Consider the following 57,671-nt stretch of genomic DNA (forward strand, 5'->3'; position numbering starts at 1 on the left):
GATGGGATATTACGACGGTGCCGACCATGGAACAGGTCGCAGTCACGGTTGACGCAATACAAAGACCGGGAACGGGAAACGGAAAACAGATGCAACGCATTATCGTGCATATCGGCGACAAGAAGACCGGGACAACTGCGATCCAGCAAGCGCTGGCCAGCCGAGCCTGGGACTGCAAAACAGTCTCGCTGGACTATGTGGTACCGCCCGAGGCCCCCTATCACCACGCGCTGGCCTATGCGATGGCGACTGGTGACGCCAAGGCCGTGTCGCTGCACATGAGTGATCTGGTCAAGCGTATCAACGCATCGAGGGCTGATGTAGTGGTGATTTCGTCGGAACTGTTCCGGGATGTCGATCCACGGTATTTTCGCGCGCAGTTTGAAACCCATCTGCCCGGCCACATGTCGCGGTTGCAACTGCTGGGTTATATGCGGCCCCATATCAGTCGCTTTGAATCGAACTATGCCCAGATCGTAAAACTGGGGTTCTTCACGGGCACGCCCGAAGGGCACTACAACAAAACCCTGGATCATCCTGCCTATCGCCATGCGGAGCTGTTTCTGCGCTGGCGCGAGGTCTTTGGCGACCGGTTGACCGTGCGCCCGATGCTGCGTTCTGAGCTTCAGGATGGTGACGTCGTGCGCGATTTTTTTCGACATGCTCTGGATGGGGCGGAGTTCACCTTGGCCCCCTTGCCGAATGTCAATGCGTCGCCCTCAGTGCAGGATATCGCATTGCTGCGCCGCTTCCATTTCGACCTCAGCGCTGTGCATAAAGCGTGTGATACACCAGCGCTGAAAACGGCACGGATGCGTGTGGGGGAGCGATTGGGAGACATCCTGACCGGGTTTTCAGTTGCCAGGGAACCGCAACCACTCCGGATTGATCGGTCATTGGCGCAGAAAATTGCGGAAACTTACAAAGAGGATGCCCGGCGCGCCGATGCGGCTTTTTTCGATAAGCCTCTCATGCAGGACGCACTGGTTGCGGGTGTTGCCTCGGCCCCGGAAACGATGCCGTCGATCTGGGCAAAAGATCATTTCACGCCGGAAGTGATCGGGACGGTGCGTATACTGGCCCAATTGACGGGGGAGATGCTACTGCGCGATCCCGAAGGCTGGAATGATTACTTCTTGTCCGTGCTCAACCGCGTATTGCGGGGTGAGACCGACCTGATTTGAACCCAATGCCATGCAGGTTTGGGGACAACTGCGGCATCACCCGAAATATTCGCCGAAAGCGTCAAAATCCTGATGATAGAAGGCGTGCAGCCGCGCAATCCGCTCTTCGCTGAGAACGTTGGGCAGAAGTTTTGGACCGCCGGTTTGCATCCGGGCCAGTTTGAAATTTGTGCCCATGTGGGTGTTGATTTTTTCCATGAAGCGCGGCATCGCATCCAGCCGGTAGAAATGGTGGAAATACCCCGGATCGGAGCCAAGAAAGTCCACCATGGGTCTTATGTGGTGATGAATGGATGCGTGGGCCTCGGCATAGGCTTCGAGATTGTCGACGAAGCTGTCCAGATCGGGATCGGGCGAGAGACCCAGCCGTTGCAATGCGGGCCCCGCTTTTTCCTCGGATAATTCACGATGCAGAACAACGCGGTTGCCATAGGCTGACAGCAGTCGGCGGATCGGATTGCGGATGACCGCGACGCGCAGGAAGTCTGCGATTTGATTTTCGGGATATTCCGTGCGCAGCATCGTTGGATAGGCCGCGTTATGGATATGCTTGTCCTGCCCGTTTGCCTGATAGTCTTGAAAGGCAAAGCCGTTTTCAGCCTCGAAGAACATGTGCTTGAGCGAGGTACAGGCCACTTTGGGGACGGCAGCATAGAACAGACGATGCTGATGCAGAATTACGGTCATGTCGGTTTGTTCCAAATCCAATTGGCGGACGGGGCTTTGTGTCGATAGCGCATGCCCCTGAGATCATCAATCCAGTCGGGCACGCACGAAAGCACTCTTCCACCACTGAACTGATAGCGACGGATCGTAGATTACGCTGCGCCCCTCCGAGGCAAGAGCAAGGTATTTGCGATATTCCTCGGCATTGCCCCAATGCTGGCCGCGCGCGGTCTCGGCACGGGCCTTTTCGCGGAAGGCGGCATTGTATTTGAAATGCCCGAAGACAAGCTCTCGTTCAGCGATCCGGGCATCGCTCACGAAATGTAGCCCGTCCGACAGGCGCATGAACGGGTGATAACGCAAGAGTGCCAGTTTTTGCGCGACGAACAAGGTTGCGCGCGCGCCGGGAATCAGGCGATGGCGCAGCGCCGAAGTCCAGGCAGGCGCGTCGCTGTAGGGGCCGCGCATCGGCGTATTGGCAAGAAACGGCACCGCGTCGCAGAACCCGGCTTCGGCAAAAGGATCACCGCTCGCAAAGGTGGCGGCCTCAAGCGGGCCATCAGGATACATGTCGAGCATAAAGACACGTGCCGCCTCGGCGTCGGTGAATTCCGGGCGGGCGAGAAGCTCGCGCAAGGTTTCACGCGGGCGGTCCTGCCAGACCAGCAGCTCGTCCGCATCGGCCACGAGGGACCATTTTCCGACCCGGAAGGCAGAAAGCATCGCCTGTTGCCACGCGACGCCATAATGTGATCGGTTGTAATCGGTATCGACCGAGAACAGCGTGACATCGGGCTGTTCGGCAAGGTATTCGCGTGTCCCGTCATCCGATCCGTTGTCGGCGATCAGGAAGCTATCCGCCCCAAGCCTGCGGTAATGGGACAGGAAATGCGGCAGCATGAACATCTCGTTGCGCATCACAGCCACCACCGCAACCTCGGCATCGCGGGCGCGTGCCGCGCTTTCGGGCGATGAGATAAGATCGAGCGTATTGCTCTGATAGCCAAGTTTTGCGTTCTGGAAACTGGGCCAGATCTTTTTCGGCCACAGTCCCGGCGATGCAAGCCGCTCCAGCGCAGTGGGCTGGTCTTCATGCGTGTCGAGATGGATCAGATGCACCGGTGCGCTTTGGGACGGGAAGAACGAGTTCAGCCAGGCCGAGACCGGAATCGCCCCGGCATGGGTGCGGCGGCGGATCGTCACCCTGTATCCCGCGTCGCGCACGTAAATTCCGGACAAGGCCAGAAGGTCGCCCAACATCTTGTCTTCCATGAAGGACAGGTCAATCAGCCGCTGCCCGGCGGGCCGCGCCGCCGCCTCCAGCGCTGCGCGCATGGCCCGACGGGACAAGGCGTAGCCTGACCCGCCATCGGCATAAAACGAAGGCTCGGGCGAGCGATCGAGCTCGTAGCGCCCTCGCTCCGATGTTGATTTGGCCTGATGCCATCGGCGGTCGGTCTGGCCGATGCCGCGCACCAGCCTGCGACCGTAATAATCGTAGCGTCTGTAGGCGAGTGTTTCGAAGAAAAGCGGTGCATTGAGGAAACAATCGTCATCGACTTTCAGCAGATGGGCAAAGCCAGTGTGATCATGCACCCAACGGATGGCTGCCAACGTCTTTTGCGGCAAGCCTTCGTAATCGTCCGGGGCGTCAAGATGCAGGATATCGCCCTCAAGACGTCCGTCACCATCGCCGACCACGATGACATAACGGACATTCAGCGCGTCCAACAGCGACAGCCACCCATTGCGCAGAGCCGGAATGCGGGTGTCCAGATTGGGTTTGCAGGAAAAGACCACGACCAATGTATCGAACAGTGGCGATCCTGTGGAGAGCCGCGTGTCGTCCCGCGGGAGTGCGGGCAGGTCCAGATCGGCAAAGGCCGCCGGCCGGGGCATTCCGGCGGCGTCGGACCGGGCCAGCGCGGCTTGTATGGCCGGGGCGTGTTCTGCACGGGCGCGATCCTTGTCCGAGAGCGCACGCCAACATGTTGCGATCCAGTCGTGCATGTCGCGTGCTTGCGAAGCGCACATGCTTGTCGCGGCTGTCAGGGCAAGCCCGATCCCGAGAAAGCCCGCACCGGCGTCGCAGATCGGCTCCAGTGCAGATTGCAGACCGGGCAGATCGGCGGTGTCGCCGGGATGGGCGAGAACCGCCTGCACCGCTCTTGACGCCGCGATCTGAACCGCATCCTCGGGCGGCGGAGGCTCGGAGAGGCTCTCGGGGTCGCGCGCGTCTGCAAGATCGTCGAGATAGAGCTCTGATATGGCAGCGGACGCCAAGTCGGATAGCGAAGCCTCGTCCGTGGTGCCGTCCGGAGACGCCAAAAGGCGCAATGCCTCACCGGGCGCGGCCTTTTGGGGGTCCGTGCTGCCTGCAGGCCCCAGGAGGTCCCGCCGCACCCTTGCCGCATCGCTGCAATTTGCGCGCTCAAAAAGCCGCAGCGCTGTCTCTATAGCCTCGGCACTGGCATTCGGGGCGGTGAGTCTTTGAAAGGACTGTTGTGCGGCCCTGAGCGAAGGCGGCAAGCGGCCTGCACATGAGCTGATCTCGTCCCAGAAGCGCCGGGACAGCCCGTAGACTTCGACACAGGCAGTCGCGAGTGCGGTTCCGTGCTGCGGACCTGCTGCGACCTGTGCCGCGGTCCGGGTCAACTCGATACAATGCGCACGCCCCCAATAATCGCGCGCCAAGGCGCGCAGAACGCCGATAAGCCCGTCCAGCAAAGATGTCCGACGCGCGGGGTCAAGGTCCGGCGAAGCGGTGACAAAGCGCAGCGCCCAGGCCAGCGGCGGGGTCAGAAGCCAGTCCTCGCGCGGTTGCGCCAGGGCTGCCAGCACGGTCTGCGCATCATCATGGCGTCCGGATTTCAACAGGTAGGGGAGCAAGGCCGACTGAGACCAACCATCCTGCGCGAGGTCCGAGCCGTCCAGCACATAGGCGTGTGTCAGGTCGAAATAACCTTCGAAATCCTGACCCGCGCGGCAAAACACATCCGTCAGCGCAAGGTAGAATATGCGCCGCGCAGGGCCGGGTGGGGTCAATTCGTCCAGGATCTTCAGCGGGTCGGGTGCGGCGGTGCTTTGCTGGCTTTGATGAAAGCGGGCCAGCGCGGCGTCGACAAGCGCGTCATCATGGTCTTGGACCTGTGGTGGTGGAGAGACAGGCGATTCAGTTGGATCTTCGATATAGTCCTGCAAACCTGCTTGCCCTGCCAGCCGGTGCAACGCTCTTCGTGCCCGTGCCGACAGGTAGCGTTGCAATTCGCCATGGCGCACATGATCCAGCAGGTTCAATGCCAATGCGCTGTCGCCAGGGCCGGGCGGATGGGACATCAGCCCCTCGATCCGCGCGGCCATTTCGGATCGGGTCAGCGAAAGCTGCACGCGGCCCTTGCCATCGGTCACTTTGAGCGGGTCAGCTTCGGGCACGCCGCGCCAGTGCCGTCCGGGCAGATCGGCAACGAAACTCATGTCGCCGGCGATACTGGCGGCCGGAGTGCAATGCAGGCGCGCTTTCGTATGCCCTATCCGCAGCAACTGCGCCTCTGCCGCACCGGTGGCGCGCAGTTGCAGGCGCGGGTCGAGGCGCAATGCCGGTCCGGGGGGCTCGGTCATCATGTCGAGCGGGCGTATTCCGCCTTCGGTTTCCAGCCAGGTGATGCGCTCCAACCCTGTGTATTTCCCACGGCGCCATAGTTTGCCTGACCCCGGATGACGTAGTTCGACACCGTCGAGTGTTACGCAGACGCGAGGCGGGGCGATTTCGACGACGACCTCGACCCCGTCACGCGGCAGCTCCATTGGCGTCGGGCGCTCGGCCCGCCAAGCTCCATCGAGACGGGTATCGTTGATCACCGCGAGTTTCTCGTCCCTGCGGAGCGATAAATGGAAGGGGATATGAAGGCCATCTTCTGCGATAAAGGACAAGTTTGCATATGGATCGCCGTGGAAATCGGCACGAAAACGGAACAACCCGCGCGCGCCCAAAAGTGGGAAAGCGTGACGAAGGGGTGAGCCGGTGCTCTCCTTGGCGCGGCCATGCGGCAAGAGAGGTGCGCGCCCCAAGAGCCCGGCCGGATTCAACAGCCGGGCAAGCCCCGGTCCGAACGATGGATCAAACCCGGCAGGCGCCACGCGTGCACCGGTAAGCCCGCGCGCGACGGCCGCCAGCATCGCACCGGCCAGAAACCCCGCGCGCGGGCGGCCATGACTGACCTTCTGGCGTAAGGCGCGGGCAAACAGCCTGCGCTGCCACCCTTCGGGCAAAACATCGCTCACTTCCTTTGGCAACGCGCGGCATGTCGCATCATGGCTGCGTGCCAGCGCGCGGGCGCTTTGCGGCAGGCTCCGGGCGCGGTAGGAGCCCGGGCTGGTGTCCAATGCCAGTGGCCCCCAGCCGAGATAGGCGGTTTCTGTCGCCAAAACGGGTGCTGCCAATCCCAGGGCCCAATCGGGATGCGCGCTGTCGGTAAAGGCAGGCGCGCGGGAGTTCAGGAAGTCGCGACTGAACATCCGTGTCGACAGGTCCGGCGCCATGGACAGGGCCATGTATGGCGTGATCTCAAGCGCGCCGCTTGGCGGTGTCCCGCCCGGGAAACACGTCATGTCTTCGAAACCGTTATGGGGGACGGCGTCCGTACCGGTCCCCTTGCGAAACTGGCACAGCCCGTGATCCGCCCCGGTGGCCAGCATCAGTTCGACCATGTCCTGACAAGCCGCCGGGTGCAAAAGGTCGCCGGGGATTAGAAACTGAATGAACCGCCCCTGTGCCGCCTTCCGTCCAAGGGTAAGCAACGCGCCGGGAGCGGCAGAGCGCGAGGTCAGGACTCGCGTGCCCGGACATGTGCCCGCCAGTTCGCCCGCGGTCTCTTGGTGGTATGCCGGGCAGCACAGCAGAACCTCGCGCCCGGGGCCGGACAGGTTGGCGAGACTGTCCAATGTGTCGCGCAGGGCCTCGGGCACGTTCCCGTCCCAGGGTAAAACCAGTGAAAGCAGGTGTTCGCCCTGCATTTCCAAACCCCATGCCCGGGCGATATCGGCATCCCAATCGGGCGAAAACCGAATGCTTTCTTCTGCAAAGAAATCTGCCGCGCGTCGTGCGAATCTTGCCCGGCGCTCCGGGTCGCGCAGGGCTGTGGACCGTTCAAAGACCAATCGGGTGGCGATCCGCGCAAAGCCCTCGTCCATGCCGGTCTTGCCGCCCACCGTCATGCGTTGGCGCATGTCCCTGAGGACCGGGAACTGTTCAAATACACGCTCGTCATCGCTCGCGGTGATTTGACCCGCCCGACCGCGTGTCTGCAGATAGAGCGGTTCGGGAAGATGAAGGATGTGATCGGTGCGCGCCGCTGCTGAAAGGAAAAAGGTGTGATCCTCGAACCATGTCCCTTCGTCGAAACGCAGCCCGTCGATCAGCGATCGGCGGTACAGTTTGTTCCAGGCCGAGGGGAAATGCCGGATCACGTCGCTCCAGTCAGACAGGGCATAGCGACGTGGAACCGGATGTGCGCCCAGATCGGCGGCCCCGTGGATGGCTGAATGCACATGGCTGGTGCCATCCGCAAAACAGGATCGCACCGCGCAAGCCACCCAATCGGCCCCGGTCTCGTTAAGCGCGCCCAACAGCCGGTCAAGGTAGTCGGGTGCAAAGCGGTCGTCGCTGTCCAGAAAGGCGATGAATGTGCCTTGGGCCTGATCCAGGCCGGTATTTCGCGCACCGGACAACCCGCGATTGTCCTGCCTGATCAACCGGAACCGAGTGTCATCGCCCATCGCCTGTTGCGCGACAGCGCCGCTGCCATCTGTGGAGCCGTCGTCGATGACCAGCGCTTCGAAGTCGGCAAAGGTCTGGGCGCGAAGACTGGCTATGGCCGCCGCTACGTGATCGCGCACGTTGTAAACCGGCACAATAACCGAGATCGTCGGCATGGCCGAGCGCCGAGAGTGAGGGACAAGCGTCATGGTTCCTTGTTGCCGCTCCGCGACGGCGGGGTAAAGGCCATTGTGTCGATTGGTGCCAGCTGGGCGGGCCAGTGTATGCTTTGGGTGGGCAGACATACCATCGCTTGCCGGGGTCACGCCGAAATGATACCCGGATTGCGTCCCGGAACGATGGCTCGTACACCGTGACAGCGGGTCAAAAAGGAAGCTGGTATTGTGAGTGCGCCATTTGTGATCTGGACCTTGCGCCGCACGGGGGGCACGACCCTGGCAACTCTTCTGGAGCGATTGACCGAGCATCCCTGCGTTTCACATGAACCGTTCAACCTCAACCGCACATTTGGACGGGTTACGTCCGATTGGCTGAAGCGGCGCGATCGCGAACAACTGCGCGCCGGGGTCGAGCAGGCTTTGGCGGAGCGGCCGGTCATCAAGCATTGTTTTGAGACCAAACCACCCGGATTGAATGCCGCGCTCATGCAGGTGGCGACAGAAAAAGGCTATCGCCATATCATTCTGGACCGCCGTGCAGAAACCGACCGCATCCTGTCGCTTGCACTGGCCGAGCTTACGGGCGCTTGGGGCAGCAATACCGCCGAGCAGATCTATCACGGCATCGCCGCAGGAGAGCGGACGGTGGAACCCATGGATATTGAAGCGGTGGTCGCGCATCTGCACAAATGTCGCCAGAGTCGGCAGGATATTCGCAAAATGCTGGAACGGGTGGGGCAAGATCCGTTTGTGATCTACTTCGAGGATATTTTCAGCGACCCGGAGGCGGGTCGCGCAAAGGTTGGGGCGCTGGTGTCGTTCCTGGGGATCGATCTGTCTCTGCACCCCGACTATGACGCGCAATTGACCGACGCGCTGATGCATCGCGGCCAGAACAGCGCGCGTATCCTGTCTGCGGTGCCCAATATTGTCGCGGCGCGCGAGGCACTGGAAAACGCGGGGCAGGGGCTGGTTGAGATTTTTACCGCCAGTTGAAGCGGTGCGCCCCTGATATCTTGCATATCGAGCCCGCGTTTGCGAATTGAGTGGAATACGGCGCGGAACAAGGATGATCCCTATGGCCCCGAAATTTGGCACCAGCGGACTGCGTGGCCTTGTTACTGAACTGACTGATGAACTGGTGGGCGACTACACCCGCGCCTTTCTGGCTGCGTGCCCGCATGGCGGGGCGCTTTGGCTGGGTCGAGACCTGCGGCCGTCCTCGCCGCGTATTTCGGCTGCTGTCGCGACAGCAGCCCGCGGCGAAGGTGTGGATGTGATTGAGTGTGGTGTTCTGCCCACCCCGGCGCTGGCATTGGCATCAATGGGGGCTGGGCAGGCGGCGCTGATGGTCACGGGGTCGCATATCCCGGCAGATCGCAACGGGTTGAAATTCTATCTGCCAGCGGGTGAGATTTCCAAAGAGGATGAAATGGCCATTGCTGCGCATCTGGGGCGCGCGGCAAGCGGCGGGCAGGGCGATCTCCGCGAGAATGCAGCGGCGGCGACAGACTATGTGGCACGCTATGTGACGGCGTTTGGCCCTGCGGCTCTGTCGGGGATGCGGATCGGAGTTTATCAGCATTCCTCGGTTGCGCGGGACCTGATGATGCAGGTGGTCGCAGGGCTTGGCGCAGAGCCGGTTGCACTGGCACGGTCCGACACGTTCATCCCGGTCGATACCGAGGCGCTTGATCCGGATACACGCGGCATGCTGGCAGGTTGGTGCGCAGAGCATGGTTTGGATGCGGTAATCTCCACCGACGGTGACGCGGACCGCCCGATGCTGGCCGATGCCACCGGGAAGGTGGTGCCGGGCGATGTTCTGGGGGCGCTGACGGCGCGCAGTCTGGGTGCGGATGTGATCTGTACGCCCGTGTCGTCCAATAGCATGATTGCCGGCATGGCAGAGTTTTCCCAGGTCAATCTGACCCGCATCGGGTCGCCCTATGTCATTGCGGCGATGGAGGCGGTGCTGGCGGAGGAACAGCGCGCGGCGGTTGTTGGATATGAGGCCAATGGCGGGTTTCTTTTGGGCTTTGAGGCGAAGGGCCCTGCAGGGCCTCTGTCCCCGCTGATGACGCGTGATTGCATCCTGCCGATGGTGGCGCCGCTGGCGGCTGCACGCGCGGCGGGGCAGGGCATTGCCGACCTGGTGGCGGGGTTGCCGCCGCGCTTCACGGCGGCTGACCGGATTGCCGGTATCGAGACCGCGCGATCGAAAGCTTTGCTCGCCGAACTGAGTGAGGATTCCGGGGCAAGGGCCGGATTTTTCTCGTTGATGGGGGCAGAAGAAGCGCTCGATGTGACGGACGGCCTCAGGGTAAAGTTTCAGGATGGTCGCGTGGTGCATTTGCGCCCCTCAGGCAATGCCCCGGAATTCCGCTGTTATGCTGAAGCTGATAGTGCTGACGCGGCGCAAACGCTTGTGACGACCTATCTGGACATGCTGAGGCGAAAGCTGGGATAGCTGCATGACCACAACTTGGGTCCCAGCGGAGCAGCCAAAGTCGCGCCCGCATTCCGTGCGATTGTTCCCCAAGGATCATGGCGCTGCTGCCTATGAACTAACGGGTGTGGCCGCGCTGTGTGACTGGGTGGTTCTATCGGATCGCTACCCGCCCGAAATTCAGGTCCGGATATCCCGCAATCCTGACGGGCCGCGCAGCGTATTTGTCTCGATGCGAAATCCCGTCGCGGCGATCAGGCATTTCTACCACGTCCTTTTGCCCAAGCTTGAAGGCACAATAACCCTCGTGTCAGGTTCCGAGGATGTCACGCTGCCAAGACAGATTGATCTTCGCTGGCCGCCGTTCAGTGCCGAGATACGCGGGATCATCGAAAAAATCGCGGCGTCGCCGAAAGTGCGGCACTGGTATGCCGAAAATCTCGACAGTGAGTTCTCGGATCGCGTTTCCCCGTTACCCACTGGTATGGTCTATCCGGACAACTGGGTTCCCGGAGTCCTTGAACAACCTGACGTGCCCCTTCTGTCCAATCGCCCGCTGCGCGTGCTTTTCGGGGCTCGCACCCGACCCGGGCCGCAATGGGATTTGCGGAGGTTCGCGTCCGGGCTGGCCGATTCAGCCTGGTCGGGCTTCGTGACCCATTTGACCGAAGAGGTTCCTGAGCCGGAATTCCTCAGATTGATGTCCGAACATGCGTTCGTACTTTGTGTCGAGGGGGGCGGATTGGATCCATCCCCCAAGGCTTGGCAGGCCCTGCAATACGGCGCAATTCCGATCATCCGCAAATCACCGCTCTGGGAGGCTTATCAGGAACTGCCCTGCGTGACGGTCGATGAGTGGAGCGCCGATTGTCTGTCACAGGACAAACTGAAGGCGTGGCATTCAGAAATGCTGCCTGTTTTCGACTCGGCGCATAAGAGAGCCAAGGTCTTCGAGCGTCTGTCTCTCGATTTCTGGTGGCGGAAAATCGTGGATGGGGAGTGTGAGTATGCCGCATGACCTGTCCGCGGGCAGATCGCGACGCGTTGTCATTGTCTGCCCCGGTGAAGTCGTGTCGGGCGGGCCTGAGGCGCTCCATCAACTCGCCGCTGCACTTGTGAAATCCGGTCACACGGCGGAAATGTGCTATTTCCCCTTCGATCGCGGGTATGCAAATGCTCCGCTGGCATATGGAGACTACAATGTGCCGGTTTGCACGTTTGACCAGATCGGCGATGCCGATGTCGTCTTGCCGGAAGCACGCACCGGGTTTGCCCGCCTATTCCGGCCAGAACAGGTCTGGATTTGGTGGCTGTCGGTAGATCATTACCGGGGCACGCTTCGCGAATTCGATAAGCCCAGCGGCGGCCTTGGCCTTGATCCGGACCGTCACCTTCCTCTTTGGCAAATGCGGGGAATGCGCCATCTAAGCCAGAGTTTCTATGCCACTCAATTCCTCAAATACAATGGTATCGAGGCGATGCCGCTCGGGGACTATTTGGTGAAGGCGCATGCGAAACGATCAGCCGCGATCCCCGGGAAGCAAAGGATTGTTCTATATAACCCAAAGAAGGGGCTCAAACTATCCAAGTCGATAATGGAGGTCTTGACGCAAGAGACGTTCGTTCCGATTGTCGATCTCGACCATGATGACGTTGCCCGGCTTTTGGAGCAGGCGGCTCTCTATATTGATTTCGGGCCTCATCCGGGAAAGGACAGGTTGCCACGTGAAGCAGCGATGGCCGGATGCTGTATCGTCACCGGGCTGCAAGGAGCCGCGGGCAACGCGATGGACGTGCCGATCCCAACACGTTACAAAATAGATGAAACGGCTCGTGATTTCCCAGATACTGCATGCCGGGTCATCGTTGATGTGCTTGACCATTGGAAAGAGCGCCAAGCTGACTTTGAAGATTATCGGCTTAGGATCGAAGCTGAAGAGGAAAACTTCCTGAAACAGGTTGCTGGTGCATTCGGCGGGCGTCAGGCAGGTCAGGCCGTTTGAGATACGTTCAGTGATTAGATTTTGCCAACGTTTAATAGTTGGTATCGTATTCGGGAAAGAACGAAACGAGGTGGAGATTTGTGAATGCCAGTCCAAAGCAACCAGAATGTTGTGCGTGCTGAGATCGAGGCAGCATTGGTTGCCGGTTCACATGAGATCGCTCTGGCAGCCCTAAAGGCTGGACGCGCCACCGTCGCAGGTGACTGTGCCTTTCTCCACTCGACTTTGAGTAATTTGCGCCGGGCGGGGTTTGCCTCTGAGGTATTGCCGTTAATGATGGACGCATCGCGCAGCTTTCCCGAGCATATGGGACTGCGCACGGAGATTGCGCGGGCCCATGTGCAACTGGGCCAATCGGCTGACGCGCACCGGGCTTATCAAAATATTATCGAGCGAGAGCCAAAACATCCGCAGGTTTGGACGGACGCCGCGGATGCGTCACTGGCGGTAAATGAACTTGACCGGGCGCTGGAAATGACGGGCAAGGCGCTTGAATTGCGTCCGGGGCATGCGGACGCGCTGCGCGTAAGTGCCCGGATATTGATCGCTCAGGGCCGGGATGGAGAGGCGATAGAACTTCTACAAGAGCTTTGTTCAAAGCATCCGGATCGGTTGGGTGCCAGCGCAATGCTGGCACATGCGCTGTGCCGTATTGGACGCCTGGAAGACGCAGCGGAGCGATTCAACAAGATTCTTGAAACGGAACCGGGCAATTGGCCTGCCTGCCGGGGCCTTGCCATGATTGCAGAGGCAAAGGGTGATCTGAACGGGGCATTGCAGGCGTTGGGTGCCGATCTTTCAGGGCCTTCGGCTGGCAGCTCTCCTCGGGTGGCCGCGCAGCGCCAGCTGCAGCGCGCGCGGCTTGCCGTACGCGCGGGAAAGCCTGCCGTCGCGCGATGGGAGCTGGACCGACTGAGTTCGGTTCTGCCGAGTTTGGATGACAAGCAATTGGCTTCGGTTCTGCACCTTGCGAATTCACAGGGCCACTTTGCCCTTGTGGCAGACATGATCGCGCATATCAGCACGCGAGACCACATTTCACCCGCGCTTGCACAGGGCATATTGCAGATCGCGCATATGAGCGATGAAGCACTTGCAGCCGCGACCGAAACGGCATTGGAGGCCCTAGTGGATCCGGAGTATCGCCCACGTTTTCGTGTTGCGGCAGCGCGTCTGCGCTTCGGATGGGATGCCGCGCTTGATGCAAAGCGACAGGTGCGTGAAGCGGCGCGAACGCCGAACGACGCCCGGGAACTGGCGCGAATGCTGATCAAAGCGGGTCACGTCGCTCTGGCGCGGCGATATCTTCGGCTTTGTCGTCGCAAGTGGCCGAAAGACATCGCATTCGACCTCCTCTATCTGAATGCCTGTTGCGCAAGCGGTCAGATACAAGAAGCCCGAAACTGGCTGGCCACGATGGACCGAACGGGCCGCGAAAACTCTGTTGATGCGTTGCATCTCACCCTGGCGTTAGAAACCGGTCAGTTGGGTGAGGCATTGGCCCTTATGCGTCGCGAGACCGACACCATGCGTCGGCAGGCAGGCGACCCCAAGCTGCTGCGTGTTCTGATCGCCCTTGGGCATCTCGAAGAAGCCGAATCCGTCGCCAAGGCGTTACGAGAGAGCCGAGGCCGGTCGCAAAAATTCGCGGCGCATCTCGGGGTGCAGTTCACCGGTCAATTGTTGAATGAGCTGCGTCAGCATCGGAGCGCGTCGAAGGACGGCGGGGACGAGGCCGCCAAGAAGCAAAGGGTTCGGGTGGCCACCAATTTCGCGGCGGCGCATGAGGTTTTGGAGTCGTGGGTGTCCAAGCAAAAGCCATCCGTGGGCGCATCACAGGTGTCGAATGTTCCACGTCGAATTTTCCAGTATTGGAACCGTGACTCCGTGCCGCCGGCTGTATCGGACATCATGCAAAGCTGGCGATCTTGCCCGGGGTGGGACTATGAGCTGTTGCATCGGCGGGCTGCCATCGACTGGTTGCGCAAGACCTTCGGGTCAAGGCATGCCCGTGCATTTACAATGGCGAAGAAACCCGCGGAAGAATGCGATTTCCTGCGGCTCTGTCTTTTGTTCGCCTATGGCGGAATATATGCCGATGCGGATGACAGGCTGATTGGCTCTCCCGAAGGTTTGTTGTCATATGGTCCGGGGCTGATCGTTTTTCGTGAACCTTTCGGCGCGATCGAGAATAACCTGATTTGTGCGCCCAAAGGACATCCGGTGCTCAAACGCGCTATGGCAATGGCCCTCAAGGCTTTGCTGCGACGTGATAACGACATGATCTGGTCCAAGACCGGACCGGGATTGCTGACCCGCATGGTCGCAGTTAGCATTTTTGACGATCGAGAAGCCGCGGCCGAAACAATCACGGTTGTGCCTCTTGTCGAGCTGGGGCGACATGTTCAGGCGCATGTCGAACTTCCCTACAAAAGTGGTGTGTCACACTGGATTGGGTCCAACCGTCAAAAATCCACCGATACTGCCATCACTAAGGCATTGCATGAACTGGCAAGAATGGGCCAAAGCGCCTGAGCGCTTCAGAGCGCGCATCGGCCCATGCCGACGCGGACCGCTTTTTCCGTGCTCACTCCACTCCGCAGCGTGAGAGGTCTTCGGCGGAAAGGTAGTCGCGCAATTCCCGTGCCAATGGGGCCAGGTGCGGCGCATATTTCTCCCAGCGTGCCACGGCACGTGTATAGATGGGCTCACGCACCTGGGCGATTGAGGCAGTGATCACCTGACGGGACGATTTGCGGTAGTCGAGCACACCGTCGTCCCAGTCCAGACCGACAAAATCGAGCACGCTGCGCATCTGTCCCTTGGTATCGGCTACCACGTCTTCATAATTGACCACCCGCACGCGGTCGGGGATGACCTTGCTCCAATGCTGAACCATGCGATCGAATTCCTTGTAGGTGGTGGCAAGGTTGGAAAAGTCGCTGCTGGCGGGTTGGTTCTGGCTGAAATGCTGGAAATAGTTGGACAACAGGCAGTCCAGCGGATGACGTCGCATGAAGAGGATTTTTGCGCGCGGCAGAGCCAGTGCAATCGCGCCGGAGTAGAGGTGGTTCGATGGCATCTTGTCGGAGAGGAACTCCGTTTTGATCCCTTCGGCGCGTACGATATCGGCATAGGTTTCGCCCAGCTTGCTGAAATCATCCGAAGTGAGCTCGTCGGAGCCGATATCTCTCTGCAACGCTTGGCGTATACGGGGGCTCTGATGCAGAGCTTCCAGAACGGCGCGCAGTTCACCGCCTGCCGTGACCAAAGGGTGGCCCGAGAACATCTGGTCCATGAGCGTTGTGCCGGAGCGGGGCATGCCGGTGATGAAAACCGGGGCGATATCTGTGATGCCGCCATCGCCGCACCTTTTCAGAAATGCGGGTGAGAACAGGTCTCTCAGCGCATTGGCCCGCGCGACAAAGGCCTCGGCTTCGAACGGGTGCAGGGTGTTGTTGAGCATGTTGGCCTCCTTGTAGTGGCCAAATGCCTCTTCATACCGACCAAGATCATCGAGCGCCTTGCCCATGGCAAAATGAACCGATACGCGCGCCTCTTCGCCCAACTGGTCCTGATTGTCGAGGTAGCGGTTCAGCATGGCAAATTCGGGCGACTCTTCGGTCGTTTTGCGCATGTGGACCAGCCGAGACAGTGCCGCCAACCCGGCGGGCGGAGTGCCTGCGATCTTGAGCAGGGCTTCGGCGGCTTCGTCCATTTTGCCAGCAGCGGCTAGTGCATTACCAAGGTACAGGTATGCCTCGCTTGCATTCGGATCCAGCTCGATGGCCCGTCGCGCGTGGTGTTCGGCTGCGTCATGACGTTCGTGGCGAAAAAGCGCAGAGGCAAGCTGAACATGTGCTCGGACGCTCAGCGGGTCGATGGCCAGCGCCTTATATAAGACCTCAATGGCTTTGCCGACTTGTCCTTGCTGCAGGTAGGCACGCCCCAGGTTGGTATGTGCGTCGAGCAGCCGCCCGTCCAGCGCGATCGCCCGTTCCAGATGGGCAATCGCCTCGCGGTATTCCTTTTTGACAAAAAGCGCGCTGCCAAGATTGGTATGAGCCATCTCGAAATTGGGCGCAGCTTCGACCGCAGTGCGGAAATGGGTGATCGCTTCGTCCAAGCGACCGATCTGTGCGAGCAGTACGCCAAGGTCGACATTCTGGATTGGGTCTTCGGGCGCGGCTTCCAGCCCTTCGCGTAGCAAGGCTTCGCCCACCTGAATATTGCCGGACATGGCTTCGTTCAGACCCTTGAGATGCAACAAGCGGGGTATTTTCCCTAGTTCAGACATCAGGTCCTCGATCAAGCGATCCGCTTCGGAAAACCGCGCGGATCTCTGATGACGCTGAATGCGCTGGAGCGTCTCGTCCACCTCGGCCTCGGTCCGTTTGGGGGCTGCCGCCTGTGCTGTCATGGGACGCGATCCTTGTTCCGTATGTCTTGCTCTGTTGCCGGATGCTCGGGAACATTGTTCAAACGCAAACCCTGTCCACAACGCGGCTCAAAAAGTATTAACGGCGATTTTTCCACCACCACAAGGCGTTGTCCACGAACATGCGCGCTATCTGTGATATGCGTCACACTTCGAGATCGGCAAATCGGGTAAGACCACAGCATGTATCTTGTGTGGCCTGCATTGGCCAATCAGTGCCAGGTCGGTCCGAACTGCAAAAACATTACACACTCAACACCAACGGGAAAATTATCATGTTCAAGAAACTCATACTGGCCGCGGCCCTCTCTGTGGCCGGGTTCTTCTCGGCTCCGCATGCTGCACAGGCTCAGGACTACTGGATTGGTCAGATTGTCATTGGCGGCTGGAACTTCTGCCCGCGCACCACGGTCCCGGCAAATGGCCAATTGCTGCCGATCAATCAGAATCAGGCGCTGTTTTCGCTTTATGGGACGACATTCGGTGGTGACGGCCGAACAACCTTTGCCCTGCCGGATCTGCGCGGCCGCATCGCCATGCATAACGGGCAGGGCCCGGGGCTTGCGCCGGTGGCGCTGGGCGCACGGGGCGGGCGCAATGACGTGACGTTGAACCAGGCCGAGATGCCCAACCACACCCACACCATCACCAACACAGTGACAGCCACGGCCAATGTCGGCGGAGGTGGGGCGGGGACCTATACCGCCGGAGATCACATCACCGCAAGTGCCACTGTCTTTTCTGACGCCGGTGCACCAAGTCAGCCGCTGGCTGACGGCAGCGTGGCGGTCAATGTTCAATCCGTTGCGTCCAACACCGGCGGCAATCAGAGCTTCAACATCGCCAATCCCTTTCTGGGCGTGCAGTTCTGCGTTGTTCAGTTCGGCATCTTTCCGTCGCGCAGCTAATTCGTCGGCGCAAGAGAACAAGGTAATTTATCATGAAACTGAAACTCACATCGCTTCTATTCGCGGCCATGGCGGCCCTTGTGCTTCCGGCAGATCGTGCCCAGGCACAGCAATTCTGGCTGGGTGAAATTGTCGTCGGCGGTTGGAATTTCTGCCCACGCACAACGCTTCCCGCCGATGGGCAATTGCTCCCAATCAGCCAGTGGTCAGCTCTGTTCTCGCTTTATGGCTGCACCTATGGCGGCGATTGCCGCACGACCTTTGCCCTGCCGGATCTGCGCGGCCGCATCGCCATGCATAACGGGCAGGGCCCGGGGCTTGCGCCGGTGGCGCTGGGCGCACGGGGCGGGCGCAATGACGTAACGCTGAACCAGCTCAACCTGCCCAGCCACACCCACGCCATCACCAACACAGTGACAGCCACAGCCAATGTCGGCGGCGGCGGAGGGGCAACCTACACTGCCGGAGATCACATCACTGCAGGTGCCAGTATCTTTTCTGACGCCGGTGCACCGAGCCAACCTCTGGCTGACGGCAGTGTGGCCGTCAGTGTGCAGTCCACGGCACAGCCCACTGGTGGCAACCAGAGCTTCAACATCGCCAACCCCTATCTGGGCCTGCAATTCTGTGTGGTGACGCAGGGCATATTCCCGTCGCGGAATTAAGTAGCGCACGCGCATGCCTTGCGGTAGGATTTTCGCAAGGCATGCTTAATTTTGGACTTTAGACAGGATCGTTCCATGGCAACATTCAACTTTGGCGGCGCAAGAGACACCGGCGTTAGTGTCAACGGCACGTCGACGCTGGCCTATACCGAAGGCGGCATCAACTTCACCTGGACCATGAGCGGCGGTGACGGCAGTCTAAACGCATTTGGGATTGGCGGGGGGGATGTGACCGGCACCGTCGGCTTTGGACCTCATGGTGAAACCTTTACGCTGGATGTGACCGGCACGGATGGCTTTGGCGATCCCGCAACCCGGTTTGATGGTACCATTGTGATCGATATGGGCGCCTTCAATGGCTCGTGGACGGTGAATGGGCAACCGCTTGTCCCGGGCAACAATACACTGACAGGACCGCAATCCGAATTGGTCTTTACCTATGTCGGAAGCACCGATTTCCACTTTATCACTATCAACAGCCTGACCGCCACGATCAATTGCTTCACTGCAGGCACTCACATCGCCACGCCCGATGGGCCGCGCGCGGTGGAAACCCTGCAAGCGGGCGATCTGGTGCTGACCGCGTCCGGCGCGGTGCAGCCGGTCAAGTGGCTGGGCCAGACCAAGGTGGACACACGCCTGATGCACCCGGCCAAGGTCAACCCGATCTGCATCACCGCGGGTGCCCTTGGCGGCGGCCTGCCCGAGCGGGACCTCCATCTCAGCGCGGACCACGCGATTGAGATTGATGGCGCGCTCTACAATGCCGGGGCGCTGGTCAACGGCACAACGATCTATCAACTGCGCGATATGCCGCGCGAAGGATTCACGTATTACCACATCGAAACCGAGGCACATGAGTTGCTGCTGGCCGAAGGTGTGGCCGCCGAGTCCTTTATCGACTATGCGGATCGCAATACCTTTGACAACGTTGCCGATGCCGAGCAACGCGTGATCCCGGAAATGGAGATGCCGCGGGTTTCCACGGCACGGCTGGTGCCGGAAGAGCTTCGGACACGGCTGGCCGAAATCGCTGGTTTGGCGCGCAAGGCCGCCTGACAGGAAATTCAGACAGGACCCTCCGACGCGACGGGGCTCCTTCATTGTTCAAGGGCTGCCTTTTGGTGGCCCTTGTCTGTTTTAGGCCGTCGCCCCGCATCTGGCGCTCCGGGTCTGGCCCGCGAATCACGGCCATGTCACGCTTGTTCAGAAAGGGCGGGTTTGGTGTCAGTATCCGTCGTTTTGCTCGATAAAAAGTGCACAAGGTCACAGGCAAGGTCAATTTTTCGACGGTGACACAATACTGGGTTTCCCTTGCTTCCGTGCTTCATGTTAATGTTTTCTGTAGATCAAGAGTGACGGTTCACATAGATAGAAACACGGCGGCGACCGGGGAGACATCCCGACCATGGCTTGGGAACGGACGCGGTAGAACAGCCAGCGACAAGGAGAGTTACATGACATTTCGCATTTCCCATCTACTGGGGGCCAGTGCGGTGGTGCTTGCCGCAGGGTCCGCCTACGCCGACCAGGTGATCCTGGACGATCTGATCGTTGATGGCTCAGCCTGTATCGGTCAGGATTGCGTCAACGGTGAGAGCTTTGGTTTTGACACGCTGCGGCTGAAGGAAAACAACCTGCGGATCAAAGCGCAGGATACTTCGTCCTCGGCTTCCTTCCCGACGACCGATTGGCAGATCACCTTCAACGACAGCGCCAACGGCGGTGCGAACAAGTTTTCGATTGATGATATCGACGCCGGGCGAACCCCCTTCACCATTGAAGCCGGCAGTATTGCAAACGCGCTTTATGTCGATAGTTCGGGCGATGTTGGTATCGGCACGGCCACACCGGTGGTTGAACTGCACGCGGTGGATGGCAACACCCCTGCCTTGCGGCTGGAACAGAACGGTTCAAGCGGGTTCACTGCCCAGACTTGGGATCTGGCGGGGAACGAGACCAATTTCTTCATCCGGGACGTAACCAACAGTTCGAAACTGCCGTTCAAGATCAAGCCCGGCGCGCCGACCAACGCGCTGTTTGTTGCTGCCGATGGTGATCTTGGTTTGGGCACGCAGACACCAAGCGCCGCGTTGCATATTGTTCGCCCATCCGCCATATTGCGCATGGAAAGCTCCAGCGACAACTCCTCTGTACGGTTCGTTTCGAATTCCAAGGAATGGGAGTTCGGAGATGCAGGGAATGGCCAACTTAAGCTGAGCGAGATCGGCAGCGGACAAACCGACTTCCGGTTCTCGGATGAAGGCATGTTCCGCATCAACAGTGTCTCGAGCCCGCCGACCACCAATGTGGGCACGGGTGCGATCTACGTTGACTCTGATAGCAATTCGCTCTGTTTCCGCTCTGGAGCGCAATGGTTGGTTGTCGCGGGTAGCGGTCCGTGCAGCTGATACGTCACTGACGCTATGAATGAGAACGGGCGCACATCTGTGCGCCCGTTTGCTTTAGGGGAAGCGCACATACGATTCACAGGTATCCGCGTTTTTTCAGGTCCTCGCGGAACAATGTGATGCTGTCGTAAAGGTCAGCGGGCATGTCGGGGCAGTTCGCCTTTGAGAGGTTGTCTTTGAAGCTATGATCGGGATCCCATTTCGGCAATCCAGCGTATCGCTCGCCAAAATAAGACGCATAATCACGAAACTTGAAACCGGCACCAATCACCTTGTCACTCAGAGTCATCCAGATAGCGGGTCTGCCGTAGGCATGGGCAAAAACAAGACCGTGCAGCGAAGATGTGAGGATGCATTTGCACTGTAATAGCTGCCGCAGGTAGCGCTCCAGAGGCAGCCGGGGCGAAATCACCAATCCGCCCCGCTCGAGGACGTCCTGACAAATTGGATCGTCTTCGTCCGTGTAGTGCGGGATCAACCCAAAATCGTAACTCACGACGACGTCGGGGCGAAAAAAGGCCGGCATCAGAAGGCCGGGATCTCCGATCACGCGATACGTGCCAAGACCCAGATCGATCAGTCGCTGGCGTGTCAGATGGCCCCGAACGCCTAGAATATGCTTGGGAGGCGCCATAGGAGCAACGTCAGGCCGGATCAAGCCACTACCCCAGACGATAGTGTTTTGATCAGCGCGCCGAAGCGTTGAACCCACCGTCATGTAGTGCTCTTTGTCCGAGACGTCGAGGATTGGTACGGTGTCGATCGGTTGCCCGCTGATCCGGTTGACCAGATAAGGGCCAGCAACGTCTCCGGCATTGGGGACGCCTTGAAAGGTTTTCAAAAAAATGGTCATGTTTTGCTCGCACTTGCGGGCAGTTCACTGGCATAGGCCGGGTCCAAAGAATACCCGAACCTATCAAAGCACCAACCTTCTTTGGTTTTGACCGCATCTGCGGTGTCCTTGGTGAAGAATGCCTCGGTTTGCTGCTCGGAATGCAATGCTGTGGTTTTCTTGTAGTGGGGCAGGCGTTCGAGCGGCTGGTCGAAACTCAAGGCAGAGCAAACGCGTGAAATATCCTGTTCGAGCCGTTCATAGAAAATCACTTCGTCCAGAACGAATTCTGGTCCAATGAACACGATGTGTTTGTAGTTGCGATAGTTTTCAGATTTTACGAATCTCGAAAACAGGTCTTTCGCGTCGACAAAATCCTCAGGCATCTCGAAGCGACCGGCGCGGTGTTGCTGATAGAATGCGGAAACGGCTCGGCTGAACGGGTTCCGGATATTGCCGATTTTGGTATAGTCTTGCCAGATATCTGCATCCAGCTTCTGTTTAACGGCTGCAGCGGGCATATGGTTGAACCAGCGAGGCGGTTCGTCCAGTTGGCTGACATCTCCGCGAAAACCGACGATACCCGCCGCGTCGTCCCGCATTTGCGTCGCATCGATGATAACCGCTCCGGGTGCTTCAATCGCACCTTGGAAAAAGACCTCGGTCGATGTGCCGCCAGTCTTGATCGTCTTCAGGTAAATGAACTTGTACATGTGGCTTACGAGCATATCGGCGGCGTCCAGTCTGATCGTTTCGAGTGTGGCGGTTTTTCGCGCTCAGCCCCTGTTGAGCTTGAGGTGGGCCACGGTGCGCGAATGGCGTTCTGCACGGTCCAGAGCGTCTTGCGCCTCTTCTGCGAGCCCTTGCTGCTGCAGAAATTCGGCCCGGATGGGTTTGGGATGGATCAATGATTCAAACGCGCCCTTCGACCACGACAACTCCGATGCAAGCGGGGGAAACACGGTGAGTGCTTCCCCGGGTTTCGGCGCGATTTTGTGCATGAAGATGTCGACGGTGGTGTCGATTTTTTCAAACCGGTCCAGTAGCGCCCTGGCAAAAGCGGATGTGAGCGCGTGGCACGGGTTAGACATGCGCAATTCCCGGCCTATCCGAAAAGGTATGGCGCCGTCGTGCTCGTCATTTCGCGCCCATCCAAGTCGCAACAGACGCGGAACCCCAGGGGAGAGGTCCAGTTGCGCGGCATTTTTCGCATCAGCGAGCTTTCTCAGAACTTCGGGCCAATACGGGTTTAATTCGACGTCATCTTCGACCACCAGCGAGAATTGAGGTCTTGCTGAGACTTTTTTCCATAATTCCAGATAGGTCACAAAGGTTGCAATCTGTGCCGGAATCAAGACGTTGTTGCAATCGTCGCGCCCACAGGACAGCTTGCCACACCGAAAGCAGGGCGGATAGCTGTGTACCCGGTCCGAGCCGATAAAGTCGCGCACCCGCGGATCAGTCGCGTCGCAGGCATCGTGAAACGTAAAATCCTCTATTCCGGCCGCGTTGAGGTGTTTTGCAACATAAGTCCTGCGATCATGCGAGGCGGGCAGGCTGACGACATATACGTAATCAAAAATCGATCGAAAGGTGTCTGTCGTTGCCATCAAATCAAACCTGCATCGGATCCCTGCCGGGGGACGGGATACTATGAACCCGGCGCGAATTTCACCGCCTCTGTATGCGATGGTCCGCCCGAAACCAAGTCAATCCGGTTTCATACCCACTTTCGCAAGTGCTGTTTGCCAACGTTCTCAACCGGGCGTGGATGTGGAGTTCCGAAGTGACAACTTTGAGATTTCCGGTTTTTATGCTAACATCCAGCCAGTTCGCGCTTGCCATATTTTTGCGCCACCTTTTGTACCGTTAAACTAAACTTACTTATCGGGGAGTTGATAAATTGACGTTTATTTTCGGAAAACCCTTCTATACCAAGATGCTAGGGGCCAGTATAATTGCCCTCGCCGCGAGCGCAGCCCATGCAGATTTCGTTATCAACGACGATTTGATCGTCGATGGTTCGGCTTGTATCGGGTTCGATTGTGTAAACGGTGAAGCCTTTGGCTTCGATACGATCCGTCTCAAGGAAAACAACCTGCGGATTAAATTCGACGACACCTCAACTGCAGCCTCGTTTCCGCGCAACGACTGGCAACTGACCGCCAATGACAGCGCCAATGGTGGCGCGAGCAAATTCTCGATCGACGACATCTCCGGGTCCCGGACGCCGTTCACCATCGAAGCCAATGCGCGCAGTCATTCGCTGTATGTTGACGATGGTGGCCGGATCGGGAGCCGTACTTCGACACCGTCGACCGAGATTCACACCGTTGACGGCGACACGCCCACACTGCGCCTGCAACAGGATGGATCATCGGGCTTTGCCCCGCAGACATGGGACGTGGCGGGCAACGAGACCAACTTTTTCATCCGTGACGTGACCAACGGTTCGACTCTGCCCCTGCGTATCCGCCCCGGCGCGCCCTCCAGCGCTGTCTTTATCGATACGGACGGTGATGTGGGCCTTGGAACTGCAAGCCCGGATGCGCCGCTGGATGTTGAGGTTTCGGCGAATTTGAGCAATACCGAAGCTAATGTACTGATCAATAACACCAACGCAACTGCAGCGCAGCGCCTTATGATGGTGATGTCAAACAATGGCGGCGCGGAAGTACAGTTGGAGAACCGTGCTTCCGGTGTGAAATGGAACATCCGTAATGCAAACGGAGGTCCCAACTTCTTGATCAATGATCCTGACAGCCCGAACACTGAACTGACCTTGACAGCTGCGGGTGATTTGCTTCTAGAAGGCAATTTCATATCAAACGGAACCACGCTCAATGTCCCGGACTATGTGTTCGCCGACGATTACGAGTTAATGCCAATCACACAGGTAGCTGATTTTATAAAGGAAAACCGGCATCTGCCAAACATTCCATCGGCGGCTGAGATTAATGCCGGGCATCTTGATCTGACCCGGATGCAGCTTTCGCTACTGGAAAAGGTGGAGGAGCTGACCCTCTACACCATTGAACAGGATGCGCGCATCAATGAGCTCACGCGTGAGCTTGAGACTCTGCGCAACTGATCCTCGCACCAAAAACAATTGATGGGACCCGGCGCTTGACGGTGCCGGTTTTTTTGATGCGCGTGTTACACAAAGAAAAAGTCGTCCACTGTCAACGCGCCGGGAGCGATACCGACAATCAGGATGCTGCCGCCTTCGGGCAAGTCGATCAACGCGCCGTCAGGCGTTTGCAGTAAGTCCAGCGCAGCGAATGCCAGCCCCGGGGTGTTGATCTGAATATGATCGATGCCTTGTTCGAAATCCGTGATCCTGTCGTCGCCCGCGAGCGCGTTGAACACAAAGGTGTCGGCTCCATCCCCGCCAGCAAGCGTGTCGTGGCCCTTGCCACCCGAGAGCCGGTCATTGCCCGCCCCGCCAGAGAGGAGGTCGCTGCCGGTGCCGCCGGAAAGCAGGTCGTGTCCGGTCCCACCCGATAGCGTGTCACGCCCTCCACCCCCCGACAGGCTGTCGTTACCCGCGCCGCCACCAATTGCGTCATTGCCAAACCCCGCGGCCAGCACGTCATCGCCGTCCCCTCCGCCGATGACGTCATTGCCGTCACCACCGCTTGCAGTGTCATTGCCGGTTCCGCTCCAGATCACGTCGTGACCCGCGCCCGCGCCTAACACATCATGCCCTACACCGCTTGTCATTGTGTCGTTGCCGTCACCCGCCCCGAGCGTGTCATTGCCCAAACCGCCCCGCAAAAGGTCGTCATCCGCCCCGCCCCAGATCTGGTCATGACCGCCCGCACCGCCTAGGCTATCGGCCCCGCCGCCGCCGCTGATCACGTCGCCGCCAGCCCCGCCCCCCAGAACGTCGTTGCCTGTTCCGCCTTCAAGCGTATCGCCGCCAAGCCCACCCCAAAGCGTGTCATGGCCGGAACCACCTCCCAGCATGTCATTCCCGTCACCGCCGATGAGCATATCGTTGCCATTGCCGCCCCCGAGCAAGTCGTTGCCCAGTTCGCCCCGCAAGAGATCAAACCCGTCGCCGCCCCAGAGTTGATCATCGCCTTCGGCCCCGGCCAAGGTGTCAGCACCGGAGCCACCACTCATGACGTCGTCAGTGGCGGAGCCAATGATCAAGTCATTCCCTGCAGTTCCGGAAATCACGCCTCCACCGGACGGCGGTAGAGGTGGCGGGGGGGGTGGCACTGTGATTGGGCCCAATGGCACGCGATCGGCCCAGGTGAAGCCGGGACCGGTGCCAAACAGGTCCGCCAGGGTAAGCGGTGCGCCATTGGCCGCTGTGACATCCACCACCGTATCGCCGAAACTCAGCCGCGCGCCATTTGCCGTAGTGGTAAAGCCAAGCTGCCCCACGGAGCGCAGCATGGGAAAATCCGACAGGTCCAGCACATCCTCGCCGGGGCGGAAGTCCAAAAGGTGATAGGTGCCTTGTGCGACGCTTAGTACAAATCGGTCCTGACCGATACCGCCTTGCAACGTCACCCCGGCATGTTCCGCAATCAGGATATCGTCCCCGGCGCCCCCGGAAAGGGTGGTGTTGCCGCTGGCCGCCTGCAAAAGGTCGTCTCCGGTCCCGCCAGACAGCAGGCCCGTTCCGCTTTGGAGGGCTGTCAGGGCAGACAGATCGATAGACAAGTGGTGGATGCCATGTTCCGTACCGCTGGTGACATAGATGCGCATCTCGTCGCCGATGACGGTGGCGGCGATGTCGGTGATGTTCATCAGCCCTGAGCCGCTACTATGGGCCACGGTGTCGAGATGCAGCAACCGTCCGTCCGGCAACAGGGTGAATAGGCTGAGCCCGTCATCCGCCCCGCCGACCACAACAAAGGCCCGGTTGTCGTGCTGCGCTACACCCATGGCGGTTACGCCGCCAAAACGGGTGGCAAGACCGTCGATTACATGGTCTGTGGGTTCAAGCGCGCCGCCTGATGTCAACCGCATCACCGAGAGTGAAGATGATCCCGCTGCACCAAGCAGAACAAAACTGTGCCCAAAGGCCTCGATCACCTCCATGGCCGTCGGCGTGGCAATGCCAAGGCCGGATGCCGCGCCTTGCTGATCCGTCTGGGTGAGCGCACCGCTGGTGGCGTCGATCCGGTAGCTCGTGATACCTTGGCTGCTGTCATCGGCGACAAGCAAATAGGCCTGACCTCCTAGATGAACCGTTTCCAGGTCCACGGACGGTCCGACGTCGATCTGGGCCGATGCCCCTATGAAAACGAGGTCCCCGGCAGCATTCGTGCTGTAACCGCTCAGCTCTCCCGTTCCCTGATCGGCGAGATACACGAAATCTGTGCCGCCAATGCTGACGTCGATTGTGGCGACGACCCGGTCCGTTCCGCTGCGCAGGCCGGTTGCGGTTTCTAGCGTCGTGATCTGACCGTTGGCATCAAGCGCGTAGCATAAAAGATCGGTACCTGCCTCGCCGCCTATGACGATCTGGTTCGTGCCGCCGACAGTGAGCCAACTGGCCAGCCCGTCCACTGCCTGGCTGATCCAACCGGGAAAATAGGCCCGGTCGGTCTCGACCGGAAGGTCGACGCCGTCAATGCGCCACGAGGTGATGCCGCCATGCGCACCCGTGGCCGCAAACAACTGAACACCGCCGCCCGGCAGAGTGATGATTTCCAAGTCCCGGATGTCACCATCCAGGGCGATGTCGCCCGTTGCGACATGCCCGTTTGATAAGATTTGCATGAGACCCCCGTGGTCACCTACCTTGGGGCAGGTTGAGCGAAATGAGAGGGCTGCACGCGGCGCGAAAATCAGGCGAAATCGCGCCCTTTACGACAGGTTTTCACAAAATACGAAGCGATGGGATGGCGGCTTTGTCACCGTAACATGCTGGCAGGAGCGCCGCGCCGATTGGCCGTCAACCATGCGAAACAGGTTGGTGGCTATGGAGAATCCTATGGTTTCACCCGCCCGCCAGTTGGGATACTGTCACCGCCGAGCAAGGTTATACAGGCAGGTCAGGCATGAAGATTCTAATCGTCGGGGCTGGGCTGTCCGGTGCGGTTGCGGGACGGGTCTTGGCCGAGGCCGGGCATCAAATCACGATTATCGAAAGCCGGCCCCATGTGGCAGGCAACTGTCATACCGAACGCTGTTCCGACACGGGCGTGCTTGTTCATGTCTATGGGCCGCATATTTTCCACACCGGCGACGCTGAGGTGTGGGATTACGTGAACCGCTTTGCCCGGTTCCGGCCCTACCGTCATCAGGTGATGTCTACAAGCCACGGCGCGGTCTATTCCTTGCCCATCAACCTGCATACCATCAACCAGTTCTTTGGCCGAACTTTCAGCCCCGAAGAGGCGCGGAGGTTCATCGAGGACAGCCAAGCCGACCGGTCGATCACCGATCCGCAAAGCTTTGAAGAGCAGGCGCTGCGCTTTGTTGGTCCGGCGCTATATGAGGCGTTTTTCAAAGGCTATACAGAGAAGCAATGGGGCTGTGCGCCAAGCGAACTGCCGGCCTCGATCCTCAAGCGCCTGCCGCTTCGGTTCAACTATGACACCAATTACTTTGCGCACCCCTTTCAGGGCATGCCCGAGGATGGCTACACGCCGATGGTTGAGGCGATACTCGATCATCCGGGGATCGACCTGCATCTGGAAACGCCTTTTGATGCGGACATGGCCGGGCGCGCCGATCACCTGATCTGGACCGGCCCGCTTGACATGTATTTCGGCGCCCGGTTGGGGCGGTTGGGATACCGGACACTGGATTTTGAGCGTTTTACCCATGATGGCGATTATCAGGGCTGCGCGGTCATGAACTACGGCGACGCGGATGTGCCCCATACCCGCGTCACTGAGCACAAGCATTTCGCGCCATGGGAGAGCCACGAGGGTTCCGTGCTATACCGCGAGACATCGCGCACCTGCGGGCCGGAGGATATTCCATATTACCCGATCCGGCTGGTGAAAGAGAAGGCAATGCTGGCGGAGTATGAGCAACTGGCCCGCGCTGAAGAAGGGGTCAGCTTTCTTGGGCGGCTGGGCACCTACCGCTATCTCGATATGGACGTGACGATCCGCGAAGCGCTGGATTTTGCTCGTGGTTTCGTGGCCGCATGGCGCTGACGAATTGTGCACGATGCCGACTGGCGTATTGCGTGTCGAGACCATTGGCTGACATCCGCCGTCATGACAAGCTTGTGCAATGTTTTTCCGTGTGCGCCGTGATAAGTAGCCAGCAGCACTTTCGGAGAACAGGTTTTGCGCTTTGATCCTGAATTAGCTGAGTTTCGGTTCGGGTACGGGCTGTCGCCAACGCTTCCGGCGCCTGCCGACGCGAGGCAAATGCTGCAGAGGCTCATGCTTGATGATGCCGCCGCCGAGCGCTTTGTCATCCCCGGGTTTTCGTCAGTTCTGGACCGAATGCAGGCAATAAACGCGCTGCGGCGCAAACGGCGCAAATCACAGAGTGACAAGGCCGCGGAGGATTTCCTACGCGAACGACGAAAACTGGTTCGTCAAATGCGCCGGGATCAGTTGATCTGGATGGGGGCGACATTTGCTAGGCGCGCCTGGACGCGAGACGCCTTTCGAGAGCGGTTGGTGGCATTTTGGGCGAACCACTTCACCGTCCGCGGCAAAGGCAGTGTCACCCCCTGGGCAGTGACACCCTATATTGAAAGCACCATTCGCCCGCACCTCACGGGGACGTTCTCGGATATTTTGAAAAGTGCGATCAAATCTCCCTTGATGCTGCAATATCTTGACCAACGAAGCTCGCGCGGGCCGGGAAGCGAGGCTGCGCAACGGATGGGCGGTCAAGCCGGTCTCAATGAAAATCTCGCGCGCGAGCTCCTTGAACTGCACACACTGGGTGTTGACGGACCATATACACAAACGGATGTGCGTGAACTGGCCGAGCTTTTGACGGGCCTCACGTTTCACCCCTCCAAGGGAACGCGTTTCAACAAAAAGGCCGTTGAACCCGGCTTTGAAACCGTTCTGGGCAAGCGCTATGGCGGGGATCCAGGCGATATGGCAGACATAGACGCGGTGCTCGAAGATCTCGCCGTTCATCCCGCAACGGCCAAGCACATCGGGCGCAAGCTGGCGGTGCATTTTGTGTCCGACACACCCTCACCGGACCTTGTCGAGGCGTTGCAACAAAGCTTTTCCGAGACCGGTGGCGATCTCATAGCGCTCTATGAAACATTGCTGTACCACCCGTCCTCATGGGACCCTTCCGCTGGCAATATCCGTCCGCCGCTGGACTGGGTTTCGGCAGTAATCCGCGCTCTTGCCGTACCGCCCGCAAGACTAACCCCTGCCAAGAACGATACCTTTTTCAACAGACTGCCCGAGGCGCTGGCTCGCATGGGGCAGCCATACGAGCAACCACCCGGACCTGACGGTTGGCCGGAAGAGGACGCAGGTTGGTTGACTCCGCAAGCTCTGGCTGCACGGCTGCAGTGGGCAATTGGCGCACCGCAATTGATGGGTGGAGATTTGCCGGACCCTCGGGTCTTTGTGAATACGGCCCTTGGTACGCGGGTCCATGAGCGATTGCGATTTGCAGCCCATGCCGCCGAAACGCGCGCCGATGGCATAGGGCTGATCCTCGTGTCGCCGGAATTTCTGAGGAGTTGACGGAAATGACGCTAAGCCGCCGTTCGGTCCTGTTAAAGTCTCTGGCTCTTGGCTGCACGGCAGCCGCCAGCCCGTTTGTTACGCCTGTCAGTTTCGCGTCGGCACCGTGGGACAATCGGTTGGTGGTCATTTTGTTACGTGGCGGTATGGACGGATTGGATGTCGTACGGCCCGTAGGCGATAGGGATTTTGCACGTCTTCGCAGTGGCACCGGAGATAATCATGCCGAGCAATCTGTCGATCTTGATGGCTTCTTCGCAGCCCATCCCAGTGTGAATTCGCTGATGCCCCTTTGGTCGGCTGAAGAATTGGGGTTTGTCCATGCCGTTTCCACTCCGTACCGGGGAAAACGCAGCCACTTTGATGGCCAGGACATGCTGGAAGCCGGAACGGGTCAAGCGGTCGGCAGCCGCCTGCGCAACGGTTGGCTTAATCGTCTCCTGCAAGTCGTTGGAGTTGAGGATGCCCAGACTGCCTTTGCTTTGGGGCATGACAACCAGATCGTGCTGTCCGGACAGGCCCCTTACTCCAGATGGTCGCCAGATGCGAATTTAAACGTATCACCGCAAACCATGGCGCTGGCCAAATCGATTATGTCCGGCGATCCGATGTTGGCTTCGGCACTTGAGCAGGCGCAGGAGCTTGCAATGGGTGAACTGTCCGGAGCGGTGGTGCCAGAGATTGATGAAAATGGGCGACCTGTCGGACGCGAGCCAGGCATGAATGGTAGTATGGACATGCAGGCTGCGCGCCCCAAGCTAGACAGCTCCGGGCATGTGGCTTTGGCGCGCTATGCTGGATGGCAACTGTCGGGCAGCGCACGGATCGCTGCGTTTTCTCTCAACGGTTGGGACACGCATCGCCGCCAGGACGTCGCATTACCTCGTTCGGTAACGAAACTTGCTGATATCCTGATTGCGCTGAAAGAAGAGTTGGGACCGATTTGGGATAGAACAGCGGTTCTGGCTGTCACGGAATTCGGGCGTACAGTGCGACTAAACGGAACCAAGGGAACGGATCATGGCACCGGTGGCGCGATGTTGTTCGCGGGGGGGGCTTTGAACGGCGGGCGCGTGGTGAGCGACTGGCCGGGGCTGGCCGAGCGCGATCTCTACGAGGGGCGTGACCTGATGCCGACGCGTGATTTGCGCGCCCATGCGGCATGGGTCATTCGGGACCTGTTCGGTCTGTCCGTGGATGATCTGGAAAGGAGCGTCTTCCCTGGGCTTGATATGGGGCCGCGGTCCGGGTTGTTGATCTGACCGCGTATCACCGTACGCTGTAGTCAGATTAAGGAAATCTTACGCAGATAGTGTTTCGGAAATTCCATTCCGAAAGGGCACCCCATGTCGCAATCCGAACGCTTGTCGCTGCCATATCTGCAACCGTCTCAGGCGCAAAAGCACGTCACCCATAATGAGGCATTGCAGCGCCTCGACATCCTTGTGCAGCTGGCCGCCGAAGAGTTTAACGCCATAACGCCGCCTGCGCTGCCGGTTGACGGGGCAATCTACGCGTTGGGAGCGGCTCCGACCGGGGATTGGGCCGGGCATGGCGATGAACTTGCGGCCTGGTCCGGGAATGGCTGGATCTTCATTGTTCCGCAGGAAGGGTGGCAGGCGCTGGATAAATCCAACGGTGTGCTGAAATTGCGTACCGACACTGGATGGGAAGACCTCCTGAGTACCGAGTTGAACAATCTGGTCGGGGTGGGCGTCAATACCAGCCACGACAGCACCAATCGTTTGTCGGTCTCGGCGCCAGCGACGCTGTTGAACCACGAAGGGGCGGGGCATCAGCTCAAGCTCAACAAGGCATTGGCCACGGATACGGGGAGCCTGTTGTTTCAGACGGCTTGGTCTGGCCGGGCCGAGATGGGTACGACAGGAAGCGACGATTTCGCCATCAAGGTCAGTGCGGACGGGGCGTCCTGGACAACAGCGCTGAGCTTTGATTCAGGCAACGCGACGGTGTCCGGAGGGGCGGTGCAGCAGGATGCGCAGGACGTGACGCCGGGGCGGTTGGCGCGTGCGGATTACGCCTATGGCCCCGGCAACCTTCTGAATGCGGTGTCGCAGGCCGGCGGTGTGCCCAATGGCGGGGTGATCGAACGGGGCAGCAATGCCAATGGCGAATTCGTCCGCTTTGCCGACGGCACCCAGTTCTGTTGGGTCACGGGGGTCAACATGGGGTCGATCCTTGCGACCGGGAATGGCACATGGGCCAACCCGTACCGGACCAATGCTGTTTCGCTTAACTGGCCGGTTGCCTTTGTTCAGTCACCGGCGGCATCGCTGAGTTTTGGACCGAGCATTCAGGGGGGCGTTCCGCTGGAAGCGCGGGGGCTTCTGCTCAACGGCTATGAGCCGCCGGAGGCAACAGGCTGGGAGTACATCCGCGTGTCCCGTATGGGGGACAGCAATTTCGATGTCGATATCATCCTCTCGGCGATGGCCGTCGGACGCTGGTTCTGACCAGTCCGGAAGCTGCGAGCCCGGCAGACGCGCCGGGCTTCGCATATGCGGGGTGTCAATCGCTGACTGAACTCGTGGTCAGCCCTTGGCACCTTGCCCACGGGCATAGACGTCTTCGTAGCGGATGATGTCATCCTCGCCCAGATAGGCGCCGGTCTGCACCTCGATCAGAACCATGGGGAGCTTGCCCGGATTCTCCATGCGGTGCACGGCCCCCAGCGGGATATAGACCGACTGGTTCTCGGTCACGAGTTTGACTTCGTCATCCACGGTCACCCGCGCGGTGCCTTCGACCACGATCCAGTGCTCTGAGCGGTGATGATGGCTTTGCAGGCTGAGCGCCGCGCCGGGATGAACGTGAATGCGTTTCACCTGAAACCGGCCGCCCACGACAAGGCTTTCGTACCAGCCCCATGGCCGATAGTCGCGCGGCAGCGTCTCGGCCTGTACGGCGCCCTTTTCCTTGAGCGCGTTGACTGCCTTTTTGACGTCCTGTGCCCGGTCCTTGTGGGCCACGAGAACCGCGTCGGGCATGGCGACGGCGATGATATCCGTCAGCCCGATTCCCACGAGTTCCTGGCTGCCATCCTCGGCGCGCAACAACGTGCCGTCGCAATCCAGCGCAGTTGCCGGACCAGAGGTGACCACGCCTTTGTCATCCGGTTCGCCGTCGCGCCAGACCGCATCCCATCCGCCAAGATCGGACCACGCTCCGCCATACGGGACGACGGACAGATTATCGGCGCGTTCCATGACCGCGTAGTCGATCGAGATGTCCTCAAGCGCGCTCCAGGGATCTGGTGCAAGTCGGGTAAAGCCCAGATCGCTTTCGGCCTCGTCCAAAGCCGCGCGCACACCGGCAAGGATGTCAGGCGCGTGTTGTTCAAAAGCGGCGATCAATGCGGTTGTGGAGAACAGGAAAATACCCGCATTCCACAAATGCATGCCGTCGGCCAATAGCGCTTCGGCCTGTGCCGCGTCCGGTTTTTCGACGAAACTGGCAAGCTTTTGCGGCACGGGGGCGAAATCCGCGCCCGGTGCTGCCGTGAGTTCCAGCCAGCCATAGCCGGTTTCGGCATGGGTCGGCGCAATGCCAAAGGTGACAAGCTGACCATCGCGTGCCGCGTCGGCGGCGGCCATCACCGCTTCGCGGAAGCGGTCGGTGTCCGGGATCACGTGATCGGAAGGGGCCACCAGCATCAATGCGCCGGGCGCGCGCGCCTCAAGCGCCAAGGCACCGGCCAGAACCGCGGGGGCGGTGTTGCGCCCTTCGGGTTCGATCAGGGTTGCGGCCGCGGCGATTTCGACACCGGCCAGTTGCTCGGTCACAATAAACCGGAAATCCGAACCGGTAATCACCATCGGGGAGTCGTAGCCGGGCCCCGACAGTCGCCTGGCCGAGGCCTGAAACAGGCTCTCGTCGCCGGTCAGGTTGGTAAATTGCTTGGGATAGGATTTACGGCTGAGCGGCCAGAGCCGGGTGCCAGAACCGCCACAAAGGAGCAGGGGGGTAATCATGGAAGAAACTCCAGACGTCATAAAGAAAACTCTCCGATCAAATGGTCAAATTCCGCGGCCAAGGTCAACATTGGCTATTATTGCTCAACGGCCCCATTCCGCCCCAGTGGTCCTTCCGGTCTCAGCCAGACCGTCATCGATTATGTACGGATCGCGCTGCTGTCCTGATCGAGGAACCAGCGATACGTGCCTTCGATCCCCTCTTCGAGCCCAACGGTGGCTGTCCAGCCCATGTCCGCCAAGCGGCTGACATCCATCAGCTTGCGCATCGTGCCATCCGGCTTGGACGGGTCGGTGGTGATGCGGCCCTTGAAACCTGTGACACGGGCAACCAACTGAGCCAGTTCGAGAATCGACAAATCGGTGCCGGAACCCACGTTGATATGGCTCAGCATAGGTTCGGTATTGGCGTCATATGTGGCCTTGTCGAGTTCCATCACGAAAAGAGACGCCTCGGCCATATCGTCCACATGCAGAAATTCCCGCATCGGCTTGCCCGAGCCCCAGATCGTGACCTCGTCCAGCCCGTCGCGGGCCGCCTCGTGGAACCGCCGGATCAGCGCGGGCAGCACGTGGGAGTTTTCGGGGTGGAAATTGTCACCGGGTCCATAAAGGTTGGTCGGCATGACCGAGCGGTAGTCAACGCCGTGCTGGCGGTTATAGCTTTCGCAGAGCTTGATCCCGGCAATCTTGGCCACCGCATAGGGTTCGTTGGTCGGCTCCAGCGTGCCGGTCAGCAGCGCATCCTCGCGCATCGGCTGCGGAACCGCTTTGGGATAGATGCAGGAGGATCCAAGCTGCAAGAGCCGCGTGACACCATTGGCAAAGGCCTGATGGATCACGTTGCATTCGATCATCAGGTTTTCGTAAATGAAATCTGCCGGGTAGGTGTTGTTGGCATGGATGCCGCCCACCTTGGCCGCGGCAAGGATGACCGCGTCAGGCTTCTGCTCTGCCATGAAGGCCGCGACATCTGCCTGGTTGGTCAGGTCAAGCTCGGATGAGGTGCGGGTGATTAACTCCAAATCCTCTCCGGCGTCCTTACGAGCCTGAAGCCTGCGCAGAATTGCGCCGCCAACCATGCCGCGATGGCCTGCGATATAAATCTTCATTGTCGTCCTAAACTCCTTGATACCTCGAACTGCCTCGCCATCCCGTTTTGCGGTGCTGCCGCGGCGGCGATGCGGTAAGTAAGCGACACGCGGTCTGGATCGGAAGAGTGTCTATCGGTTACTCGGCGTAACCAAATGCCTCTAACGCGGGCCGCAAGATTTCATTGAGTTGCCCGATGGTGTTTTCATCTAGTTTCCGCTTGTGGTCGCCCGGTGTGACCTGACGTTTATGTCGTTTGGCATCTTCTGAGGTGACAGAAAAATCGATCTTCGCCCCTAGCTTGTCCCTAAGGTTTTGGTCTACAGGAAGTCCGATCCAATCCGAAATACGCTTCAGCCACGTCTCCGTATCCAGAACCATTTCTTCGTATGCCAGCAACAGCGTGTCAGGATATTCGTTGATGATTTTTTCCAGTTTCTGGCAACGCATGAGATAGTTAGGAGCAGTCCGCAAAACAAACTCCGTGATGTCCAGTTCCTTTACACCACGCATGCGTTCTTCGTGTATCGCGCGTTTCGTAGGATCCTTCGGCGGTACATGGCTACCCTTGTATGAAAAGTAGGCCGATGTCAGACAGTCCCTTGGATCGCGCATCTGCACGAGAACCCGAAATTCTTTCAGAAACCCAAGATCATGCGTGCCCGGATTGCGCGCCATCCCATAATAAACGCCTTGCCGGTCCATTTGCGGCTCGTAGTCGCTGAAGTATTCCGGCTCGGAAAGAGGCGACGCACTGACTTTGTTGGCAACCCGATCGATCTTGTATCCCAACGTCTCATAAAAGTCGGTCAGGATCAGATCGGTGATGCTGCTTCCTGCTTTGTGCATGGACACAGAGATGGCGCTTTGAGGCATAACCGTTTCCTTTAGTTTTCAAGGCTGACCGGCATCTCCATGCCATGCTCTTTCAACAGCGCGTGGCGTTTGGCGGTCTTGAGATCTTCGGCCACCATTTCGGCGCACATTTCCTGCGTCGTGATCTCGGGCACCCAGCCCAGATTCGCCTTGGCCTTGGCCGGATCGCCCAGCAGCGTCTCGACCTCGGCAGGGCGGAAATAGCGCGGATCAATGCGCATGATCACGTCACCCACCTTGAGCGCCGGGGCATTGTCGCCCTCGATCGCCGCGACGGTGGCGATCTCGTCGATGCCGTCGCCGGTGAATTCCAGCGTGATCCCCAGCTCGGCCGCCGACCAGGTGATGAATTCGCGCACCGAATACTGCACGCCTGTGGCGATGACGAAATCATCCGGCGTGTCCTGTTGCAGCATCATCCACTGCATACGCACATAGTCCTTGGCGTGGCCCCAGTCGCGCAGCGCGTCGATATTGCCCATATAGAGGCAATCTTCGAGCCCCTGGGCGATATTGGCCAGGCCACGGGTGATCTTGCGGGTCACAAAGGTCTCGCCGCGACGCGGGCTCTCATGATTGAACAGGATGCCGTTACAGGCATACATGCCATAGGCTTCGCGGTAATTCACCGTGATCCAATAGGCATACATCTTGGCCACCGCATAGGGGCTGCGCGGGTGGAACGGTGTGGTCTCTTTCTGCGGGGTTTCCTGCACCAGACCGTAAAGCTCCGAGGTCGATGCCTGGTAGAAGCGGGTCTTTTTCTCCAGCCCCAGAAAGCGGATCGCTTCCAGCAGGCGCAAGGTGCCGATGGCGTCCACATCGGCGGTGTATTCGGGGGCTTCGAACGACACGGCCACGTGGCTTTGCGCGCCCAGGTTATACACCTCGTCGGGCTGAACCTCTTGCAGGATGCGTGTCAGGTTCGACGTGTCGGTCAGATCGCCGTAATGCAGCGTCATCTTGGGGTTGGGCTCATGCGGATCCTGATAGATGTGGTCCACACGCTGGGTATTGAACAGCGAAGCGCGGCGCTTGATGCCGTGCACTTCATAGCCTTTTTTGAGCAAGAACTCGGCGAGGTAACTGCCATCTTGGCCTGTGATGCCAGTGATCAATGCACTTTTTGTCATAATGATTCCAGTTCGGCTGTAGTTTCGGTGAGCAGCGTCCGTCGACGTCTCAGCAAGGCTTGATGCCGGCAGGGACCGCACCGATGGAGAACGGGACACAACTCGTCATATCTCTTACAGTTCGATCTGTTCGTAACCAAGACACTCTTATCGGCTTCTAGGAGGTCTTTGCGGGAGATTCCAGCATGCTTTCATAGAGGGCAATATGACGTTGTGCTGCGCCATCGGGATCGTTATGCGCACGTGCTGCCCGGCGCGCGCGCCAGCTCCGCATCAGAGCGTCGGGGGACTCTGCGCCTTCCAGTGCCCAGGCGAGTCCACGGGTGAAATCCTCGATATCCTCTTGCCCAGCGATGTAGCCCGTGTCCTTGTGTACGACGATCTCGTGGGCATTGCCGATGTTGAACGCCACCACCGCAGTGCCGGACAGCATCGATTCTGCAACGGTCATTGGGCCGCTGTCTTCGCGCGATGGGCTGGCAAATACGTCCGCCGCGGCGAAAACCAGAGACAGGCGTTCGACTTCGGCCACGTGCCCCATGGAATGGGTGGGAATGTCAAACTCGACATCGTTCGCGCCGAACACGACGCCTTCGACATCCTTGGCCAGTCCGCGTTCTCTTAGCCGCTTGATGCTCGCCATCATCAAGTCCCCTCCTTTGCGGAGGTTTGTGACATTGTCCGCTCCGAACAAGATAAGTTTCTTGTCAAGCGGCAACCCTAGTTGCAGGCGAGCCGCCAGCTTGTTGGTGGGATGGAACCGGTCAACCGGCAGGGCGTTGGGGATGACATGGATAGGCAGGTCCCCCCAGAGCGAGCTTTTGCGGGCCCGCTCGGCCAGCCATTGCGACGGCGAAACGATCTGGAGGTCAGGCAGCTTTGTATAGGCGGCGCGTTTGACCTTCCAGTTCTGATGGGCCAGTTGCGATCCGTTCAAAAGCGGGCATTTCTGACAGTCCTTGGTGTATTTCTGGCACCCCTCGGAATAATGGCAGCCCCCTGTGTACGGGTTCATATCCGCTGGGGTCCAGACCACGGGCTTGTCGCCGCAGACTTCGGCAAGGTTTTCAAAGTCCAGAATACCCACCGGCCAGTGCAGGTGTATGACATCGGCCTCGTCGAAAATCTCCCTGTATTGGCGGAAATCAACGACTGTGCCCGTCTTGGAAAAGAACTCCCGGGCTCGCAGCCCCTTGGCATCATCGGTGGTGACAACGGCCCTGCGTCGCCATTCCTTGTGTACCTCGCGCCGTTCCATTTTCTCGGCGCCCGGGATGGACGCGGTGAGCTCGGTCACATGTGCATATGGGCTGTTCTGGAAAAGGCAGTATATCCGGGCATCCACGCCTGCCGCACGCAGCGCGGCGACCCGGCGCTGTGTGCCGATCCCGGCCCCACCATGGTCCGAGGTCACGAACGTGGCAACGCGAAGCCTCCGCTGGGTGCGCGGAGTGCGCAGGGGAAGCGACTTGCCGATGCCCGACTGGCGCAGTTTGTTCGGATCGAGTTTTGCGTATTTTTTGTTCTTCCGGCTCAACCGGTCCCGGACCATGTCTGCTGCGGCATGGCTGAGTTTGGGGTGGGCATATCGTTCAACCATCGCTTCCAGCTTTTCCGGCTCCAACTGCTCCAGAAAGGCGAGCCGTTCGATATCGGTCTCTTCTAGGAAGGGAAAATTGCGCTTGATGATGTTGCAGCGCTCAGCGCGCAGGCCATCAAGGTTCACCGTGGAGACACCGGTATCCCGGAAATTCATCAAGGCGCGCTGGATCTCGTGGTGGGTGAAGCCGATCTCGTAAAGTCTGGTGGTGAATTCCCGGTCGGCAATCACCTTATAGTTTAGGTTGAACGGACCGACACGGTTATAGATATCGCGCGACAGCAACATCGTTTCATGGCGCAATGGCATCATGAAAAACATGTTTCCGTCGAAGGAAAAGCTTGGTTGGAGGCGCAGGAATTTGCCATCTCCATCCACATAGTTGGCCAAGCCAGATACGAAATCAGCCTGGGTTTCTTCCTTGGCCTTCATCAGCGCTTCGACACAGTCCGGAACATACCAGTCGTCAGAGTTGAGAATGAGGATGTAATCCCCCTGTGCCAGTTCGAGGGCTTTGTTCATGGCCTGGTACAGGCCTGTGTCGGGCTCAGAGACGAAGTAGTCGATTTGCCCTTCGTACTTGCGCAAAATATTCAAAGTGTCGTCGGTCGAAGCGCCGTCGACGACCACATGTTCGATGTTTGCGTAAGTCTGTTTGCCTATAGAACTGATCGTTTGCTCAATGGTCGCCGCGGAGTTCCAGCAAACGGTCAGGATGCTGACCAAAGGCGAACCCGCATCCGAGCTGCGCGTTTTGCCACGAAGCCGTCGCCCACCTTCAGCTTGTCGATTGCCGGTTCGATCAGGATAAGTCGTGTAGCGACCGACAAAACGGTCCTTTTGATTTTGTGAAGACATAATCTTTAACGCTCAATCTATGCTAAAATTGGAATCAGCATATGCTGCTTATGCAAGAAAATGGTGTGAGGTACAGCGGCGACCTTAGTAGATGCGCCTCTCGGGTGGTACAACAGGTATTCAGGCATCCTGCGACCCTGTCGCAATGTTCCGCCAAGTCTGGAAATACGCGTTCACTTTCGGGTCGTCGAAGCTCTCGATCAAATTCTGGCAAAATGCGATATGGTCATCCGGAAGCTTTTTTACGGCGGCGCGTATGTCATCCTGAATATCTCCCAAATAGACGCTGCGATCGCTCGGAAAAATATCGTTGACGCCCGCGTCATCGAACATTTCAAAAACCGGCTGATCCAGCTTGGGTAATGGTACGGGTTTGTGTGCCCGCGCGGACTTGCGGCTGGCTTCAAGTCGCGAAATCACGCTTTCATCCACGTCATAGGCTTTTCCGGGCAGAAGATAGTCCGAAACGTCATCCAGCGCACCGCGCCAGTTTTGAGCCATCCTCACCTGCGGAAGTATCAGTGTGTTCGTATGCTCCGTCCGCGCCAGGATCTTCAGGACATGCATCATCTCCACGCCTGCAAAGACCCCCCGGCGCCCGTCCGGCCAGACATCATTCGGATCTTCGCTGCGGCGCCGGTATGAGCGTGCGCAAGCTCGATAGTTCCGGTACGTCATAATCGCCTTACGCGCTCCGGTTTCCGACATGATCCGATCAAAGAAATGCGAATACAGAGGCCACTTGTTGCCGTAGATCTCAATCGTATCCGGCGACCTGGAACGCAGAACTTCCATTGAGACTCGAATATTCTGCGGGACGTTGCCCGCTTTTTCCAGTCGCGCTTCTTCATCGAAAAAAGCCTTTGGCACGTCGATTTTGGAGTGGTCCATACGCGGCGTAAAAAACTCGGCACCGCAAAAAATGCGCTGATTGGCCCGGATCAGGTTCGTCAGCGCAGTGGTGCCCGAGCGGGCCAGTCCAAAGACAATGAAATCAAGTTTCCGCATTGCCTGTGTTACCTTGTACTGCGGGCCAGCCACGGGTCGCCGTTGAGGCGCCTGAACCTGTCCCGTTTGAGAGTTTGTTTGCTAATTGGCCACAGCCTGTTCCGACTGTCCCGGTTCTGTACCAGAATTGGTACCTGATAACGGGCCCTCCGTCATTGCGCGATAGAGCGCAACGTGGCCGGTCAATGTGATATCCGGATCGTGGGCGCGGCGTGTATCAACGTGGGCTGCGATCCCGCGCATGAGCGCGTTTTCCGCGTCGTCCGTTTCCCTTTTCAATGCCCAGGCCAAGCCTTCGGCGAAGTGTTCCGCATCCTCGTAGCGCGCGACAAAGCCGGTCTTGAGATGACGTACCAGATTGGGGACATTGCCGACAGGGAATGCCACCACTGGCGTACCTGAGAGCAGTGCTTCGGGCACGGTCTGGGGCGCATTGTCTTCACGAGAAGGGAAGGCGAACACATCCGCGGCGGCATAGACCAGCGACAGTTTTCTAGGGTCATCAATATAGCCCACGTTGTGCACGGGCAGCGGCAGGTCGAGCCGGTCCGCGCCAAAAAATACACCTTCTACACCGGTTGCCAAACCGCGACCGGCCAGGACCTTCATGGCTTCCACGAGGATATCACCGCCCTTGCGGCGGTTCGATAGGCTATCGGCTCCGAACGCCACGAGCTTGGCATCCAGCGGAAGACCCAACTCGCGCCGTGCGAGCAACTTGTTGATCGGGGTGAATTGATCAACCGGGATATAATTGGGAACGACATGAACCTCGCGCCCCTCAAAGATGCTGCTCTTTCGGGCGCAATCGGCCAGCCATGCCGAGGGGCAGACAATCTGCAGGTTTTTCAGCCGACTAATCGCGTCACGCTTGGTCTTCCATTGTTCGTGTGCCAACGGGTCCCCGTCGAGCAGTGGACAGTTCTGGCAGGCATTTCGATAACCGTCGCAGCCTTCGGCATAGTGGCACCCCCCGGTAAAGGCATTCATGTCATGCAAGGTCCAGACTACCGGTTTGTCACCCAGGATTTCGGGAAGGGCTTCAAAGTCCAGCATTCCCGAAATCCAGTGCAGATGCACGACATCGGCCTCTTTTAGACTTGAGTTCATCTCGGCGAGAGGCACCACGCTTCCGGTCTTGGAAAACATCTCGCGTGCTTTCAGTCCGGGCAGGTCATCCGGAGTGAGCACACCATGCTTGCGCCATACGTCCCTCAGCCCAGCATCATTGGGCAGGGTGGCGGCGGCTTCGGGGATCAATGGTGCTCGGTACGATTTCGGATGGCCACTGCCGGGGAAGACGCAGGCCAGCCGTGCGTCATGTCCGGACGCGCGCAGCAATTCCAGCAAACGCCGCGCGGCGATTCCGGCACCTCCCGTATCGGAAGTTGACAGGATTTCGATGCGTAGCGCTTCGCCCGTATCCGCGGCTTTGGCCTCGGCCGCTTTCTCGGCGGCAATGGCATCGGCCTGCCTGCGCAGACCGGTCTGGATGATCTCACGGAACTTGGGGTTCTTGCCGCGCGCGGCGTCGGCATTGCCAGCTTCGGCAAACGCTTCCTCCAAAGCGGCCCAGAACCCCCGGTATTCCTCGGGCGAACAGATTTTTTCAAGCGCGTCAAAAAACGGCACGTTCCAGTAGTCAAAGAGCAGGTGGTTGCCCTGTTCGCGATGGCCCGCCGCGTTCAGCGCGTGCCAGGCCCGACGTCGCCATTCAACCTCGTCCATCACTTTGCGCACCGTATAGGTGTTCATCGCGCTCTGGGCATTGGCGCGGTAGGTGTAGACCTCGGCATCAATGACGCTGATCGAACGCGCTGCCGCCAATGCCTGCACAAGGAAAATGCTGTCCTGACCCATCTTGAGGTCTTCGGGATAGAACACGCGGGTCGCAAAGTCGCGGCGGTAGAGATAGGACCAGTGCCCTTCGGTCGACCGCAGGAATTCGGGAGTTTCCGACACTGTGGTGTTGACGATATGCGGAGCGCCCGGTTCGACCATGCCCTTGCGCACGGCTTTCGATTCTTGCCCGAAAAGCAACTGTTCATGCCGGAACGCGCCGCGTGTCATGTCGCTGCCATAGCGATCGGCATGGATGACCAGCGTCTCAAGCGCGGTCTTGGGCAGGGTGTCGTCGGGGTCGATGTGAAAAATGTAGTCGCCACGCGCGGCCGCAATGCCCCGGTTGCGCGTGGACCCGAGACCCAGATTGACGGCGTTCTTCATCGCCCTGATACGCTGTTCACGCGCGGCGTAGGTGTCAATGACCGATTGGCTGTCATCGGGACTTTGATCGTTCAGGACAATGATCTCGAAATCCTGCAACGTCTGACCAAGAATCGCATCGAAACATTCGCCCAGTGTGTGCTGAGCGTTATACACCGGAAGAATGACGCTGACCCGGGGCGCGGGACCTTCGGGTGCGGGGGCCGGATCGGCGCGGCTCAGCACACGGGCCGGTGCGGCGCCGCGGTCAAAGGCAGCGGGGTTAATCGGGCTCCAGCCCCTTTGGCCAACAGCTTCAAGGCTCTTTGCATAGGCGAGTGCAGCGCTACGGAACGCGCCGGATTTATACTCGCGTGCGATGTCGCACAAAATTTGCGGGGTCAGGCTTTCCAACGCCATCAAGGCGTCGATGGCATCATCCGCCATACCGGGATAGCGCTCCACAAGCACGCGGCGGCGTTCAGCATGTAGTTTGTCGATGCGGGTGCTTGAGACCCCCGACATGCGGAAATTCAGCAAGGGGTCCTGCAACTCGAAATGCGAATACCCCTTCCAGTACAGGGACGCTGTCTTAACCCGGTCCGCGATGATCTGGTACGAGGTGTCGTACCCGCCCTCGCGCTCATACAGGTCGGCAGGGACCAACATCGTTTCGTGGCGCAGAGGCATGCGGAAATCCACACCAGCATCGAAGGGCGCACGGGGCTGGACGCGGATAAAGCTTCCGTCTTCGCGCATGTAATTGGCGCGCGCCGACACGAAATCCACGTCTGCGGTGCGATAGGCGTCCACCAGTTTTTCGACGCAGCGCGGCGTGTACCAGTCATCGGCATTAAGAAACAGGATGAAGTCTCCGCGCGCCAGTTCCAGGCCCTTGTTCATTGCCGGGTAAATGCCGTCATCGGGTTCAGAGAGCAGGTAGTCGATCTGGTCCTGGTCGCGCGCCAAGATGTCGAGCGTGCTGTCGGTCGATGCTCCGTCGAGCACAAGGTATTCGATATTATCGTAGCTTTGACCCAGAACCGATTTCACGGCCTGCTCGATGGTTGCGCCAGCATTCCAGCAGACCGTGATAACGGTTACCAGCGGGGCATTGGGCCGCGATGTGGAGAGGTCGTTCTTGGTCCGGCGTCCTGCTTCTACAAGACGTTTCCCGGTCAGATCCGGGTAGCGGAGGTGTTTCCCGACAAAGTTTCGTGTCTCAGCCATCGCAGCCGCGTCTCCTGTCGTCCGGTGGACATGCCCCGGTCTTGTAAAAGCCGCCCTACGCGAGGAGCAGGCCCTGGTGTTTCAAAGAACATTCGCCGGACCTTGGTGAACCTTTACCCGCCCGGGCGAACGATCTTTCCGTTTTCAAAATGTATACCGCACTCGGTTTTGTCGCTGTCCGCCCAGCGCCCGGAGCGAGCATCCTCGCCCGGCTTGACCGCGCGGGTACATGGTGCGCAGCCGATAGACAAGTAACCCTTAGCCTTGAGCGGGTGCTGCGGCAGGTCATGATCGCTGAAATACGCGTCCACGTCCTCCGGTGTCCAGTCAATCAGCGGATTGACCTTGATCCAGCGATCCTGGGTTTCGAACAGGTCCATGTCGCTGCGGGTTTCCGCCTGTCCGCGCTTGCGCCCGGTGATCCAGCAGTCGAGGCTTCGCAGTGCCGACAGCATCGGCTGGGTCTTGCGCACGTGACAGCACAGGTCGGGATTGCGGCTGTGCAGATCGCCCTTCGGGTCGTCGGCCTTGAGCTTGGCCGGGTGCGGCATAACCGTCTGGATGTTGCACAGGCCAATCCGTTCGACCAGCTGCTGCCGATAGGCGAGTGTCTCCGGGAAGTGTTTCCAGGTATCGAGAAAGATCACCGGGACATAGGGATCAATCCGACCGACCATGTGCAAAAGCACGGCGGCTTCTGTTCCGAAGGATGAGACAAGCCCGATACGACCGTGAAAATCGCTCCGGATGATGCGCCGCAGAACGTCTTTGGCGCTTTGGCCTTCATAGCGCTCTGAAAGCCCGCGTGCACGGTCGCGCAATTCGAGCCGGGCATTGGTTTCATAGGTCGTCATCTAAATCTCCCGGCATTTGCGGGGACGTTTTCTGAAAATATGAACCTCGCCAAGCCAGAACTCAGGCGGCCGGAGATCCGAAAATGGTAAAAGGTCAGGTCTGCCCGCATTTTGGGCAGACCCGATCACTATGGCTTGGCTTAGCGCCAGAGCGAAACGCAAGGAATCTTGGATTTGTCGCAGCGATCGGCGTATTTCGCGGCGATCTCTTTGACTTCCTGCACGATCCCTTCGGCACTTTCCAGACGGATGGGCTCGAGCCCCATGCCCAGGAAGCGGTCGTTGGCGACATGCAGATCGTTCTCGGCGGCCTCATTGCGCGGGTTGTCCACATAAGCCACTTCGGCGCCCATCATCTTGTGGATCATCTCGGCGAGGTCACGGACCCGGTGGGTTTCGGTCATCTGGTTGAGGATGTTCACGCGTTCGCCCGATTGCGGCGGGTTTTCCAGCGCCAGCTCGATGCAGCGGCATGTATCCTGAACGTGGATAAAGGCGCGGGTCTGACCACCGGTGCCGTGCACGGTCATCGGGTAGTTGACAGCGGCCTGCATGATGAAGCGGTTCAAAACGGTGCCATAGTCGCCGTCATAGTCGAAACGGTTGATCAGGCGATCATCCATCTTGGTCTCTTCGGTCTGCGTGCCCCAGACGATACCCTGATGCAGGTCGGTGATCTTCACGCCGTCGTTCTTGTTGTAGAAGTGGAAGAACAACTGATCCTGCGACTTGGTCATGTGGTAGATCGAACCGGGGTTGGTCGGGTACAGGATTTCCTGCTCGGACTCGCCCGCCGGGGTGTCGATTTTCACCTTCAGGTAACCTTCGGGGATCTTCATGCCGGCGGTGCCGTAGCCATAGACGCCCATGGTGCCAAGGTGGATCAGATGGATGTCCAGACCGGATTCAACGATGGCGGCCAGAACGTCATTAGTCGCGTTCAGGTTGTTGTTGACGGTGTAGCGCTTGTGGCTTGCCGATTTCATCGAATAGGGCGCGGCGCGCTGTTCGGCGAAGTGGATGATGGCATCCGGCTTTTCGTCCTGGATCAGCGTCAGAAGGCGGTGATAATGTTCACCAACGGTGAAGTTGTGGAACTTGATCTCGTTGCCGGTCAGCTCTTTCCACACCCGGATACGCTCGCCAATAGGGCGGATCGGTGTCAGGCTATCGACCTCAAGTTCAAGGTCGATTTCACGGCGCGAAAGGTTGTCGACGATGATGACGTCATGGCCGCGATTGGACAGATAAAGCGCATTGGGCCAGCCGCAGAAGCCGTCCCCACCCAGAATAATGACTTTCATTAGGAAACCCCGTTTGATGTGCTAAGCAGTCGGGCGGATGATTATTAAAACTGGTTGCAAAAGAAAAGGCCCGAAATCCTCGTGCCCTGCTGCCGATTACCGGTCGGCTTTAGCGTTTGAAGCACCGCATGACGGTGCGCAGGGGCTTGGTCGCACGCCAAGACGTCGAGTCCTGAAACATCGCTAACATCGTAGACAAATCCTGTACTTGCCGCCGCCAGGCCGCATCCAAGCGCAGTTTTTCCTGTTTTTGAGCGGCTCGATCAGCTTCGGATTTCAAGAGGGCGGACTGCAGCCCAGCCACTTGCCGCAACAGAAGCTTCCCTTGCATCTCGGCTTCTTCGAGCCGAGATTTCGTTGCAGCGGCGGCTTCTCGCTCATTGGCTTTGGCACGTGATAGCCGTTCCTCCAGCTCCTGCACATGCTCGGAGAGATCGGCCCGCTGCGTTTCGATTTTGTCGAAACGAACTTGTGCTGCAGTCTCAGCGTCACGCAGACTGGTCTGAGACTGTAGCAAGGCATGCTCCAATTCCCGCACCTGTGCGGTGAGGTAATCTTGGCGGCTATTTGCTTCGTCGATCCGGGTCCGCGCTGCCGCTTCAATCTTCTGAATTTCCAATTCGGACTCTTTCAGCCGCTCGCCGTTCTCACGTTTTTCCTCCTCAGCGGTACGCAATGCGACCAGCTCTGCATCGAGAAGCTCGGGGCGTGAGGGGAGTTCCGTGAAATCGCCACTTGTGGCAGCATGCAACCGGTCGAGCAGTTCTCGGTGGTCAAGATGGCTGTCCAAAGCCAGCGCTGCAAGCGGTTCGAATTGCGGCTCTGCTACAAACCCGACATCGTCCTCGGACCAGAGTTCTGCCGGCCAATCATGCCCTTCGGTCAGTTCAGAAAAGGCTTCAAGCGTCTTGCCCGAGGGATTGCCAGTGCGCGGAAGTTCGAACAGCGCCATGCGCCCCCGATGGGTTCGACGCAAAGCCAGCAACGCATCGATTTCGGCTGTCCAGTCTGCAAGTGCCTGGAAAACGGACGCGCCGGCGACCAAACGCCGGGCCAATGCGGCAACTGGGGGCACATAAGCGGCTGCGACCCGGGTGTCACGGTTTTTCAAGGCTGTGGCTGCCTCTGCGATCTGGTCACAGGGGGCGATCTTTCCGCTTTCCTGCCCGCTTAGGATTCCCAGACGGATATCAGGCAAGTAGTTGCCAGTCTTTTTTTCCGTTTTTGTCATTGCATTTGTCTCGTTTGCACAGGCAGCTCCGCTTTTGCCGTCACGCGTCATAACCAAGTCGGGCACATAAATCCCGATAGACGTCGCCATCCCTGGCTTCTTGTTCCAGGGCTGCAGGGACTGGCCGACGGGAGCGCGGAGAAATGCGGTTGGAACTGCGTCCGCTGTCACCACTGATCCGTACCGCGGGCAGGATTGCTTCCATACCTGGCTGATAAGGCAGTTGCAGCGCGTCGCACATATCGTTGAGCACGGTTTCTGGTGCGGCCACAAAATCTTCGTAGCGAAAGAGCCGCAAGTCGGCGTGATGATCAAGGAACATCATGTATCGCAGAGCGTATTCCTCCAATGTATCGGGGGAAAAGTGAACCCATGCGTTCTGTCGCAGGGAAAGAAAGGAGTCCATCGGGTGCCGCACGCTCACCACTGAAATCACGTCGCCATGCCCGCGCAAGATATCATAGAGGCTGGGACGGCTTTCAGGGTCGATCCGCGTGCAATACTGCGAATGTGCATGATCGCGCAGGCACAAAAGCCGCCCCTGGTCGCTGAGTGCCCGGCGCATTTCCTCCAGCGCCGCCAGCCCGACCCGGCTGGCCACCTCGTCATTGATCGGACGCAAGGCCACGCGCCCGGCGAAGATCAGGTCGGAGGGCCGGAATTGCGGCGTCTTGTTTCGTTGCGGAAGTCCCATATGGCTCAAAGGATCAATTTCGCTCAGCAGCGTCACGTTGGGCATGACCGATATCGCCTTGCACATCAGCGATCCGCCGGTACAGGCCATGTGGTGAATGCTGCGCAACGGTTGCTCCCTGGGGGCGGCGGCGGCCAAATTGGCGCATTGTTCCAGCAGGGTGGGCATGGGCTCTGCCAGATCCGGGTCAAAGCTGTCTTCGTCCGGCGTGTAGTCCCGCAACAGATCCAGGGATTCCTCCAGCGAGGTCATCAGATCGCGTACGTCACCCGGTCCGGACATTACGTGTCGCTCCGTGGCTTACGCGTGCGGCTGGATGTCGAGGCGGTCTCGGATTTGTTGGTTTTGCGTTTCCGGGCTGTCTTGGCGTGCTTGCGCGGCGCGGGCTGCACCGGGGGCGCTTCGGTACCTGCATCAACGAGTTGCGCTGCGGCCGACGGGTCGGATTGGGTCAGCATCTGCAATTGCGCCGCTGCTTGTTGCAGCCGAGGGGTCAAAGCTTGCAACAGCTCCGCCTGCCGCCTGCGATCCGAGTCTGCCTCGTGATAACGCGCCTGAAGATCGCGCAGGTCGGATTGGGCAATACTTTGCATCCGGAGGGCAAGGGCCAGGTCACCGCGCGCGATTTCCTCCCTGGTCTTGAGTTCCTCGACCAGGGACGTCTTGGTCGCAAGGGTTTTTGACAGGTCCTCAGCTTTGGCCAGCGCGTCGTCGCGTTCGGCCTGTAGGCTCGTGATTTGGGAGGCCAGTTTCGTTTTTTCGCTGTCCACCTGCTGTTTCTCGGCGTTTAGAGCCCTGACCCGTTCGGTGCGTTCAGTGAGTTTATTCTGCAGGTCCGTTGAATGCTGACGCTGTTTGTCCAGATCTGTCCGCAGCCTTTCGACCTGTGGGCGTAGCAGCTCCAGATCTTTGCATTCGGTTTCCAACTGCTCGACGCGATTGATTTGTTCGGTGAGCTGTTTTTGCAGGGTTGCCTTTTCGGACTTCAGGCTCTCTTGCGCGGCCGCCAACTCGGCTTCACGCGCGGCCAACCGGGCTTCGAGCGCTTGATATGCTGTCTGGCTCTCTCGCAGTTCCCAGAACAATGGTGCCCGGTTGAAGTGCAGTTGTGGCCAGTCCGGGTCGCTGTCATCTCGATGATCGAGTACAAAGCCCCTATCCTGCAGCCATCCGGTCAAGGCCGCGGTATCCGCGCTGTCTTCGAACAGTGGTGCGATGCCGCAGCGTAAAGTGACGGAAATAACCCGGTCGAGCGATCCGGCGGCCTCCAGCGCTGCGAGGCTCTCGGCCTCTTCGCCGCCCGTATCAAGCCACAGGTCCAAAGCCCCTTCACCGGAGTGGAGCGCCTTCTGGATGACTTCGACAATACCCAAGCGACGCACGGTATGGCGCGCGCGTTCACGCAGGCCGGGAAACAGTTTGCGCAGATGCGAGGTTGGCGAGCGTAGTCCGCGCAGCCCGGGTTCGTTGTAGACAACCAAAGTAGCATCCTCGCCGCCTTCGCTCAGCATCGCTTCGATGACCTCGACGCGCTTATCGTCTTCGAACGAGGCGATCAGGTCCTTTGCCCGGGCCGGATCGGGCTCAACCACCAAAGCATTCTTAAACGCGCCCTTCAGCCACGGCTTGGGATCGGTCATTCCAATCAGAATGAGTGTCGCCGGTTCTTTCTGGTCTGATTTTTGTGCGTTGCTCATGCTCGAACCAGTGAAATACGTGGCGGTCTCTTTTGCACATAACGTATGGCATTTGGCAATACGATGCGTGATTGACCAGAATGGCTGTTTTCGCCCGGTTTTCGCGCGATCAGCAACAACGAAACGGCAGTTCGGCGGCCGCCCGTGGGGCATGCGCGAAGGCGTTTCAAAAATCCTGGCCGCTTTGTTCAAATGACCGGCCGGGGCGCGCAAGCCTCTGTGCCATGTCCGAGAATGAACTCCACGTGCTGGCCAGTAGCCTGTCCGCGGCAATGAGCAGCAGCAAATCCGCGAGGGCGTATTGCAATTGACGTGCCGAACGATCGTAAAGCTGACGCGGCAGATGCACCAGCCTGTTACCATATCGTGCGCCAAACCGCTCATAAGTTGCGGCGAGGTCGGCGGCGAGGAAAACCCGATCCGCCTTTCCCTCCTCGATGAGTTGGTCAAGCCGTCGCTCAAAGGCCTCGGGCTGGCTTCGTTCGCGCCAATGCAACATCTCGGCATGGCGTTCGGCAGGCCAGTTCTCCGGGGCTTCGTAACTCAGGTGATCGAAGCGTGGGCCTGTTGCCATGCGGATATGTGCCGCCACAGGGTTTGGGTGGGGCACCTGATCGAGCAGTTCCCGCACGGGCGCGGCCGGTCTCAGAGCCCTAAGGAAGGAATCTTCTCTTGCCTCGTCGCGATGAGAGCTCACGAGAGTATACGCGCTGCGCACATAAATATCGCCGTCGGGAAACGCCTCTGCCTGAACCGGTTCCTCATAGACCGCACCTTCTTCTATCTCCATGTAATTATAAACCCGGCTTGAGAAGCGACGGCAAAGATCGGCGACATCATCCTCTATTACGGGCCCATCATAGTCCAGAAGGTCACCTATACGGGCATTGCAGTGATGGTCGGGGCGCCAGATCACCACCAGTTCACGCCCCGTAGCTTGCGCTATCGACGCCCCGGACGCCATGGCGCGCAGCCGATTGCACAGGCCGTGCTGGACGTCGATGAAAAGTCTTGGCCTGTGGCTCATGATTCGCCCTTTTGCGCGCGTTGGCCGAGACGTTGCCAAAATGGCGTGCGATTTGAACCATCAGCCTGCTCTCCTGGCACCGGAAGCGGCGGGTTCCCATCAAGCAACGCGCGTGCCAAGGCTGTTTCACGTGTTTTAGCGGTGGCCTCTGCCCGCGCTGCCCGGCATTCGGCCGCTTTTTGTCCCGCGCGGGCCAGCGCTTCTTCCATCTGCGCGCGCTGCAACATCTCACACAGCTTCCGCCAATCCGACATCGCGGCTCCAAATCCGAGGTTGAGGCGCTGTTCGTTCGGGGCTTCTGCTCGCGCCAATAACCAGTCCGCAAGAGTTTGGCATTCCTCATTCTGCGCGATAAGCAGCGCCGCCAGGCCTAGCGGCAAAGGGGCACTAGATATGACGCCCGAGCGGTCCCAAGGCACCGAGATCGTCCAATTCGGACAGATCGTTTGCAATGCGGTTTGCGGGTCTTGAGACAGGCATTCGCGGGTAATGAAAGGCAAGTCCGGAGCGGCCTCAAGCGTGACGCGTGCGGCTTCCGCGTCACGTTGCCAGTGGGTCAGTGCCTGTTCCGGTTCGCTCTCGGGGGCAAGTGACAACAGCCTGCGGGCCAAACCCTCGAGCGGGCTGGCCATCACGGCCAAATCAGCCGGATCGGCCCTCGTCGCGAGGCTAGCGCCCAGGGCGGTCAATGCGTCCGGTAACGCATCACCATCAAGCACAAGTACGAAAATCTTAGGCCCGTGCCGATTGTCACGCCCAATCATTGTCTTATCCGGCCCCGTTCCTTGCAATGAATGCAGAGTATAAACCACACTCCCTGCTGGGTTTCCAGTCATCCACTGGCGAGCTGCTTGGCACATCATTCGCCCGCAAAGATGCTATAGAACAACGAAATCCCGAGCGGCTCGCCGGGGCGGTCGCGTTTCCCTGTTTCCAATGTTCTGCAAACTGCTCTAAAACCCCTGAAACCGCTGTTTCGCACATTCATTTCCGGAGACTGGATATGCCTCACCCCGTTGAACTGGCCGCTTCCCGTATGGTTGCAGATTTGCGGCTCAACCCCCAACTGCGGCGCGACTCAAACGTGTTGACGCTGACCGAGGGTGCCTATTTCAGTTGGGATGAGACGAACGGAGAGGTCGCGCTTGATGTCACTCCGGAGTTGGGCGCAATCATGCATTTGAAGGCATGGGTGTCGAAGGTGCCGAATTGGTTTTCCTTCAATTTTGAAATGGGTGATGCTGCCTTTACAGCGGGTGACGTGCTCGGGATCGCGCTGGAATACGAAGGCTTCGCAGGTGAAACGCTAAAGCCTTTCCTGCGCACCGCGCGGGATGGGGTGCTAGAGGATACAGTTCTGCAAGACTGGCTTGAGGGCAGTGCCGCGCGAGAAACACGGGTGCTGCTGCATCAGATCCGTGCGGTGGATCCGGCCGCAGGGGCACCGGGATATCATACGCTGGTTCTGCCCTTGCCCCTACGCGATTTTACGATGGAACTGCGCGACATGCGGCTCTTTGTGATACCAGCCGCGCGTGTTGGCCAACTGGTCCAGCCAACGCTGGGCGCTGCCTGAACCGGACTCCTCGGCCGGATCGGCCAAAGGGCCCCGGCCAAACTGTTCTGCCCGAGGGCTCCACGTGCCCGCTTGTGTCAACCGACACTAGAAAACGTCCAGCGCGCCAGACAGTCCGGTGGTCGTGTTCACGCCGTTCAGCGTGATCGAACTGCCGTCCGGGAAGCTCAGCACCACGTTGCCCGAGGCGTCGAAGGAGCTGAACTGTGCGATCACTTGCGCGTCGGTCAGTGCGCCATGCGTGCCAGTCCACAGCGCGTCGTCAATGCGGATATCGTCGCCCTGCGCCAGCGAGAAGCCGAAGATGTCATCATCGCCGAAGTTGGAGAAGAAGACAAAACTGTCAGCTCCTGTCCCGCCACCCATCAGGTCGTTGCCGGTGCCTCCGGTGATGGTGTCATTGCCGTTACCGCCAAAGATGGTGTCGTTATCGGCACCGCCCATCAGCGAATCCGCGCCTTCGCCACCGCCAATCGCGTCGTCGCCACCGCCACCCATCGCGGTGTCGTTGCCATCGCCGGTTCCAAGCGTATCGTTGCCCGCGCCGCCGCTCATCAGGTCGTTTTCAGTGCCGCCATAAAGCACGTCAAAACCGCCATCGCCGTTAAGCGTGTCCATCCCGACACCGCCGATCACAATATCGCTCCCGATGCCGCCGCTCACCGTGTCATTGCCGGAGCCGCCAACCAGAAGGTCAAGGCCCGCATTGCCGCTCAGGTTGTCATTCCCGTTGCCGCCGCCAATCGTGTCATTGCCGAGACCACCATTGATCACGTCAGCATTGTCGCCGCCGCCCAGCGAATCCGAACCGGCACCGCCTTCGATCGTATCCAGACCGGAGCCACCCAGGATGGTGTCGTTATCCGCCTGGCCTGAAAGCACGTCATCGCCAAGGCCGCCGATGATGATGTCGTTGCCGAACCCGCCCTCAACCTCATCATTTCCGCTGCCGGCGTTGATGATATTGTTGGCGGCATTCCCGGTGATGGTATCGTTGCCGGACCCGGCGTTCAGGTTTTCGATCACCGTGCCGCGCGCGATGCCCACATTGCCGATCAGACCGCCCACATCGGAAAACCGCTCGGAGCGCATATCGAACCTGTCATTGGTGGTGCTGTCCGACATATCGACCAAGTCCGTGCCGCCCTGGTCAAAAATGGTAAAGGCCATCGGGTCGTTGCCCACATTGCCATTGCCAGTGCCGCCTGCCAGATAATCGAAGATGTCATCAAGGTAGTTTCCGAGGTTCGAGTTTGTCCCGCCCCAGATGGTGTTGCCCGCCGTGCTGCTGGACCCGCCAGCTGCGCCGTAAAGGTTCTGGATGGCAACAATATCCGCCATCATCGCCGACATGACCAGCGCGTAGCTGGCATTGACTGTCGTGTTTTGGGTCTGGCTGAAATAAGACATGATGGACAGTTGCCAGCTGTCATTGGCAAAGTCTTCATCCACCCCATAGGTCGCCGCACCATTATAGCCGCCCTGATGGCCGAGACCCAGCGCATGCCCAATCTCGTGCACATAGGTCTGGAACGAATAGCTGTCGAGCGTTGTGCCATAGGTAGTCAGCCAACCGGTGCCGACATTGACGCTGGCCGTGGTGGTGAAGCCGCCTACCACACTGTCCGGACCGGCGAAGGCCCCGGGCTGGCTGTCATCGAAATTGATCTGGGCGGTGCCGGTCACTTCGACGAATTGCAGATCGGCCACCATTTCCCAGGCCTCCAAGGCCCAGCGCGCCAGTTGCTGTCCCTCCGCCGTCAGGTTGGTGATATTCACCGTGATCTGGTTGCTGGCCGAAGTGTCGAACCGGAAAGTCGAGAACCCCTGATCGTTCCAGTAGCCGTCCGTCAGATAGTTCGCCAACTCGTCCAACGAGGCGACTTGCGGCGGCGCGACTGCATTGACGCTCATCTGATATGTGCCGCTATAGGAGTCGTCCCAGGCCCCGGCAGCAACGTAGTAGGTGCCACCCGAGGTTGCGGTAAAGGTCAGGCTCGATTCCAGCCCAGGACCACCATCATCGTTGAACGTCACGAGATTCCCGCTGCTGTCATAGAGACGGAGGTAGGGGTCCGCCAATGTGCCTGCCCCCGAGGGCGCGCCGCTGAGGTTGATCTCATAGCTCTGCCCCGCTTGCAGCGTCACCGCCACCCAATCCCGGTCGCCGGTAAAGCCGATTTCGCCGGAAAACGTGTCGCCAACCTGCATGGAATATGTGGTTGCAATGCTGTCCGCAGCATCCGCGAGCTCCGTGATGGTGGCCAGCGAAGCGCTGCCGTCAAAATCCGGTGCAATCGGATTTGCACTTCCGTCTTCGGATTCCGGGTGCCGGGTGGGATCAAAGGTTCCTGTCATCGCGCAAAGGGTACACATGGCAAAATCTCTTTTTGGTCAGTCTTGGAAATGGAGGTGTTCAGAATAGCAGACGGGCGAAGCCCTGTCAGGGGGGATCGCGGAGGGCACTGGAAATACCCGGCGTCGCTTTGATCAGGTCGCGCGCAAAACGGGCCAATTGAGCAGAGCCCAGGTCGCGGTTCATCACGTCGAGCCTGAGTTCCGGACCGGATGTGGGTGGACGCTGCCCTTGTTGCCATTGCAACTGCGCCGTAAACGAGGATGGCCCGCCATCGGTCATCCGCAATGTGACGCCAAGATCACCGGGTCGTCCTGAGGGCACCTTGTCGTCAGACACCTGCCTAATGATTGCCGCAGAACCGACGGCTCCTGCCGTCTCGGCGAGGGCTTGCACCATCTCTCGGCACAAGACTGCAGCCGCTCCGGAAGCGGCCTCGCCGGAACACTGCAGAAATACAACCTGACGGTCAGGAGAACGGGCTTGGGCCATGTCGATCGGGATCAGTGTAACCGAGAGGGCAAGCAGGGAAAAAGGCAAACGGAAGATATCGGTCTTCTCCTTGTTATCAAATGCAGAGCACCAAAAATAATAACGCCCATGTGTTCTCAAGAGAAGTCAGCGTGGCAGTTCTTGTCAAGTTGTTAACCGGAGAATTCATGACTCAGGAGGGGCAAACGCGCGCCGGGCCAGTGCCTGCTTACTTTACAGCGTTCGGCCGCGCTGTCGGCAGGGAAACGACGGGACTTGCGATGAAGGCAAGAGCGGCGGCCGCCTCGGCACGCCAAGCAAGATCGCAACAGTCGGATCTTGGCCAAAACCGCGTTGGCCCGGGAGCGAAAATCTGCCAAGTCCCCGACCGCCACATCAGTCGGCGGCTTGACTTGACTGGACCGGGCAAACCCTATTTCCTGTTTGCAGAGGTTCCCAGATGTTACACAGACACTCCGGATTGCTGCGATCTGCGCTGGTCGTGAGCATGGCGCTTGCGCTGACGCTGGCCTGTGTCGCGGCGTTCTGGGCGCTGGGCCTGAATTGGCGCGCGGCGTTGCGCGATGCGGCGATCAGTATCTCCCCCGTCGCCGGATATCTCAGCTATCTTGGGATTGTGATGATCTTCCTTGCGGCGCTCAGTGCCTTCTGGGCGTTTGTGCAGACGCGCGACCCGGCTCTGTTCTGGCTGGGGTGTTTCTGTCTGGTCTTTGCCGCCGATGACTACCTGATGATCCATGAGGCGCTGGAAGATATCTGGTCTGTACTCGACCTTGTGGTCTATGCGCTGATCCTTGTGCTTTTCCTGCTGACCTGGCGCGCTTATGGGCAGGCCATCGGGCGTTGGGCTGTTTATCCGCTGATGGCCACCTTTCTTTTCTTTGTCCTGTCGATTGTCTTCGACAAGTTTTACGACGATTTTTCCACCCTGACCGGAATCCCATTGAAATATGCAACCGCATTTGAAGACATTCCCAAACTGGCGGGTATTCTCAACCTGTCGTTCTTTTCATTTATGGATTCCTGGCATGAAACACATTCCCCACGCCGCCCTGTTGCCCCATGATCAAGCCCCCAGGGCACCGGAACGCTGCTGATGAGTGAAAAGCTGATCCGCCGCACGCGCAAGGCTATTGCCATGTTGTTGCGCCCGATACGCGGCCTGCTCGGGGCGCGCGGCCAGCGCTGGGTGGCCCGCCAACTGAACCCGCGCGGGCAATTATACATCCCGCCGGAACTGGGGGTTGCGGGGTTCTTCGCGGCGCTGCGCGATCTGGGCGTGCGCCACGTGGTGCTGCGCTGGTTCGAAAGGCTGCCCCATGTCGAACGTGGCCATGATCTTGATATGCTGGTGTCTGATGCGGACTGGCCCCGGCTCAGGGCGCTTCTGTCGGATTGGCCGCTGGGGCAGAAAGTGGATGTCTATTCCGAAACCGGGCTGGACGGCACCGGCTATCGCCCCGAAAGGCTAAGCGCTGTTCCGGCCTTTCCCCGCGATGTTGCGGCGGCGCTTTTACGCTCGGCCCAAACGCGCGCCGGTGGCTGGGCCGTGCCCGCCCCGCAAGAGCATTTCCTGGGGCTCGCCTATCACGCGATTTACCTCAAGGGCTACGAATCCGGTCTGCCGCCGGATGCCGCCACCCCGGTCCGAAAGACCGGGTCGCGGGACTATGCGGCCGTGCTAACGGAACTGGCGCAGGAGATTGGCCTGACGCTGGAGCAGCCCGTCACCATGGCCGCGCTTGACCGAATGCTGCAGGGCCATGGCTGGACACCCTCCCGCCCGCATCTGGACGCGCTGGCTCCGGCCAATGCGTGGATCGCAACCCGGTGAGGGATGCGCTTGCCACCCTGTGCCTGCCCCAAGGCACTGCGCCCGCGACCTGTGCTGCGCTCCGTACTGCGCTGGCAAAGCGTGGCTTTGAGCATTTTGATACCCTGCCTCTGCCCGATACGGTCTGCGCGCATCTGCCGTCGCTTTTTCGCGACGGCGGCCGTGCCATGATCGCCTTTAACCCGCTGATGGCAGAGCGCGCGCAGCGCCCTGGTACGCTGTTCGATGATCTGGAACTGGAGAAGGCCGCGCATCTGATCTCGGTCAGTGTGGATACCGGTCAGACCCCGGTTCGCATCACCCGCAGCGCGGAGGACGGGATGCGGTTGGCGCGGGCCATCCTTCCGGCACCGCAAATGCAGGCACTTGACGCGCGTCTGCGGCAGCGCGTGGCAGAGCTGCGCACCACCGAAACCGTCCTGGCGGATCTCAGTCGGCTGAGCTATCGCGCCAAGGTCGAACTGATCG

43 protein-coding genes (2 of these 43 only partly in view) are annotated in these 57,671 nt (G+C 59.2%); 20 read left to right on the forward strand and 23 right to left on the reverse strand.

The genetic code is table 11. The features are described 5' to 3' along the window. Positions 1–52: the 3' end of a glycosyltransferase gene (locus PGB28_RS14025; RefSeq protein ID WP_271422145.1), read on the forward strand. 1,472 nt of this gene lie to the left of the window's left edge; 52 of the gene's 1,524 nt are visible here — the last part of the coding sequence; the start codon falls outside the window, past its left edge; its stop codon occupies positions 50–52. Between the two features lie 52 nt (positions 53–104). Further along, positions 105–1,184: a hypothetical protein gene (locus tag PGB28_RS14030; RefSeq protein ID WP_271422146.1), complete on the forward strand. Its 1,080-nt coding sequence runs from the start codon at positions 105–107 to the stop codon at positions 1,182–1,184. Between the two features lie 36 nt (positions 1,185–1,220). Here the strand turns inward: PGB28_RS14030 and PGB28_RS14035 are convergent, their stop codons facing one another. Both PGB28_RS14035 and PGB28_RS14040 read right to left on the reverse strand, forming a co-directional pair. Further along, the gene (locus PGB28_RS14035; RefSeq protein WP_271422147.1) at positions 1,221–1,871 is read right to left on the reverse strand and encodes a sulfotransferase family 2 domain-containing protein; all 651 of its coding nucleotides are present in this window, start codon (positions 1,869–1,871) and stop codon (positions 1,221–1,223) included. Between the two features lie 66 nt (positions 1,872–1,937). Continuing rightward, positions 1,938–7,814 carry a glycosyltransferase gene (locus PGB28_RS14040; protein WP_271422148.1) on the reverse strand — a complete coding sequence of 1,959 codons (5,877 nt, stop codon included), beginning with the start codon at positions 7,812–7,814 and terminating at the stop codon, positions 1,938–1,940. A 195-nt stretch (positions 7,815–8,009) separates the two neighbouring features. Here PGB28_RS14040 and PGB28_RS14045 point away from each other — a divergent pair, with 195 nt between their 5' ends. The 5 genes from PGB28_RS14045 (at position 8,010) to PGB28_RS14065 (ending at position 14,771) form a co-directional block, all read left to right on the forward strand. Next, a complete protein-coding gene (locus PGB28_RS14045; protein WP_271422149.1) occupies positions 8,010–8,780 on the forward strand; it encodes a hypothetical protein in 771 nt (256 codons plus the stop codon). A gap of 82 nt (positions 8,781–8,862) precedes the next feature. Further along, positions 8,863–10,254, forward strand: coding sequence for a phosphomannomutase (locus PGB28_RS14050; protein ID WP_271422150.1), 1,392 nt, complete (start codon positions 8,863–8,865; stop codon positions 10,252–10,254). Positions 10,255–10,315: 61 nt separating this feature from the next. Further along, positions 10,316–11,251 carry a hypothetical protein gene (locus PGB28_RS14055; protein WP_271422151.1) on the forward strand — a complete coding sequence of 312 codons (936 nt, stop codon included), beginning with the start codon at positions 10,316–10,318 and terminating at the stop codon, positions 11,249–11,251. After that, positions 11,241–12,236: a hypothetical protein gene (locus PGB28_RS14060; RefSeq protein WP_271422152.1), complete on the forward strand. Its 996-nt coding sequence runs from the start codon at positions 11,241–11,243 to the stop codon at positions 12,234–12,236. The genes PGB28_RS14055 and PGB28_RS14060 overlap by 11 nt, the downstream gene beginning before the upstream one ends. Before the next feature lie 84 nt (positions 12,237–12,320). Further along, positions 12,321–14,771, forward strand: a complete 2,451-nt coding sequence (locus tag PGB28_RS14065) for a tetratricopeptide repeat protein (RefSeq protein WP_271422153.1) — start codon at positions 12,321–12,323, stop codon at positions 14,769–14,771. 52 nt (positions 14,772–14,823) lie between these two features. Here PGB28_RS14065 and PGB28_RS14070 read toward each other — a convergent pair whose 3' ends face one another. After that, on the reverse strand, positions 14,824–16,656 hold the full coding sequence (locus PGB28_RS14070) for a tetratricopeptide repeat-containing sulfotransferase family protein (protein ID WP_271422154.1): 1,833 nt from the start codon (positions 16,654–16,656) through the stop codon (positions 14,824–14,826). A gap of 293 nt (positions 16,657–16,949) precedes the next feature. Here PGB28_RS14070 and PGB28_RS14075 point away from each other — a divergent pair, with 293 nt between their 5' ends. The 4 genes from PGB28_RS14075 to PGB28_RS14090 all read left to right on the forward strand — a co-directional run bounded on the left by PGB28_RS14075 (position 16,950) and on the right by PGB28_RS14090 (position 20,658). Then, positions 16,950–17,582, forward strand: a complete 633-nt coding sequence (locus tag PGB28_RS14075; protein WP_271422155.1) for a phage tail protein — start codon at positions 16,950–16,952, stop codon at positions 17,580–17,582. Between the two features lie 32 nt (positions 17,583–17,614). Beyond that, positions 17,615–18,247, forward strand: coding sequence for a phage tail protein (locus tag PGB28_RS14080; protein ID WP_271422156.1), 633 nt, complete (start codon positions 17,615–17,617; stop codon positions 18,245–18,247). A 75-nt stretch (positions 18,248–18,322) separates the two neighbouring features. Continuing rightward, a complete protein-coding gene (locus PGB28_RS14085; RefSeq protein WP_271422157.1) occupies positions 18,323–19,306 on the forward strand; it encodes a Hint domain-containing protein in 984 nt (327 codons plus the stop codon). 398 nt (positions 19,307–19,704) lie between these two features. Next, the gene (locus PGB28_RS14090; protein WP_271422158.1) at positions 19,705–20,658 is read left to right on the forward strand and encodes a hypothetical protein; all 954 of its coding nucleotides are present in this window, start codon (positions 19,705–19,707) and stop codon (positions 20,656–20,658) included. A 76-nt stretch (positions 20,659–20,734) separates the two neighbouring features. Here PGB28_RS14090 and PGB28_RS14095 read toward each other — a convergent pair whose 3' ends face one another. The 3 genes from PGB28_RS14095 to PGB28_RS14105 form a co-directional block, all read right to left on the reverse strand. Further along, a complete protein-coding gene (locus PGB28_RS14095) occupies positions 20,735–21,511 on the reverse strand; it encodes a polysaccharide pyruvyl transferase family protein (RefSeq protein WP_271422159.1) in 777 nt (258 codons plus the stop codon). Further along, positions 21,508–22,203 (reverse strand): sulfotransferase family 2 domain-containing protein, encoded by a 696-nt coding sequence (locus tag PGB28_RS14100; protein ID WP_271422160.1) that lies wholly within the window; start codon positions 22,201–22,203, stop codon positions 21,508–21,510. The genes PGB28_RS14095 and PGB28_RS14100 overlap by 4 nt, the downstream gene beginning before the upstream one ends. 63 nt (positions 22,204–22,266) lie before the next feature. Further along, the gene (locus PGB28_RS14105) at positions 22,267–23,100 is read right to left on the reverse strand and encodes a glycosyltransferase family 25 protein (RefSeq protein WP_271422161.1); all 834 of its coding nucleotides are present in this window, start codon (positions 23,098–23,100) and stop codon (positions 22,267–22,269) included. 293 nt (positions 23,101–23,393) lie between these two features. Here PGB28_RS14105 and PGB28_RS14110 point away from each other — a divergent pair, with 293 nt between their 5' ends. Beyond that, positions 23,394–24,581, forward strand: a complete 1,188-nt coding sequence (locus PGB28_RS14110) for a hypothetical protein (RefSeq protein WP_271422162.1) — start codon at positions 23,394–23,396, stop codon at positions 24,579–24,581. 65 nt (positions 24,582–24,646) lie between these two features. Here the strand turns inward: PGB28_RS14110 and PGB28_RS14115 are convergent, their stop codons facing one another. Then, positions 24,647–27,232, reverse strand: coding sequence for a calcium-binding protein (locus tag PGB28_RS14115; RefSeq protein ID WP_271422163.1), 2,586 nt, complete (start codon positions 27,230–27,232; stop codon positions 24,647–24,649). Between the two features lie 281 nt (positions 27,233–27,513). Here PGB28_RS14115 and glf point away from each other — a divergent pair, with 281 nt between their 5' ends. From glf to PGB28_RS14135, 4 genes are all read left to right on the forward strand, one after another. Next, positions 27,514–28,623 carry a UDP-galactopyranose mutase gene (gene glf / locus PGB28_RS14120; RefSeq protein WP_271422164.1) on the forward strand — a complete coding sequence of 370 codons (1,110 nt, stop codon included), beginning with the start codon at positions 27,514–27,516 and terminating at the stop codon, positions 28,621–28,623. Positions 28,624–28,758: 135 nt separating this feature from the next. Beyond that, entirely contained in the window at positions 28,759–30,144 is a 1,386-nt protein-coding gene (locus tag PGB28_RS14125) for a DUF1800 domain-containing protein (protein ID WP_271422165.1), read from the forward strand. Between the two features lie 5 nt (positions 30,145–30,149). Further along, a complete protein-coding gene (locus tag PGB28_RS14130; protein ID WP_271422166.1) occupies positions 30,150–31,406 on the forward strand; it encodes a DUF1501 domain-containing protein in 1,257 nt (418 codons plus the stop codon). A gap of 84 nt (positions 31,407–31,490) precedes the next feature. Further along, a complete protein-coding gene (locus PGB28_RS14135) occupies positions 31,491–32,618 on the forward strand; it encodes a DUF2793 domain-containing protein (protein ID WP_271422167.1) in 1,128 nt (375 codons plus the stop codon). Positions 32,619–32,696: 78 nt separating this feature from the next. Here the strand turns inward: PGB28_RS14135 and PGB28_RS14140 are convergent, their stop codons facing one another. From PGB28_RS14140 to PGB28_RS14205, 14 genes are all read right to left on the reverse strand, one after another. Beyond that, entirely contained in the window at positions 32,697–34,136 is a 1,440-nt protein-coding gene (locus PGB28_RS14140) for a mannose-1-phosphate guanylyltransferase/mannose-6-phosphate isomerase (protein ID WP_271422168.1), read from the reverse strand. Between the two features lie 140 nt (positions 34,137–34,276). Further along, on the reverse strand, positions 34,277–35,248 hold the full coding sequence (gene fcl / locus PGB28_RS14145; protein WP_271422169.1) for a GDP-L-fucose synthase: 972 nt from the start codon (positions 35,246–35,248) through the stop codon (positions 34,277–34,279). A gap of 118 nt (positions 35,249–35,366) precedes the next feature. Further along, the gene (locus PGB28_RS14150) at positions 35,367–36,104 is read right to left on the reverse strand and encodes a sulfotransferase domain-containing protein (protein WP_271422170.1); all 738 of its coding nucleotides are present in this window, start codon (positions 36,102–36,104) and stop codon (positions 35,367–35,369) included. 11 nt (positions 36,105–36,115) lie between these two features. Further along, entirely contained in the window at positions 36,116–37,237 is a 1,122-nt protein-coding gene (gene gmd, locus PGB28_RS14155) for a GDP-mannose 4,6-dehydratase (RefSeq protein WP_271422171.1), read from the reverse strand. Between the two features lie 157 nt (positions 37,238–37,394). Then, positions 37,395–39,695 carry a glycosyltransferase gene (locus PGB28_RS14160; RefSeq protein WP_271422172.1) on the reverse strand — a complete coding sequence of 767 codons (2,301 nt, stop codon included), beginning with the start codon at positions 39,693–39,695 and terminating at the stop codon, positions 37,395–37,397. Between the two features lie 120 nt (positions 39,696–39,815). Then, positions 39,816–40,703: a sulfotransferase gene (locus tag PGB28_RS14165; protein WP_271422173.1), complete on the reverse strand. Its 888-nt coding sequence runs from the start codon at positions 40,701–40,703 to the stop codon at positions 39,816–39,818. Between the two features lie 81 nt (positions 40,704–40,784). Continuing rightward, positions 40,785–44,138 carry a glycosyltransferase gene (locus PGB28_RS14170; RefSeq protein WP_271422174.1) on the reverse strand — a complete coding sequence of 1,118 codons (3,354 nt, stop codon included), beginning with the start codon at positions 44,136–44,138 and terminating at the stop codon, positions 40,785–40,787. A 113-nt stretch (positions 44,139–44,251) separates the two neighbouring features. After that, positions 44,252–44,992, reverse strand: a complete 741-nt coding sequence (locus PGB28_RS14175) for a phosphoadenylyl-sulfate reductase (RefSeq protein WP_271422175.1) — start codon at positions 44,990–44,992, stop codon at positions 44,252–44,254. Between the two features lie 140 nt (positions 44,993–45,132). Next, entirely contained in the window at positions 45,133–46,296 is a 1,164-nt protein-coding gene (locus tag PGB28_RS14180) for an NAD-dependent epimerase/dehydratase family protein (protein ID WP_271422176.1), read from the reverse strand. 109 nt (positions 46,297–46,405) lie between these two features. Next, a complete protein-coding gene (locus PGB28_RS14185; protein ID WP_271422177.1) occupies positions 46,406–47,617 on the reverse strand; it encodes a hypothetical protein in 1,212 nt (403 codons plus the stop codon). Next, the gene (locus PGB28_RS14190; RefSeq protein ID WP_271422178.1) at positions 47,568–48,503 is read right to left on the reverse strand and encodes a sulfotransferase family protein; all 936 of its coding nucleotides are present in this window, start codon (positions 48,501–48,503) and stop codon (positions 47,568–47,570) included. The genes PGB28_RS14185 and PGB28_RS14190 overlap by 50 nt, the downstream gene beginning before the upstream one ends. Continuing rightward, the gene (locus PGB28_RS14195) at positions 48,503–50,110 is read right to left on the reverse strand and encodes a coiled-coil domain-containing protein (RefSeq protein WP_271422179.1); all 1,608 of its coding nucleotides are present in this window, start codon (positions 50,108–50,110) and stop codon (positions 48,503–48,505) included. The genes PGB28_RS14190 and PGB28_RS14195 overlap by 1 nt, the downstream gene beginning before the upstream one ends. Continuing rightward, positions 50,085–50,945: an O-fucosyltransferase family protein gene (locus PGB28_RS14200; RefSeq protein WP_271422180.1), complete on the reverse strand. Its 861-nt coding sequence runs from the start codon at positions 50,943–50,945 to the stop codon at positions 50,085–50,087. Before PGB28_RS14200 ends, PGB28_RS14195 begins: the two co-directional genes overlap by 26 nt. Next, on the reverse strand, positions 50,942–51,709 hold the full coding sequence (locus tag PGB28_RS14205; RefSeq protein WP_271422181.1) for a hypothetical protein: 768 nt from the start codon (positions 51,707–51,709) through the stop codon (positions 50,942–50,944). The genes PGB28_RS14200 and PGB28_RS14205 overlap by 4 nt, the downstream gene beginning before the upstream one ends. Positions 51,710–51,735: 26 nt before the next feature. Here PGB28_RS14205 and PGB28_RS14210 point away from each other — a divergent pair, with 26 nt between their 5' ends. Next, a complete protein-coding gene (locus PGB28_RS14210; RefSeq protein ID WP_271422182.1) occupies positions 51,736–52,521 on the forward strand; it encodes a hypothetical protein in 786 nt (261 codons plus the stop codon). 87 nt (positions 52,522–52,608) lie between these two features. Here the strand turns inward: PGB28_RS14210 and PGB28_RS14215 are convergent, their stop codons facing one another. After that, positions 52,609–54,879 carry a M10 family metallopeptidase C-terminal domain-containing protein gene (locus PGB28_RS14215; RefSeq protein ID WP_271422183.1) on the reverse strand — a complete coding sequence of 757 codons (2,271 nt, stop codon included), beginning with the start codon at positions 54,877–54,879 and terminating at the stop codon, positions 52,609–52,611. An 85-nt stretch (positions 54,880–54,964) separates the two neighbouring features. Next, a complete protein-coding gene (locus tag PGB28_RS14220; protein WP_271422184.1) occupies positions 54,965–55,489 on the reverse strand; it encodes a hypothetical protein in 525 nt (174 codons plus the stop codon). 319 nt (positions 55,490–55,808) lie between these two features. Between PGB28_RS14220 and PGB28_RS14225 the strand changes: the two genes are divergently transcribed. The 3 genes in view from PGB28_RS14225 to PGB28_RS14235 are tightly spaced (at most 30 nt apart) and all read left to right on the forward strand, a layout consistent with a single transcriptional unit that may run on beyond the window. Further along, positions 55,809–56,435: a hypothetical protein gene (locus PGB28_RS14225; RefSeq protein WP_271422185.1), complete on the forward strand. Its 627-nt coding sequence runs from the start codon at positions 55,809–55,811 to the stop codon at positions 56,433–56,435. Positions 56,436–56,465: 30 nt separating this feature from the next. After that, positions 56,466–57,203 (forward strand): hypothetical protein, encoded by a 738-nt coding sequence (locus PGB28_RS14230; protein ID WP_271422186.1) that lies wholly within the window; start codon positions 56,466–56,468, stop codon positions 57,201–57,203. Further along, a protein-coding gene (locus tag PGB28_RS14235) for a hypothetical protein (protein WP_271422187.1) crosses the window boundary here: on the forward strand, positions 57,200–57,671 show its 5' portion. 689 nt of this gene lie beyond the right edge of the window; only the first 472 of its 1,161 coding nucleotides appear in the window; the start codon lies at positions 57,200–57,202; its stop codon lies off the right edge, out of view. The genes PGB28_RS14230 and PGB28_RS14235 overlap by 4 nt, the downstream gene beginning before the upstream one ends.

It is taken from the genome of Primorskyibacter aestuariivivens, assembly GCF_028023675.1.
Classification (GTDB): domain Bacteria; phylum Pseudomonadota; class Alphaproteobacteria; order Rhodobacterales; family Rhodobacteraceae; genus Marinovum; species Marinovum aestuariivivens.

Excerpts from the sequence above, each read along its gene's own strand:
- PGB28_RS14225 (WP_271422185.1), top strand. The coding sequence starts at position 55,809 with ATGTTACACAGACACTCCGGATTGCTGCGATCTGCGCTGGTCGTGAGC.
- PGB28_RS14105 (WP_271422161.1), bottom strand. The coding sequence starts at position 23,100 with ATGGCAACGACAGACACCTTTCGATCGATTTTTGATTACGTATATGTC.
- PGB28_RS14075 (WP_271422155.1), top strand. The coding sequence starts at position 16,950 with ATGTTCAAGAAACTCATACTGGCCGCGGCCCTCTCTGTGGCCGGGTTC.
- PGB28_RS14190 (WP_271422178.1), bottom strand. The coding sequence starts at position 48,503 with ATGTCCGGACCGGGTGACGTACGCGATCTGATGACCTCGCTGGAGGAA.
- PGB28_RS14185 (WP_271422177.1), bottom strand. The coding sequence starts at position 47,617 with ATGGCGACGTCTATCGGGATTTATGTGCCCGACTTGGTTATGACGCGT.
- PGB28_RS14200 (WP_271422180.1), bottom strand. The coding sequence starts at position 50,945 with ATGAGCCACAGGCCAAGACTTTTCATCGACGTCCAGCACGGCCTGTGC.
- PGB28_RS14050 (WP_271422150.1), top strand. The coding sequence starts at position 8,863 with ATGGCCCCGAAATTTGGCACCAGCGGACTGCGTGGCCTTGTTACTGAA.
- PGB28_RS14230 (WP_271422186.1), top strand. The coding sequence starts at position 56,466 with ATGAGTGAAAAGCTGATCCGCCGCACGCGCAAGGCTATTGCCATGTTG.
- PGB28_RS14085 (WP_271422157.1), top strand. The coding sequence starts at position 18,323 with ATGGCAACATTCAACTTTGGCGGCGCAAGAGACACCGGCGTTAGTGTC.
- PGB28_RS14215 (WP_271422183.1), bottom strand. The coding sequence starts at position 54,879 with ATGACAGGAACCTTTGATCCCACCCGGCACCCGGAATCCGAAGACGGA.
- PGB28_RS14100 (WP_271422160.1), bottom strand. The coding sequence starts at position 22,203 with ATGTACAAGTTCATTTACCTGAAGACGATCAAGACTGGCGGCACATCG.
- PGB28_RS14170 (WP_271422174.1), bottom strand. The coding sequence starts at position 44,138 with ATGGCTGAGACACGAAACTTTGTCGGGAAACACCTCCGCTACCCGGAT.
- PGB28_RS14165 (WP_271422173.1), bottom strand. The coding sequence starts at position 40,703 with ATGCGGAAACTTGATTTCATTGTCTTTGGACTGGCCCGCTCGGGCACC.
- PGB28_RS14175 (WP_271422175.1), bottom strand. The coding sequence starts at position 44,992 with ATGACGACCTATGAAACCAATGCCCGGCTCGAATTGCGCGACCGTGCA.
- PGB28_RS14150 (WP_271422170.1), bottom strand. The coding sequence starts at position 36,104 with ATGCCTCAAAGCGCCATCTCTGTGTCCATGCACAAAGCAGGAAGCAGC.
- PGB28_RS14205 (WP_271422181.1), bottom strand. The coding sequence starts at position 51,709 with ATGATTGGGCGTGACAATCGGCACGGGCCTAAGATTTTCGTACTTGTG.
- PGB28_RS14160 (WP_271422172.1), bottom strand. The coding sequence starts at position 39,695 with ATGTCTTCACAAAATCAAAAGGACCGTTTTGTCGGTCGCTACACGACT.
- fcl (WP_271422169.1), bottom strand. The coding sequence starts at position 35,248 with ATGAAGATTTATATCGCAGGCCATCGCGGCATGGTTGGCGGCGCAATT.
- PGB28_RS14080 (WP_271422156.1), top strand. The coding sequence starts at position 17,615 with ATGAAACTGAAACTCACATCGCTTCTATTCGCGGCCATGGCGGCCCTT.
- PGB28_RS14115 (WP_271422163.1), bottom strand. The coding sequence starts at position 27,232 with ATGCAAATCTTATCAAACGGGCATGTCGCAACGGGCGACATCGCCCTG.
- gmd (WP_271422171.1), bottom strand. The coding sequence starts at position 37,237 with ATGACAAAAAGTGCATTGATCACTGGCATCACAGGCCAAGATGGCAGT.
- PGB28_RS14135 (WP_271422167.1), top strand. The coding sequence starts at position 31,491 with ATGTCGCAATCCGAACGCTTGTCGCTGCCATATCTGCAACCGTCTCAG.
- PGB28_RS14130 (WP_271422166.1), top strand. The coding sequence starts at position 30,150 with ATGACGCTAAGCCGCCGTTCGGTCCTGTTAAAGTCTCTGGCTCTTGGC.
- PGB28_RS14060 (WP_271422152.1), top strand. The coding sequence starts at position 11,241 with ATGCCGCATGACCTGTCCGCGGGCAGATCGCGACGCGTTGTCATTGTC.
- PGB28_RS14140 (WP_271422168.1), bottom strand. The coding sequence starts at position 34,136 with ATGATTACCCCCCTGCTCCTTTGTGGCGGTTCTGGCACCCGGCTCTGG.
- PGB28_RS14090 (WP_271422158.1), top strand. The coding sequence starts at position 19,705 with ATGACATTTCGCATTTCCCATCTACTGGGGGCCAGTGCGGTGGTGCTT.
- PGB28_RS14040 (WP_271422148.1), bottom strand. The coding sequence starts at position 7,814 with ATGACGCTTGTCCCTCACTCTCGGCGCTCGGCCATGCCGACGATCTCG.
- PGB28_RS14070 (WP_271422154.1), bottom strand. The coding sequence starts at position 16,656 with ATGACAGCACAGGCGGCAGCCCCCAAACGGACCGAGGCCGAGGTGGAC.
- PGB28_RS14210 (WP_271422182.1), top strand. The coding sequence starts at position 51,736 with ATGAATGCAGAGTATAAACCACACTCCCTGCTGGGTTTCCAGTCATCC.
- PGB28_RS14035 (WP_271422147.1), bottom strand. The coding sequence starts at position 1,871 with ATGACCGTAATTCTGCATCAGCATCGTCTGTTCTATGCTGCCGTCCCC.
- PGB28_RS14065 (WP_271422153.1), top strand. The coding sequence starts at position 12,321 with ATGCCAGTCCAAAGCAACCAGAATGTTGTGCGTGCTGAGATCGAGGCA.
- PGB28_RS14095 (WP_271422159.1), bottom strand. The coding sequence starts at position 21,511 with ATGACCATTTTTTTGAAAACCTTTCAAGGCGTCCCCAATGCCGGAGAC.
- glf (WP_271422164.1), top strand. The coding sequence starts at position 27,514 with ATGAAGATTCTAATCGTCGGGGCTGGGCTGTCCGGTGCGGTTGCGGGA.
- PGB28_RS14180 (WP_271422176.1), bottom strand. The coding sequence starts at position 46,296 with ATGAAAGTCATTATTCTGGGTGGGGACGGCTTCTGCGGCTGGCCCAAT.